At 54.4% G+C, this 56643-nt stretch carries 59 protein-coding genes, 2 tRNA genes and 1 other RNA gene (2 of these 62 running past the window's edge); 20 read left to right on the plus strand and 42 right to left on the minus strand.

Features of this window, described 5'->3' with window-relative positions:
* Both leuS and QXU72_04960 read right to left on the minus strand, forming a co-directional pair.
* Positions 1-1534 carry the 5' portion of a leucine--tRNA ligase gene (gene leuS, locus QXU72_04955; GenBank protein ID MEM0494605.1) on the minus strand. It extends 1406 nt beyond the left edge of the window, so the window shows 1534 of its 2940 coding nt (coding positions 1-1534); the start codon lies at positions 1532-1534; the stop codon falls past the left edge of the window.
* 61 nt (positions 1535-1595) lie between these two features.
* Positions 1596-2039 (minus strand): hypothetical protein, encoded by a 444-nt coding sequence (locus QXU72_04960; protein ID MEM0494606.1) that lies wholly within the window; start codon positions 2037-2039, stop codon positions 1596-1598.
* 51 nt (positions 2040-2090) lie between these two features.
* Here QXU72_04960 and QXU72_04965 point away from each other — a divergent pair, with 51 nt between their 5' ends.
* The 3 genes from QXU72_04965 to QXU72_04975 all read left to right on the plus strand — a co-directional run bounded on the left by QXU72_04965 (position 2091) and on the right by QXU72_04975 (position 4054).
* Positions 2091-3023, plus strand: a complete 933-nt coding sequence (locus tag QXU72_04965) for a DUF87 domain-containing protein (GenBank protein MEM0494607.1) — start codon at positions 2091-2093, stop codon at positions 3021-3023.
* A gap of 83 nt (positions 3024-3106) precedes the next feature.
* Positions 3107-3400 (plus strand): hypothetical protein, encoded by a 294-nt coding sequence (locus tag QXU72_04970; GenBank protein MEM0494608.1) that lies wholly within the window; start codon positions 3107-3109, stop codon positions 3398-3400.
* A gap of 3 nt (positions 3401-3403) precedes the next feature.
* A complete protein-coding gene (locus QXU72_04975) occupies positions 3404-4054 on the plus strand; it encodes a hypothetical protein (protein ID MEM0494609.1) in 651 nt (216 codons plus the stop codon).
* A 10-nt stretch (positions 4055-4064) separates the two neighbouring features.
* Here the strand turns inward: QXU72_04975 and QXU72_04980 are convergent, their stop codons facing one another.
* Both QXU72_04980 and psmB read right to left on the minus strand, forming a co-directional pair.
* Positions 4065-6428: a DNA polymerase II gene (locus QXU72_04980; protein MEM0494610.1), complete on the minus strand. Its 2364-nt coding sequence runs from the start codon at positions 6426-6428 to the stop codon at positions 4065-4067.
* A gap of 67 nt (positions 6429-6495) precedes the next feature.
* Complete coding sequence (gene psmB / locus QXU72_04985; GenBank protein ID MEM0494611.1) at positions 6496-7098, minus strand: archaeal proteasome endopeptidase complex subunit beta; 603 nt, start codon at positions 7096-7098, stop codon at positions 6496-6498.
* A gap of 89 nt (positions 7099-7187) precedes the next feature.
* Between psmB and QXU72_04990 the strand changes: the two genes are divergently transcribed.
* Positions 7188-8195 carry a GTPase gene (locus QXU72_04990; protein ID MEM0494612.1) on the plus strand — a complete coding sequence of 336 codons (1008 nt, stop codon included), beginning with the start codon at positions 7188-7190 and terminating at the stop codon, positions 8193-8195.
* A gap of 127 nt (positions 8196-8322) precedes the next feature.
* Here QXU72_04990 and QXU72_04995 read toward each other — a convergent pair.
* Both QXU72_04995 and QXU72_05000 read right to left on the minus strand, forming a co-directional pair.
* Positions 8323-8410, minus strand: a tRNA-Ser gene (locus QXU72_04995).
* Between the two features lie 102 nt (positions 8411-8512).
* Positions 8513-9610, minus strand: a complete 1098-nt coding sequence (locus QXU72_05000) for an AAA family ATPase (protein ID MEM0494613.1) — start codon at positions 9608-9610, stop codon at positions 8513-8515.
* A gap of 69 nt (positions 9611-9679) precedes the next feature.
* Between QXU72_05000 and QXU72_05005 the strand changes: the two genes are divergently transcribed.
* Positions 9680-9880, plus strand: coding sequence for an SEC61-beta family protein (locus tag QXU72_05005; protein ID MEM0494614.1), 201 nt, complete (start codon positions 9680-9682; stop codon positions 9878-9880).
* Here QXU72_05005 and QXU72_05010 read toward each other — a convergent pair.
* The 5 genes from QXU72_05010 to aspS all read right to left on the minus strand — a co-directional run bounded on the left by QXU72_05010 (position 9857) and on the right by aspS (position 14387).
* A complete protein-coding gene (locus QXU72_05010; GenBank protein MEM0494615.1) occupies positions 9857-10660 on the minus strand; it encodes a geranylgeranylglyceryl/heptaprenylglyceryl phosphate synthase in 804 nt (267 codons plus the stop codon). The genes QXU72_05005 and QXU72_05010 overlap by 24 nt on opposite strands.
* Positions 10644-10922: a hypothetical protein gene (locus QXU72_05015; GenBank protein ID MEM0494616.1), complete on the minus strand. Its 279-nt coding sequence runs from the start codon at positions 10920-10922 to the stop codon at positions 10644-10646. Before QXU72_05015 ends, QXU72_05010 begins: the two co-directional genes overlap by 17 nt.
* A 471-nt stretch (positions 10923-11393) precedes the next feature.
* Positions 11394-12791 carry a hypothetical protein gene (locus tag QXU72_05020; protein MEM0494617.1) on the minus strand — a complete coding sequence of 466 codons (1398 nt, stop codon included), beginning with the start codon at positions 12789-12791 and terminating at the stop codon, positions 11394-11396.
* Complete coding sequence (locus tag QXU72_05025; GenBank protein ID MEM0494618.1) at positions 12788-13114, minus strand: SWIM zinc finger family protein; 327 nt, start codon at positions 13112-13114, stop codon at positions 12788-12790. The genes QXU72_05020 and QXU72_05025 overlap by 4 nt, the downstream gene beginning before the upstream one ends.
* 10 nt (positions 13115-13124) lie before the next feature.
* Positions 13125-14387, minus strand: a complete 1263-nt coding sequence (aspS, locus tag QXU72_05030; protein MEM0494619.1) for an aspartate--tRNA(Asn) ligase — start codon at positions 14385-14387, stop codon at positions 13125-13127.
* A 72-nt stretch (positions 14388-14459) separates the two neighbouring features.
* Between aspS and QXU72_05035 the strand changes: the two genes are divergently transcribed.
* Together QXU72_05035 and QXU72_05040 are read left to right on the plus strand one after the other, a co-directional pair.
* The gene (locus tag QXU72_05035) at positions 14460-14726 is read left to right on the plus strand and encodes a hypothetical protein (protein MEM0494620.1); all 267 of its coding nucleotides are present in this window, start codon (positions 14460-14462) and stop codon (positions 14724-14726) included.
* Positions 14723-15292, plus strand: a complete 570-nt coding sequence (locus QXU72_05040) for an AAA family ATPase (protein MEM0494621.1) — start codon at positions 14723-14725, stop codon at positions 15290-15292. The genes QXU72_05035 and QXU72_05040 overlap by 4 nt, the downstream gene beginning before the upstream one ends.
* On the opposite strand, the gene QXU72_05045 is transcribed toward QXU72_05040, so the two are convergent.
* From QXU72_05045 to QXU72_05055, 3 genes are read right to left on the minus strand one after another with little or no spacing between them, the layout of a single operon-like run.
* Entirely contained in the window at positions 15289-16278 is a 990-nt protein-coding gene (locus QXU72_05045; GenBank protein MEM0494622.1) for a deoxyhypusine synthase, read from the minus strand. The two genes, QXU72_05040 and QXU72_05045, sit on opposite strands and share 4 nt — an antisense overlap.
* Before the next feature lie 8 nt (positions 16279-16286).
* The gene (gene spt4, locus QXU72_05050) at positions 16287-16490 is read right to left on the minus strand and encodes a transcription elongation factor subunit Spt4 (GenBank protein ID MEM0494623.1); all 204 of its coding nucleotides are present in this window, start codon (positions 16488-16490) and stop codon (positions 16287-16289) included.
* Complete coding sequence (locus QXU72_05055; protein ID MEM0494624.1) at positions 16483-17100, minus strand: DNA-directed RNA polymerase; 618 nt, start codon at positions 17098-17100, stop codon at positions 16483-16485. The genes spt4 and QXU72_05055 overlap by 8 nt, the downstream gene beginning before the upstream one ends.
* Positions 17101-17143: 43 nt before the next feature.
* Here QXU72_05055 and ffs point away from each other — a divergent pair.
* An RNA gene (gene ffs / locus QXU72_05060) (signal recognition particle sRNA) lies at positions 17144-17459 on the plus strand.
* Positions 17460-17471: 12 nt separating this feature from the next.
* Here ffs and QXU72_05065 read toward each other — a convergent pair.
* The 6 genes from QXU72_05065 to QXU72_05090 are packed head-to-tail and all read right to left on the minus strand — an operon-like array spanning position 17472 to position 24754.
* The gene (locus tag QXU72_05065) at positions 17472-17999 is read right to left on the minus strand and encodes a nicotinamide-nucleotide adenylyltransferase (GenBank protein ID MEM0494625.1); all 528 of its coding nucleotides are present in this window, start codon (positions 17997-17999) and stop codon (positions 17472-17474) included.
* The gene (gene rgy / locus QXU72_05070; GenBank protein MEM0494626.1) at positions 17996-21706 is read right to left on the minus strand and encodes a reverse gyrase; all 3711 of its coding nucleotides are present in this window, start codon (positions 21704-21706) and stop codon (positions 17996-17998) included. Before rgy ends, QXU72_05065 begins: the two co-directional genes overlap by 4 nt.
* Positions 21707-21761: 55 nt before the next feature.
* A complete protein-coding gene (locus QXU72_05075; GenBank protein MEM0494627.1) occupies positions 21762-22697 on the minus strand; it encodes a thiamine pyrophosphate-dependent enzyme in 936 nt (311 codons plus the stop codon).
* Between the two features lie 7 nt (positions 22698-22704).
* Positions 22705-23892, minus strand: coding sequence for a transketolase C-terminal domain-containing protein (locus QXU72_05080; GenBank protein ID MEM0494628.1), 1188 nt, complete (start codon positions 23890-23892; stop codon positions 22705-22707).
* A 6-nt stretch (positions 23893-23898) separates the two neighbouring features.
* Entirely contained in the window at positions 23899-24186 is a 288-nt protein-coding gene (gene porD / locus QXU72_05085) for a pyruvate synthase subunit PorD (GenBank protein ID MEM0494629.1), read from the minus strand.
* Positions 24179-24754 (minus strand): 2-oxoacid:acceptor oxidoreductase family protein, encoded by a 576-nt coding sequence (locus QXU72_05090; protein MEM0494630.1) that lies wholly within the window; start codon positions 24752-24754, stop codon positions 24179-24181. The genes porD and QXU72_05090 overlap by 8 nt, the downstream gene beginning before the upstream one ends.
* Positions 24755-24889: 135 nt before the next feature.
* Here QXU72_05090 and QXU72_05095 point away from each other — a divergent pair, with 135 nt between their 5' ends.
* Positions 24890-25396: a pantetheine-phosphate adenylyltransferase gene (locus QXU72_05095; GenBank protein ID MEM0494631.1), complete on the plus strand. Its 507-nt coding sequence runs from the start codon at positions 24890-24892 to the stop codon at positions 25394-25396.
* A 152-nt stretch (positions 25397-25548) separates the two neighbouring features.
* Here QXU72_05095 and QXU72_05100 read toward each other — a convergent pair whose 3' ends face one another.
* From QXU72_05100 to QXU72_05110, 3 genes are all read right to left on the minus strand, one after another.
* A complete protein-coding gene (locus tag QXU72_05100) occupies positions 25549-26565 on the minus strand; it encodes a hypothetical protein (GenBank protein ID MEM0494632.1) in 1017 nt (338 codons plus the stop codon).
* 25 nt (positions 26566-26590) lie between these two features.
* A complete protein-coding gene (locus tag QXU72_05105; GenBank protein ID MEM0494633.1) occupies positions 26591-27364 on the minus strand; it encodes a TrmJ/YjtD family RNA methyltransferase in 774 nt (257 codons plus the stop codon).
* 310 nt (positions 27365-27674) lie between these two features.
* On the minus strand, positions 27675-27812 hold the full coding sequence (locus QXU72_05110) for a hypothetical protein (protein ID MEM0494634.1): 138 nt from the start codon (positions 27810-27812) through the stop codon (positions 27675-27677).
* Between the two features lie 269 nt (positions 27813-28081).
* Here QXU72_05110 and QXU72_05115 point away from each other — a divergent pair, with 269 nt between their 5' ends.
* Positions 28082-29713 (plus strand): DUF2070 family protein, encoded by a 1632-nt coding sequence (locus QXU72_05115; GenBank protein MEM0494635.1) that lies wholly within the window; start codon positions 28082-28084, stop codon positions 29711-29713.
* On the opposite strand, the gene QXU72_05120 is transcribed toward QXU72_05115, so the two are convergent.
* From QXU72_05120 to QXU72_05135, 4 genes are read right to left on the minus strand one after another with little or no spacing between them, the layout of a single operon-like run.
* On the minus strand, positions 29693-30592 hold the full coding sequence (locus tag QXU72_05120; protein MEM0494636.1) for a 3-methyl-2-oxobutanoate dehydrogenase subunit beta: 900 nt from the start codon (positions 30590-30592) through the stop codon (positions 29693-29695). The two genes, QXU72_05115 and QXU72_05120, sit on opposite strands and share 21 nt — an antisense overlap.
* Before the next feature lie 5 nt (positions 30593-30597).
* Positions 30598-31749 (minus strand): hypothetical protein, encoded by a 1152-nt coding sequence (locus tag QXU72_05125; GenBank protein ID MEM0494637.1) that lies wholly within the window; start codon positions 31747-31749, stop codon positions 30598-30600.
* A complete protein-coding gene (locus QXU72_05130; GenBank protein MEM0494638.1) occupies positions 31746-32003 on the minus strand; it encodes a 4Fe-4S binding protein in 258 nt (85 codons plus the stop codon). The genes QXU72_05125 and QXU72_05130 overlap by 4 nt, the downstream gene beginning before the upstream one ends.
* Positions 31984-32544 carry a 2-oxoacid:acceptor oxidoreductase family protein gene (locus QXU72_05135; GenBank protein ID MEM0494639.1) on the minus strand — a complete coding sequence of 187 codons (561 nt, stop codon included), beginning with the start codon at positions 32542-32544 and terminating at the stop codon, positions 31984-31986. Before QXU72_05135 ends, QXU72_05130 begins: the two co-directional genes overlap by 20 nt.
* A 61-nt stretch (positions 32545-32605) precedes the next feature.
* Between QXU72_05135 and QXU72_05140 the strand changes: the two genes are divergently transcribed.
* On the plus strand, positions 32606-33943 hold the full coding sequence (locus QXU72_05140; GenBank protein MEM0494640.1) for an acetyl ornithine aminotransferase family protein: 1338 nt from the start codon (positions 32606-32608) through the stop codon (positions 33941-33943).
* A 221-nt stretch (positions 33944-34164) separates the two neighbouring features.
* Here the strand turns inward: QXU72_05140 and QXU72_05145 are convergent.
* Positions 34165-34291: transfer RNA gene (locus tag QXU72_05145), tRNA-Pro, on the minus strand.
* A 129-nt stretch (positions 34292-34420) separates the two neighbouring features.
* Here QXU72_05145 and QXU72_05150 point away from each other — a divergent pair.
* The 4 genes from QXU72_05150 (at position 34421) to QXU72_05165 (ending at position 37410) form a co-directional block, all read left to right on the plus strand.
* Positions 34421-35053, plus strand: a complete 633-nt coding sequence (locus tag QXU72_05150) for a helix-turn-helix domain-containing protein (GenBank protein ID MEM0494641.1) — start codon at positions 34421-34423, stop codon at positions 35051-35053.
* Positions 35023-36138 (plus strand): polyprenyl synthetase family protein, encoded by a 1116-nt coding sequence (locus tag QXU72_05155; GenBank protein ID MEM0494642.1) that lies wholly within the window; start codon positions 35023-35025, stop codon positions 36136-36138. Before QXU72_05150 ends, QXU72_05155 begins: the two co-directional genes overlap by 31 nt.
* Positions 36139-36144: 6 nt before the next feature.
* Positions 36145-36915, plus strand: a complete 771-nt coding sequence (locus tag QXU72_05160) for an isopentenyl phosphate kinase (protein ID MEM0494643.1) — start codon at positions 36145-36147, stop codon at positions 36913-36915.
* Positions 36916-36996: 81 nt separating this feature from the next.
* Positions 36997-37410: a secondary thiamine-phosphate synthase enzyme YjbQ gene (locus tag QXU72_05165; protein MEM0494644.1), complete on the plus strand. Its 414-nt coding sequence runs from the start codon at positions 36997-36999 to the stop codon at positions 37408-37410.
* A gap of 8 nt (positions 37411-37418) precedes the next feature.
* On the opposite strand, the gene QXU72_05170 is transcribed toward QXU72_05165, so the two are convergent.
* The 6 genes from QXU72_05170 to QXU72_05195 form a co-directional block, all read right to left on the minus strand.
* The gene (locus tag QXU72_05170) at positions 37419-39533 is read right to left on the minus strand and encodes an acetate--CoA ligase family protein (GenBank protein MEM0494645.1); all 2115 of its coding nucleotides are present in this window, start codon (positions 39531-39533) and stop codon (positions 37419-37421) included.
* 89 nt (positions 39534-39622) lie between these two features.
* A complete protein-coding gene (locus tag QXU72_05175; protein ID MEM0494646.1) occupies positions 39623-40666 on the minus strand; it encodes a branched-chain amino acid ABC transporter permease in 1044 nt (347 codons plus the stop codon).
* A 5-nt stretch (positions 40667-40671) separates the two neighbouring features.
* A complete protein-coding gene (locus QXU72_05180; protein MEM0494647.1) occupies positions 40672-41550 on the minus strand; it encodes a branched-chain amino acid ABC transporter permease in 879 nt (292 codons plus the stop codon).
* Positions 41551-41562: 12 nt separating this feature from the next.
* Complete coding sequence (locus QXU72_05185; protein ID MEM0494648.1) at positions 41563-42270, minus strand: ABC transporter ATP-binding protein; 708 nt, start codon at positions 42268-42270, stop codon at positions 41563-41565.
* A 5-nt stretch (positions 42271-42275) separates the two neighbouring features.
* Positions 42276-43037: an ABC transporter ATP-binding protein gene (locus QXU72_05190; protein ID MEM0494649.1), complete on the minus strand. Its 762-nt coding sequence runs from the start codon at positions 43035-43037 to the stop codon at positions 42276-42278.
* Between the two features lie 4 nt (positions 43038-43041).
* On the minus strand, positions 43042-44301 hold the full coding sequence (locus tag QXU72_05195; GenBank protein MEM0494650.1) for an ABC transporter substrate-binding protein: 1260 nt from the start codon (positions 44299-44301) through the stop codon (positions 43042-43044).
* A 177-nt stretch (positions 44302-44478) separates the two neighbouring features.
* On the opposite strand from QXU72_05195, the gene moaA reads away from it, so the two are divergent.
* Positions 44479-45465 (plus strand): GTP 3',8-cyclase MoaA, encoded by a 987-nt coding sequence (gene moaA / locus QXU72_05200; protein ID MEM0494651.1) that lies wholly within the window; start codon positions 44479-44481, stop codon positions 45463-45465.
* Between the two features lie 277 nt (positions 45466-45742).
* Here the strand turns inward: moaA and QXU72_05205 are convergent, their stop codons facing one another.
* From QXU72_05205 to QXU72_05220, 4 genes are read right to left on the minus strand one after another with little or no spacing between them, the layout of a single operon-like run.
* Positions 45743-48136 (minus strand): AAA family ATPase, encoded by a 2394-nt coding sequence (locus QXU72_05205; protein MEM0494652.1) that lies wholly within the window; start codon positions 48134-48136, stop codon positions 45743-45745.
* Positions 48105-48317 (minus strand): hypothetical protein, encoded by a 213-nt coding sequence (locus QXU72_05210; protein MEM0494653.1) that lies wholly within the window; start codon positions 48315-48317, stop codon positions 48105-48107. The genes QXU72_05205 and QXU72_05210 overlap by 32 nt, the downstream gene beginning before the upstream one ends.
* 16 nt (positions 48318-48333) lie before the next feature.
* A complete protein-coding gene (locus QXU72_05215) occupies positions 48334-48969 on the minus strand; it encodes a hypothetical protein (GenBank protein ID MEM0494654.1) in 636 nt (211 codons plus the stop codon).
* Positions 48970-49021: 52 nt separating this feature from the next.
* Positions 49022-50302 carry a hypothetical protein gene (locus QXU72_05220; protein ID MEM0494655.1) on the minus strand — a complete coding sequence of 427 codons (1281 nt, stop codon included), beginning with the start codon at positions 50300-50302 and terminating at the stop codon, positions 49022-49024.
* A gap of 69 nt (positions 50303-50371) precedes the next feature.
* Between QXU72_05220 and QXU72_05225 the strand changes: the two genes are divergently transcribed.
* Positions 50372-50794 (plus strand): hypothetical protein, encoded by a 423-nt coding sequence (locus QXU72_05225; GenBank protein MEM0494656.1) that lies wholly within the window; start codon positions 50372-50374, stop codon positions 50792-50794.
* A 40-nt stretch (positions 50795-50834) separates the two neighbouring features.
* Positions 50835-51224, plus strand: a complete 390-nt coding sequence (locus QXU72_05230) for a cren protein (protein ID MEM0494657.1) — start codon at positions 50835-50837, stop codon at positions 51222-51224.
* A gap of 5 nt (positions 51225-51229) precedes the next feature.
* Here the strand turns inward: QXU72_05230 and albA are convergent, their stop codons facing one another.
* A complete protein-coding gene (gene albA, locus QXU72_05235) occupies positions 51230-51511 on the minus strand; it encodes a DNA-binding protein Alba (protein MEM0494658.1) in 282 nt (93 codons plus the stop codon).
* Between the two features lie 111 nt (positions 51512-51622).
* Positions 51623-53215: a PINc/VapC family ATPase gene (locus QXU72_05240; protein ID MEM0494659.1), complete on the minus strand. Its 1593-nt coding sequence runs from the start codon at positions 53213-53215 to the stop codon at positions 51623-51625.
* A 464-nt stretch (positions 53216-53679) separates the two neighbouring features.
* Between QXU72_05240 and QXU72_05245 the strand changes: the two genes are divergently transcribed.
* Positions 53680-54072 carry a hypothetical protein gene (locus QXU72_05245; protein ID MEM0494660.1) on the plus strand — a complete coding sequence of 131 codons (393 nt, stop codon included), beginning with the start codon at positions 53680-53682 and terminating at the stop codon, positions 54070-54072.
* Between the two features lie 15 nt (positions 54073-54087).
* On the opposite strand, the gene QXU72_05250 is transcribed toward QXU72_05245, so the two are convergent.
* Positions 54088-54657, minus strand: a complete 570-nt coding sequence (locus QXU72_05250; GenBank protein MEM0494661.1) for a CBS domain-containing protein — start codon at positions 54655-54657, stop codon at positions 54088-54090.
* Between the two features lie 46 nt (positions 54658-54703).
* Between QXU72_05250 and QXU72_05255 the strand changes: the two genes are divergently transcribed.
* Positions 54704-55693 carry a hypothetical protein gene (locus QXU72_05255; protein MEM0494662.1) on the plus strand — a complete coding sequence of 330 codons (990 nt, stop codon included), beginning with the start codon at positions 54704-54706 and terminating at the stop codon, positions 55691-55693.
* Here QXU72_05255 and QXU72_05260 read toward each other — a convergent pair.
* A protein-coding gene (locus QXU72_05260; GenBank protein MEM0494663.1) for a Gfo/Idh/MocA family oxidoreductase crosses the window boundary here: on the minus strand, positions 55687-56643 show its 3' portion. It continues 75 nt past the right edge of the window; 957 of the gene's 1032 nt are visible here — the last part of the coding sequence; the start codon falls outside the window, past its right edge — the gene reads right to left on this strand; its stop codon occupies positions 55687-55689. The two genes, QXU72_05255 and QXU72_05260, sit on opposite strands and share 7 nt — an antisense overlap.

The raw sequence follows: 56643 nt of genomic DNA on the forward strand, positions 1-56643 counted from the left end.
CAATGATTTTATGGAATTCTTTCTTCAGCTCCTCAGGGATTATAGACATTCTCTCCACGCATGAATGTGCACGCTGCTTCCACGCAGGATCACTGTACCGGAGAAACCATTGATCGTGAACCACTTTCACATGGGTCCTTGTTCCGCATCTGCAGTACACCGGCCTAGGGAGGGTGAAGTGCGTTAAAGCGTATCCTAGCTTCACGAGGAAGTCCACGATTTCTTCCTTTACTTCGAACACCTTCCTCCCGCCCCACCTCTCGCCGTAGATATCCTTCTTCAAAGTGCCCGTGTAGTATTCTTTAGCGTAGAGCTCGCGAGTAGCTTCCTCTAGCTTATCCCTCTCTAGCTGAGATGCGATGCGCATCCTCCTTACTACAGTCTCTGCGGGCACTTCCCCGTAGCCTTCGAGCTCTATAAGGCTGATCGGCTTGAGTATTTCGAGGATTCCGGGATCCAAATCGTACCTCGCAAGGATGTTGGGGTCTTTTCTCAGATCTTCTATAGCTACGTAGTCGAAGGGGGCATGGGCCGGCACCGACATCACGACCCCTGTACCCGCTTCAGGGTCAACGAACTCGGCTGGAAGCACGGGAACACGCCACTTAGTGACGGGGTTAACTGCGAAATGCCCGACTAGCTCTCGCCCCTTAACAGCTCCTCTCACCTCAACTCTATGGCCCTGACTCCTTAACTCCTCGATAGCGTAGTTCCCTAAAATCCAGACTTCTCCGTCGACTTCAGCTACCGTGTAGGTGGCCTCCGGGTTGACCCACACGTTGACAGCGCCGTAGACGGTCTCTGGGCGGTAGGTGAGACAAGGGTACACGTAGCCGTCTTCACCACGGAACTTGATGATGATGACTTCCTCCGGTCCTATACCCGCGTACTCGTCAGGGCGATCATGGTCCCCCACCACCTTACCCTCTTTAGGGCACCAGACAACCGGGTGTGTTCCACGGGTTACGAGACCTAGCTTTCGCAGCCGCGAGTATTGCCACTGTATGAACTTAGTGTAGGGAGGATTAAGGTAAGTGGTGAAGAATTCTCTTCTCCAATCTATTGACAAGCCGTAGCGCTGGAAATCCTCCTTGAATCCTCCTCGAAAGAATTCCACCCAGTACTCGGGCTTCTCGAATTTTTTGATCTCGGATTCTGGAATACCCATCGACTTCAGAATCTCGATCTGCTTCCTATCTCCTTCCCGAACGCGCAGCGCAGCAGCAACTATAGGCCCGCCTGTCGCGTGCCAGCCTTGGGGGAAGAGAACGTTGTACCCACGCATCCTCTTGTACCTAGCGAGTATGTCAACCCTAAGTACAGTGTATGCTGTTCCCAGGTGAGGGTATGCGTTGATGTACGGGTAAGGGAAAGTTACGAAGTACTTAGGCCTGCTTGGATCAGGATCTGCTTCGAAAACCTTTTTCTCCTGCCAGATCCTCTGCCACTTTCTCTCTATCTCGACGAGGAAGTTTCTCTTCTCCTCATCTAAAGGCGGAAAGAGCCTTTGCCTGCTGGTAGCAATAAGCGTCACCTGCAGCACAGAACTAGAGCATAGAATAAAGCTTTCGCGCAGCTCCACTTTTCTTCGAGTATCACTCTCCTGATAGCTTTCTCACGTAGCTAGCGATACTATCCCTCTCCTCTACCATTCGCCGGTGAAAGTACTCTAAGTACCTTGAGTCTACCTTCCTTAAGATTACCGGTGTTATGTAGGGATTTTCTCGAAAAACTCTGAGAACACCCATGACCTTCACTGGGGCGCCCTCCGCTACCCGAGTTTGCTCAAGAATCCTACTCCTCTCCTCCCAGATTCGCACAGTAACATATGGCTCACCGCTCTTCACTAGAACGTCGGTGAACCTCCCTCTCACTCTTATCTCACCCACGAAGCCCACGACACAGAGCTTGCGCGCCTTAAGGATAACCCCCTTCCACTCTATCGCAAGGTAGTAGTTAGGCCCCTCAGCCAATATATTCTCTGGAGATACTTCCTCAGGCTTCACCTTAAGGAAAGCATCAACGACGTACTCGACCACAGAAACTTGCAACCTTCACCGCGATATTAAGGTCAGCTCAAACTCTTCCGGATGAAGGTAAGGTTAAGCCTTTTCAGCGCGATCGAACTAGAGGGACATCTCCTCGTTACCGGACCAACAGGCTCCGGTAAAACGAACACTGTCAAGGTAATTTTGGAAGAAATTTCGAGCAAGCTGCCTGTACTCGTACTCGACTACCATGGCGAGTACAATCTCGGGCGCGTGCTCACACCAGGCATTAACTTGCGTTTCAGTATGTTCTCAGATAACAGCGACCCAGAGTTCATCGTAGACGTGCTAGGCACTCTTTTCCAGCTCACGGAACCACAGTGGTACATAATTCTACGAAGCGTGAGAAAACTAGGTTCAGGCATAACTTTGAAGAAGCTTGTCGAAGCGGTAGAAGAAGAGCCCGCCAACGACTGGAGAACCTACGAGATTAAGCAGGCTGTTCTCCGCCGATTAGCAATTTTAAGCGAAGGTTTGCTAGGGGAAGTTTTAAATGGGGTAGAAAGTCCCGAATTCCTCTTCGAGGAGGTGGTCACCGTCAACTTGTCGGTTCTCCCTCCTCGCTATCGAAGCTTTCTCGCCCTCATAATCATGAAGCACCTTTACGATCACGCATGCAGGCGGGGAGAGAGCAAGAGAATCGTTCACGTGACGGTTCTTGAGGAAGCTTGGAACGTGCTTCTGCCTAGAGCGCGCTGGGAGCCTCCCAGCATCGGCGAACGCTTGTTTCTCGAGTTAAGAAAGTTCGGGGAGCTCGTGATCGCCGTCTCGCAGCGTGTCGACGACATCAGCGAGAGGTCTACGCGCAACTGCGCAGCGATTATAATGCATCAGCCGAGTGAGATAGAGCTAGAGCGGCTGGGCTGCCGCGTCGATCAAGGGAGGCTGGGGAAGCTTCAGAGAAGAGGGACGGCCCTCGTGGTGAAAACGGGCTGCAGTCTACGCGAAGTAAGAGTGCGCAAGGCTAAGAGCTGAAACCCTTCTCGGGGTAGCTTATGATCGTACATGAATAAGCATCGAGCGTAACTTTTAACTTGTTGCCAAGCCGCTTCTTCCTGATGTCCGCTACAGGTGGGCCTATGTCTACACAGTCCAGGCGCGAGAGGAGACTAAGAATTCGGAGGAAGAGCGAGGTACCGGAGGGGAAAGCCCTGATGAACCCTAAAACGATGGCAGAGCTAGGTATATCAAGTGAGATAGAAGTCGTGATCGCTGGGAAAAAACACCACTTCTTCCAAGCTTCTCCGCGAGACGATGTGCCACCTCACGAGGTTTGGTGCAACGACGATCAGCTTAAAATCCTCGGAGTAGCAGATAACACGATCGCTACTGTGCGCTCGAGAAGGGTGTGAAACGTGGGAATATCGGTCGCTGATTCGAAACTGATCCAGCTGCTAAGAAGAGAATTGCAACAAGCTCGTGATATACTCTCGGAGCTGGGCAGAGTCATCGACGACCTTAATGACGCTAGATACAAAGAGGAAAACCTGAAGCGCTTAGACCATATAAGAGAGCTCAAAAAAGCTGTCAGTGAATCACAAACAGAGTATTTGAGCTACTTATCCAAGGTTGGGCGCAGCCTGGTCCACAGAGAAGAGTGGGTGAGGATAGGGCTGAGAGTCATGGACGTTCTCGACAAGCTCAGCGGTATAACTTACCGCCTCAGTTTCCTAATCGAAAAATCCTGGCTTGTCCCGCCCCCCGTACAGTCACTCTTGTCATCTATGTGCAGCGAGGTAAATGGGATGGTTCAGGGACTTGAAAGCATCTTGATCAAGCTTCAAGGGTCTCCTAGCGAGGCTCTAGAAGAGCTAAAGACGATCTCGGCCCTTGAGAACAGAGTGGATGAGATATACAGGTCCGTAATGTTCGAGATCCTGAGCGCCAACATATCTGGAAACACAGCATTACTACTGCTCAGCGTTGCGGAGATGCTCGAGAACAGCTCTGACACGCTGTACGAGCTAACAAACAACATTTACATTATTCTTCTAGATATAGTTTAAATAGCCGGGTCTAGCCGAAGAAATCTAAGAGCGATGCTTGACCTTTACCCTTGCTGATCAAGTGCTCTCTCCTCACACCGAAGTACTCGAGAATCCTTAAAGCGGCCGGAACGACCTGGTGCTCCACGTAGTATTCTACGTCAACCTCATCGGGCGACCTTACCAGGATATGCGGCTTAGCACGATCAGAAACCTTGCTGCTGCCGTACTTAGTCACTACGTACCCTATCTTCATCCCCTTGTACACTCTGTAGCCCGCTCTAGCCAGCATTCTAGCTGCTTGGACATGAGGGGCATCCACCTCGTATTCGTCAAGCTCTTTGGTTAAAGTCTTCCATATGATAAGCTTCTCCAGCGGAACTTTCCCCAGGTAGAGGTCGCTTATCACGCTCCTAACGTACTCGACAGCCCTCCACGGATTCTCCTCCACCAGGATTATCTCAACCACTTTCTCCTGAATATCCTTTGAGAGCTCAGCCCAGTCGCCGCGAACGGCTTCAAGCCCGACTATTTCGATTTTACCATCGAGCGTGAAGCCACAGTACCTCTTTTTAGCTTCCGTGAAGAAAATTTTCGAGTAGATTCTGTCGACTTTTATCTCGAAACCCATCTCCGCATTTACATAGTCAATCAACTTGCTAACCCTCTTCGGCTCGTAAACAACAAATATGCTGTCCGTATCACCGTAGATCACGGTGAGCCCTAGCTCCTGCGCTTTCCGGATAGTCTCCTTTATGATAACGCGCCCCCATGCAGTCGTCGCTTCGGCAACCTCTCTCATATACCACCTTGCAGGCGGCCAGCCTGTGTAGCCGTAAACGGCGTTTGTGATCACCTTAACAGCTTTCTGCCTCTCTTCCAGAATCCTGAACTCCTCGCTTTCGGGGCTTAGCTCGCGCATTCTCCGGATTATCTCTCTCCTGACACGTATAAGCTCTTCAAGAATGCTGCGGAAAAAGCCTGGAGGGTTTTTCCTAAATTTATGCCCTACTTCGGGCGCTACGTTGACCTCCCCTTCTGGGACGCTTTCAACAGGAGAAATGTAAGTGTCAGGGGATATATTGTACTTGATCATAATGTTAGGGTACATCGATGAGAAGTCCAGGACTGCAATATTCCTGTGAATGCCGGGGCGTGGAGAGAGAACTATGGCCCCCTTGTAAGTCTCCTCTTTCCTCTCCTTCGAGTTCGGCGCCAGCTCCCCGCGCTTGAAAGCCTGCCTGATCAAGAACCACTCTACGCGGTTACCCACCGATGCTGCGAAAATCTGATCTAAAGGCAACCCCACGATCTCCGAGAGCTGAATAGCGAAGGGGAGCACAGCCTCCCCTATCAAAAACGCACTCCTTGCGTCGTCCGCTGAGTACTGCTTAAGAACTGCTCTAAGCTCTCCAGAATCCCAGTACTCGTAGATACGCGAAGCATCGAGTAGCACTCTCTCTGAACGTTTTACAAGACCCAGATAGTCAGCCACGTGATCCAGGGTCTTCAGCTTCACACCTGCGAGCTCGCTCGCGTAGTCGTAGAGGTCGATGTTCGCTCTCCCCACCATCGAGAAGTGACCATAAACGCTCTGTGCTGGCTCGCCACCGTTCCTGTTAAGCTTAAGCTTCAATCCATTCTCGTGAGCCCTCCTGATCAGGTAAGGTATGTCAAATCTGTTCGAATTATACCCTACGACCACGTCAGGGTCCTGCTCCCAGAAATCATCGAGGAACTCTTTCAGCAACGCCGTCTCGCCCTGCTCTGCTGAGAAAACTTCAACACCATCCCGCGTAGCGCGCGAAATCAAAATAACAGGGTCGCGCTCCGGAATCGGCTCACCGTACTTGTTATAGCACTCTATGTCGATAGCGTAGACTTTCAGGTTTGGCGGAGGCCCACCCACGTACCTCGGTGCTTCAAGCGCTAAGTACGCATCATCGACGTGAACGTTGCTCGGCTTTTTCAGCTCGTCTACCTTCACGACGTGCCAGGCAGAAGGTCTCACATCATTATCTACCATGTAGCGCATGTAGAAGCGGATATCTGCCTCTAAAACTTCCTTCACGCCCTTTAGCTTGGCAGCTGCCTCCCTGGCACTCGGAACTTCTCGCGGATTCATCAAAGTTACTCTCAAGACCTTAGAAGGTTTCCCGAAGAATCTCCTGTCCAGTTGTTCCACGCTGAGTAAACCATAAGCTGTCAAAGCTTGGCGCAGCGCTCTGGCAACCTCCTCAGGGTCTCCGACCGGCAGAACGTAGAAGTAAGGCCGAAACGAGCGATCCACCACTAAGACGCGGTTCCCTGACCTATCCAACCCCCAGAGCTGCACCTCAGGGACTCCGCCTACAATGTCGTAGCTTACATCCAGGAGCCAGAACTCGAGCTCCATGAGCAGGACTCCACGTGAAAAGTTAGCAGTGGAAGAAATTAAGCTTCTGGTGGAGCCGTATCTCAAGCTACGCCTTAAGCGGCCAGGTGTAGCTTTTCTCGTGAGAGGCTGTTCTAGTGATTACTAGCATGTCGATTCCGTCACCGCTCACAGCATCTCTCTTCATTGCTGCCTCGAGGGCTTTCAACGCTACCTGCTCAGCTTCCTGAACGCTCATATCTCTCCTGTAGCTCGCTTCGAGGATGCTGATCGCAAGCTGCGCCCCCGTTCCAGCGGCGACGTAGTTCTCCTCCAGAACAGCGCCGATAGGGTCTAGGGAATATAGATGAGAGCCCGCTTCATCTACACCGCCCACGAGCATCTCCGCGTAGTAGGGGAACAGCCTTCTCTCGTAGAGTATATACGAGAGAAGCTTAGCTGCTGACCATACCGTCGGGGGCTGTCCCGCATCGAGCTCATAGATCTTCATCTCCGCCTCGAGGATCCGCGCCAGAGTCTGCATGTCCGCTATGAGCCCCGCGCTAGCGATGCCTATCCGGTCGAGAATTCTATACACCTTCTTACCGGCTTTACTCATTAGGTAAAAACCGTAAGCCACTCTTTTCTCAGCAGCTAGTACGACACCCTCTTCGACTCTAACCCCAACAGTAGTACCCGGGAGAGCCTCCATGACGCTTGCACCAAGGCAAATGGCTCGTCGATTAAAAAGTCTTTTTATGCCATATAGAGCGGTGAGTGCATAGCGAGATGTTTAGAGACATGCGTCTAGCTCCAAGAGCAGCTGAGCTTTTCGAGGTAGCTGCTAGGTCGTGCAGAAGCGCTGCACAGGCAGGTTCGCGAGAGAGGGTGAAAGAGGTTAAACGCAGGCAAGCGAGGTGCGTAAGAATCGCGGCAAAGACAGTAAGAAGCACTCTGCGAGAAGTTTACACGAGCAGTCCCTACGTAGAGAAGCTTCACCCGTTCTACCGTGAGCTTTGCCGGCTTTCATTCGACTTGAATGAGTACAAAGTGTGCTTGGCTAGACTGCGTTCTGCGGAAAGAATCGTGAGCAGGATCGCCGCAGAGAGTCTCAGAGAACTTAAGGGAGTCGAAACCGCCAAGGACGCGATCAGGGTCAGGAGGAGCTTCTTCGGAAGACTCGGGTCGCTTCTGGAGTCGCTTGAAGACTGCTTAATCATGCTACGCCAGGCCCAGCTCTCGATGCTAAAGCTGCCTGAGATAAACCCAGACCTCGCTGCAGTGATCATAGCGGGAGCACCCAACGTCGGTAAGTCCTCACTGCTCCGCGCTTTGACGCGCGCCAAACCTGAAGTACAGCCTTACCCGTTCACAACGAGGAACATTATTCTAGGAGTAATGGAACATGGGGTTTACAGAGTGCAGTTAGTGGACACTCCGGGCTTGCTGGATTCTCCTTTGGAGGATAAAAGCCGTATCGAGCAGCAAGCAGTGCTGGCGCTACGCTATCTCGGCGACGCCGCGATTTTCGTTGCTGATCCAACTGAAACGTGTGGCTTCACGCTCGACTTCCAAAGGAGGGTTTACGAACAGGTTACGGGAATCTTTCCTGAGGGTTCTGTAATCGTAGCTGTAAACAAGCTTGACATCGCTCAAGAAGAACACCTTCACCGCTTCGAAATGGTGTTTCCCGGCGTAGAATACTTGCCCATCTCTGCTGAAAAAAGAATCAACCTGGATAAGCTTGCCGATCTATTGACAGAAATATTGAAAAAAAGCGGTAAAGAATCCAAAATGCTTACTTCCTGAGGTAAAATTATTAATATATCTTTAACAGTAAAAGCTGTGTTGTTCGGCTTTAAAAGTGTGCTTGCCAAGCTCTCCAGTAATTAGACTTCTACAAGCCTCGGTTGCTAAGTTAGCCGCGGAAAATCGCTGGCGCCGGGGCCGGGACTTGAACCCGGGCGCCCTCTCGGGCAGCGGATTAGCAATCCGCCGCCTTAACCACGCTCGGCCACCCCGGCCGCTCTACCGCTATGCGGGATGAACGCTTATGAACCTTGCGATTCGCGCGACTCGAATCATTGCAAATGAATCGGCCTGCGCCCTACCCGAGAGCGGGAGCGTTAAAGTCTTCCAGTTTCCTTCAAGTGGTCGATGAGGCTGTCCACGTCTTTGAAAACTTTAGTCGTGTAGTACTCGAAAAACGGGCTGGCTCCTTCGTGAGGGAAAATCGCAAACACATCCTTGTTGTGAGTGTAGCCGTACTTTATTTCGCTGAGAACTCCCGGTGATAAGACTCTGACCGGGTAGAACACGACAAGCATATCACTCTGGTTGATCAGCTGGTAATCCCTAGCGACTATCTGGTCCCTAATATCTTCGACTGCTGCTAGCAGATCATTTACACTTACTTTAGCTTGGAAACCGTCCTCAGATATCTCCACGTACTCTTTTCCCTCGCTTTTCGCCTGGATGGCTAAGTCTATTAGGACAGAGTCCTCTATCGTTATAGGATCGAAAATCACCAGCCCGGCCTCTTTCAACTTCTTTTTAATGTCCTCTTTCTCGGCAAAAAACTTTTCATCACCTTTCACGTGTGTTATAGGATAGCTTAAGTAGGCTTTCCACATCCTCCTACCTCCCTCTTTGGATGCTTTCTCCACGTTGAAGAGAATTCTCTCGAGCATGGCTGGGTCTTCGCGCCTCGGGAAAAGGTAGCATGGCTTCCGCCTGTAATCTGCAAGCATTTTTGTAATGAAGAACTCTTCGTCTCGCCACACTAGTATATCTTTTATCGTAAGCCTGTTTCTCCAAGCTCTATCACCACTCAGTCTTGCATAAATGCTATGCGCGTTGTCAACAACATTTACATAAATATCTGGATCAATTCTGTTAACATAGTAAAAATTGAACGCCTGTAGGAGGTGTTTCTTCCACCGGAAACTCACGTGCGTGCTTATCGCTACAACCTCGTGGCTGGTGCTCTCAAGCTCTCTCAAGATATCCTCGAAAGTGACTGCTCTAAGGTAGTCTAGCGCAAGCGGGTCCATGTCAAGAATTTTTCCTTCAGGTATCTGAACACCCAGCTCTTCGGATTTGCTGTACATCCTAGAACCAACATCGATCACGTGAACAGAGGGGCTTCGTCTCTGCACCTCCTGGAGCAGAGCCAGTCTACCGCTTCCGCTGATGCCGGTGACGAAAGCTACGAGTCTAGCCACGTTTCTCAGCAGAAACTGCTTTCACAAAAAAGTTTATTCATTACGAAGCATTGTGCGTTGTGAGCAGAGATGTCTGGGTCGAAAAAAGCTAAGAAGAGTGGGGGCAGCTCTGAGAGAAGACCTACAGCGATGCCTGCTGCCGGGCTCCTAACATTCTACGAAGAAGATATAGGTGGTATAAAGCTAAGGCCCGAGTATGTTGTGATCAGCGCTTTCCTTTTATCCCTCCTGGTAGTCATGGCACATTTAGGTTTCTTCACGCCTCGATGAGCCTAAATTCTTCTTTGCTTCGAGGCGGTTGCGAGCACCTTCTAGCACTCCCTCAACTATACCTTTTATAGCAGAGTAAACGTCCTCTGCCACTTCAGTTATAGTACCTGTGACGATTATGTCAGCACCAGCCTCCACGAGTTTTCTAGCAGTAGATGGTTTGCGCACTCCTCCCCCGACCACGATAGGTATGCTCACAGTATTCCTCACAGCTCTCACCACCCGCGGTGGCACGGGTTTCCCACCAGACCCTCCCTCGAGATAGACGAAGTCGAAGCCCATGTACTCCGCTGCGAGCGCATAGGCAGCTGCGATCTCAGGCTCTTCGAAAGGTAACGGCCGAGTGTAGCTAACAATGGATACGGCACCACCCCACCCCACAATGATGTAACCGAGCGGTAGAACCTCAAGCGAATATCTCTTCACAATAGGAGCTCCCTGCATCTGAGCTCCTGTGATAAAGTAGGGGTTGTGGGAGTTCAGAACCGAGATGAACCAGACAGCGTCCGCGTAGCGGCTAAGTGCGGAGGGAGAACCGGGGAACAGGATCACAGGAATGTCAACAGCCTTCTTTATGGCGAGAATAGTCTCGTCGGTCATTCCTTCTGAAACACCTATGCTTCCTCCAATCATTATCGCGGACGTCCCTGCCCTTGCAGCTTCTTTCGCTATAGTAGCCGCTCTCTCCGCACTGACACGATCAGGGTCTAGAAGCGTCATGTGTATGGCTCCCTTAGCCTTAATCTCGTTAAGGATGTACTCCTTAACCTTTCCCCTCATTGACCGCACCCTCTGCAAGCTTACCAGCCTCATAGTCGTCGAGGAATTTGCTAAAGTAGTCTACATGGGATAGATAAGGATTGTACTCGTACTCTCCCTGAAGCCCGCACCTAGAGCAAACAACCCGAACCTTTTTCTCCTTACCTCTGCTCACGGAAACTGAAACCGCGGTAGTCCCGCACGAAGGGCACTCGAATACCGTGGGAAGCCTACGCTTAGGAACTAGCTGTGCACGCGCACGCTTACGCCTCCTCCTCCCCATCTCTGCTTCCGAGCAAAGGGTATGGTGAACTATTTAGGTATAGCGGGGTTCCACGTAAAGCAAAAACAAAGGGAAACTGACCAGTGCCTGCTCACCAGCTTTCAAAAACCTTTTCCACTCAACAGGGCTAACGCTGCCTCGAGGATCGCGCATTAGTGTGACATTTAAGGGGAAAAAAGCAGCGCATCCGTTAAACGCGCTCAAAGCCTCCCGTATATCTTCACCAGCGCTAATTAAGCCACCCCTCACCTCAGCGATTAGCAAGCTGTGATACTGCAGCAAGTTGCCAGCCAGGTTAAAGAAGACCACATCCCTAACCGCGGCATGCAGCAGTTTCCGAGCATCAACTCTCAAACCCCACTTGCCAGGCGACTCTCCGGCGATAAGGCGCTGAAAGTGGGCGAGTGGGCCGCTTTAAGGCGGCCGTACCCCATGAGAAATGAGTACCGGCGCGGAGCCGATGAACGGGTGTTAGAAAAGTATGTCTAAGTCATGCACTACAATCAGCCTGTTCGCAGACCCTATTACTTGCCCCCGTAGCGCAACATCGGTCCCCGCCAGCTCTTCGTTTACATAGTTCGCAATCGAGGCTATAGCTTCGGGATCCGTGTCGCACAGCGAAGCTTCGTCCACACCGTAAAGCTTCTGCAGTACTTTCGCAGAATTCGAGATAGCCTGCATATTCGCCGTGCCATCGTCGACCCACGCAGTAACCTGGTAAAGAGGTGAGCCTTCCACGCATCTATGCTTAAGCTTTAGTGAAACGAGGGAGGCCTCGAGCTCGATTGCCTCCGTAGCAGCGAGCAAGTACCCTCTGCTGTAATCAGCGTCCTTCCGGGAGCTGGATAAGACCTTGACTACCGTTAATGGTGTGGTTCTTAGGCTGACACCGCTCTTGTACACCCCTAGTATCTCGACTTCACTGTTCAGCAATTTCCCGATATCGACGAGCTGTTGATCGGAAGGTACGAGGAGCTCGAAGACCTCCCCCTTCTCGCCGATGAGGAGAACTTTCCCCCCAGATCTCCTGAAAAGCAGGTAACAGGCTACGCTGCCTCGCGCAGAAACTCCCGCGAAAGGATCATCGCGGCACGCTATGTTAGGAGTTTCCCTCAAAGGCTCTACAACGCACCTGTTATTACACTTGAGAACCCTCAGCTCTCCGAGACGCTCTTCGAAGTAGTTCGAAACGATAATACCCTTCGATGATGCGGAGAATTCACTGCCAGGAGCGAGGAGCACTCCAACGGGTCTGCACTGCCTGTCCAAGCAGAGTATGACCTTACCCCGCGGGCTTTCAGCACTCTCTTTGAACACGAGTACGTCGACCTTTGCTCTAAACCTCGACAGCAGCTCGATAGCAGACTCTAAGCTCAGTTCTCCTCTTACTTCAATCTGTGACCCTTGCGTTAGGGCTAGCTCAAGCCTCCCTCTGCGCCTCACAACAGATGCCCTGCGGAGCAGAACTTTCGAGAAGATTCTAACCTTAGCGATCTCGTGGGCTACATCACCCCAAGCGGCGCCCCATATCGCACTCTCCTCATCCGTAAGGAGGAAGCGCGCGTAGGGTTTACCTTCCCTCGTAAGTGCTACAGCGGTTTTCGCGAGTATAACCCCTTCGAGGTCTACTCCTCGAAAGCCTGCTGCTAGGTCTCGTATGCGGAGCATGGCTAAAGACCGCGGAGCAAATTCGCGTGAAACCGGTACTCCTAGCTCTTTTGCCACTAAGAGCAGCGCGGCATCTCTGCCGATTATCCCTCCAAGCTCCTGTATCTTGGCCTCGACGAGCTTCTCAAGCTCCTCGCGCGTGAGCCCCGGCTTGGCCTCTAAAACCCTCCTTACAAGCTTCTCCTCATCCTCTAGGCTCAAAGCCGACCACCCATAGCTTTAAGCAGCTCCCTGGCTAGCTTCTCGGCAGTCCAGCACTCTTCCTCAATCGCGATACCGCTTCTCAGCGCCTTCTCGACGGCTAGCATGTGGTAGCACTTCTCCTTAACTCTTCTTATCACGACTGAGAAAAGAAAATCGGGGCACGAGCAGTAGCGCCCGGGCACCACGACGTGATGGTAAGTTCTGCCAGCGCTGAGCACGGCGAACAGCGGAGTATCCCTAGGTGTAGGATCGCAGAGTCTAATGCGCTTTACGCGTCCTGCAAGCAAAGCTTTCCTAGCTTTGAGCTCGTCAGCGTGCACCATTGACCCTCTACGGCACTAGCCTGTAGCGATCCCTCGGGAAAAGGACGACTTCACGTATATTCGAAACTCCGAGGATCGTCATCAGCAGTCTATCTAGGCCAAGTCCGAAACCTCCGTGAGGAGGCATGCCGTACCTGAAGGCCTCCAAGTAGAACGAGAACTCCTCCTTCCGCAGTCCTTTGTCCTCGATGTTCTTTAACAGCTCCTCGTAGCGGTGCTCCCTCTGCCCCCCGGATGCGACCTCTATGCCTCTAACGTCCAGGTCGAAGGACTCGCTGAGCCCGCCAGCACCCCTCATAATGTAGAATGGCTTAGCCTCCCAAGGGTACCTAATTATGAAATACGCGGGATTGCCTCTTCCTTCCATGTACTCGCCGAGAACCTTCTCAGAATTACTGTCCAGATCCTCACCGAAGCTGACGTTGACACCTAGCTGATTTAGCAGCTTAACTGCTTCCTCATAAGTAATGCGCGGTACACTGCTGAGCGGAGGAAGCAGGTTAAACCCCTGCTCTCGGAGAACTTCGCCGAGATCCTCGTTGAGCCTGCGGACAACATACTTTAGATAATCCTCTAGTAAATCCAGGACCTCTTCCATCCCATCTATAAAGGCCATCTCAACGTCGAGGCCCCAGCTCTCGTTAAGGTGCCTAACGGTATTGAACTTCTCGGCTCGGAAGTAAGGGGTTATCTCGAATACTCTGGGAACTCCGCACATAAGCATCTGCTTGTACAGCTGAGGACTTTGAGACAGGTAAGCCTTCCTCTCAAAGTATTCCACCGTGAAGAGAGTTGCACCACCCTCAGCACCAGCACCAACGATTTTCGGAGTATTCACTTCGAGGAAACCTCTCGACGAGAAATACTCCCTCGTGTAGCTCATCAGGGCGCTTCTGGCCAGGAAAAGCGCCCTAAACCTCGGCAGCCGCAGAGACAGGTACCTGTAGTCGATGTAAGCGTCAAAACTCGCAGGAGTTTTACCCGTCGGGTCCAAGGGCAGAAGAGCCTGCGGCTCCGAGAGAACCTCTACCTTAACCGCGTGGAGCTCTCTCCCCTTCATGCTTATTACCTTCTCGGGCTCTCGGCCGATCACCCTCACAGCGCTGCCAAGCTTCAGGCTCACCGCAGTCCTCCAAGTCTCCTCGGGCACTTCATCTCTCTTGACAACCACGGTTAAGGGTTTCACGGATAAGTCGTCGATGACTTCAAGGAACGATATGCGGCCAAGCACCTTTAAGTTAGACACCCAGCCCACGATCCGCTTCTCCATCAGAGCTCAGTGATCGCCGAATAGGAGAAATATTTAAAGCATCCCTACTCTCAGAGCGCGAGGAGATAAGCTATGGTGCGCCCCTCCCAAAGGTCTAGGACGAAGAAGAGGAAGCTTGTCCGCACGCCCGGAGGGAGACTTGTGCTCCGCATCCTCGACAAGAAGCATGATTACCCTAAGTGCGCTTCGTGCGGCAGGCCTTTAAGCGGTTTTCCCAAAGTCACAGCTAGGGAGGAGAGGAAGGGGCTTAAGCCTCCCACCAGGCCTTTCGGAGGCTACTTATGCCACAAGTGCCTATCTCTGGGCTTAAAGCGCGCTGCTAGAGCTCTCTCGGGTTGAGCAGTTTAATGGCATGCATAATCGTAGCGATTAGCGGTACTCCTGGAAGCGGTAAAACTACTTACGCAAAGTTCTTAGCCGAGCGGTACGGGCTACGCTACGTTTCAGGAGGTGCTCTCTTCCGGGAAATAGCGCGCGAGAGAGGGTACGATTTAGTCGAGTTTCACCGCGTAGCAGAGATAGAGGAGGACATTGACTTTCTGATAGAAGAAAGATCTCTTAGAGAGGCTCTCAAAGGAGGTGTTGTTATCGAGGGCCACCTAGCCGTCTGGGTGCTTAGAAGCATAGCGCATGCCAAGATAATTTTCGATGCCCCTCTGGAGGTGAGAGCTAGGCGTATAGCCGTCAGGGATTCGAAAAGCTTTAGCGAGGCACTTGAAGAGCTTGTTAAAAGAGAGAAAAGCAACCGGGAAAGAGCCTGGAAGTACTATGGCCTTGATGTCCGCGACTACAGCGTGGCAGATTTAGTCATCAACACGGGCTTGCTGGGGGAAGAGTCGGTGAAATTTATCTTGACGAGCTTTTTCGATAGACTGCGGCTGGAGCATCCCGAGCTTTTCCACTAAGGTAGCCGGCGCTTGGCCACAGCGCCCAGAATTATGGGTAAAAGAAGTGTGGCATCCCCCGGAACCGTCACATGTTTCGCGGACGGCTTAATCTTCCCCCAGCTTATAGCTTCTCTGGTTCTCGCCCCGGATAGGGAGCCATCCCACTCAGGAGCAGACGTAACGGCGACAGCGTAGTCAAGGCCGCCCCGGAACTGAGCCCACCAGATCACGTGATGCTTAGATATTCCTCCTCCGAGCATCAAGCCGGCCAGGCAGTCCGCCTCGTACACAATTTCTGCGATCTTCGCCATGTCCGCAACCGTATCGAGAACTATTCCCCGCAGCTCCGAGGAAGCCCTTGCCCTTTCGTTGAAAGTATAGACCGCGGTGCCGAAAGCCGAGTCCACCAGACCAGGTGAAAAGACTGGTACGCCCTTCCTAGAACAAGCTCTAAGGATTGACTTCTGATCCTCTAGCCTCCTTCCGGACTCGTAAGCCAGTTCGCTGGGCGACCATGAAGTTTTAACCCGGGAAAGCTCGCTGAGCAGTCTGTGTACGAACGACTCTATTAAGGGACCGTAGTGCTCTAGCGGGATGAGTATATTCCCAAGCCGGTGCAAGCCAAGCTCCCGCAGCATTTCATCGTCGAGCTCGAAGTCGCCAACGTAGTACCTTCCCCCAGTAGCTCTCGCTATATCGTGGTCAAAAGTCCCCCCAGTTGTAACCACGGCTCTACAGAAGCCCTTAGCGATCACATCAGCGAGGAGGCCCCGCAGACCGGTCGCCACTATATTTGCTGGAAATGACAAGATAAGAGCGCAGTTCTTACTGTATGCTTCATCGAGGATTTCAACAGCTCTCTGTAAGTACCGTAGAGAGAAGCCCCCAATCCTGCTGAAGACTTTCATGGCTTCTCCGAAGTTCTCTACTACCTCGTCAAGGGAGAGATCCTCGACGTGAACTTTCAGCATCTCTCTTCTAAGCTCTAGCCTCTGCGGCTCCAAGCAGCTTTTCACCTAGCCTTTAGGGCGTAGAACCCTTTCCTCTGGATTCCAAGCACTTTAGCAGCAACGCTCTGCTCGTTCAGAACGACGATCAAACCCTCCCAGTTGTCGGTAAATTCTCTGCTTCCGCAGCTAGGACACGTTTCGACATCCTCTTCCACGAGAAACCTGCACTTGACGCAGGCTTTTAGGGGAAGCTTCCGCTTACTCACTCTTATCAGCCTCCTTCCTCTTCTCTATCATCTCGCGAATATGGTCTAGCCTGCCGAGATAGGGGGCTCGCATAGTAAGCCTTACCCTGAGAATACCTTTGAGCTCGTCGTAGCTCACGCCAGTAACTCGCGCTCTAACGATGTCACCTCTTCTTATGACTCGCTTGCCGCTCTCTGCTATAACCACCCCCTGGTCTCGATCGTATATAACGTCCTTGGTTGGGAACACCTGCGACCGGTGAACGAAGCCGTCTATCACACCTAGCCTGACCGTCAGCCCTATGTTTTCAACTAAAACAACCTCGCCCTCAACAACCTCGTTGGGAATAGCATTGTACACTAGCGCAACAAACCTACACTCGTGGTAAGAGCTAGGATCCCCGAAGGTAAGGTACCCTTCAGGGGATACCTCTACACTAAGCACGGAAATCACGAGGCCTACGCCCTCGACAACCCTTCCTTCGTAAGTTTCCCTCAGGACCTCTAGCGCTGCTTCTTCTAGCTGTTTTCCGAACAAGTGAGGCGGAATATCGACAATGTCCTCGATCGTCACCAGCTTGTACATCCTCTCGCCCTCCCGCCCTGTTCCATCTCCAGATAGCTCAAGCATGGCGAAATCTTTTATGCTCTCCTCTTCAGTAGCTTAAAGGGCCCGGCGGGTTAAGCCCCGGGGGGCCAGCCCTCCCCTGTAACCGCAAACGGGCTGAGGGCGGGGGGCGTTAACCCGCAGAGGCGCCGGGTAGGCCGTGGGTGCCCGCGCTGACGCACCTTCGATGAAGCCGGCCCCCGTGGGATGCTCTGTCCCGCCGAGCCTCCTGTAGGGGAGGCTCAGGGGGGTACGGCCGAACCGGGTTAGGCCCGGGAGGGAGCAGCCCTAAGGCCGGCAGGGCATGTTCACGGGAAGGCTGGTCGGAGCCAGGTGCCGGCTCGGGTCCACGGCCTGCCGGCCACTTTGCGGGGACGCCGCCGGGCCCTTTAAGCTTAGAGAAGACCATGCAGTTTATAAATAGTCCTTACTCTACCCTCTCCCCCTATCTGATCAAGGATCTTCGCAACAGCTTCTGGGACGAGATTTCTCCAATCCTCATCCCCTTGGGCCATAAGGTTCCTCACATGGGTGCCAGAAAGGACCTCTCTCTCTTTCAGCGGTACTCCGACAACTTCGTACCCGCGCTCTCTAAGAAGAGCTTGCGTTAAGGGATCGTTGCTGTATGCTCTGTCGAACTTAGGGCTCACCATTTCAACGTAAGCTGGCCAGAGAAAGTGTACGGAGTCCGTATCAGGTATCAGCGTGATAATGACTCTATCCAGTAGCCCCTCCACCTTGAGTGAGCTCCATATCATAAGGAGCCTCTCGCCAGCGGTGAAAGGGTTCTTCGGGAGATAGGCGTACTGTGCGCTACCTACGCCTATGACAAGTTCTTCTTCTCTTTCCAGTATCCACTTAACAGCCTCGAGGTGCCCCTTATGAAAGGGTTGAAACCTGCCGATGAATAAGCCCCTGCTCATAGCCGCCGAATCACCGCGACGAGCTCGTCGTAAAACATTGCCAGCACCTCCTTATAGTTAGCTAAACCCTGCTCCACGAGATCCATCTTCTCGAGAACCTCCGCCGTCTTCTCCTCAGATACTAGCTGCCCGTAGTTCCCTGCAAGGTATTCGTAGACCTTTACCCCCAGCTTCGTGGGAACAAGCTTGCCTCTCTTCACAGGGAGCACGTAATTCCGGGCTAGCAGCTTCTTGACTATCTCAGCATAAGTTGACGGCCTGCCTAGCTTCCTTTCCTTCATGAGCCCCACGAGGTCTGCCTGGGTATACAGCGGCAGAGTGGGCCTTCTCCTGTACTCCACTCTGACAACTTTATACACGCCAGGCTGAAGAGGAACAGGCTTCCCGAGTGGAAGGAGTCTTGCGAACCCGTCGAAGAGAATCTCAGCAACTCGGTGAACCTCCTTCTCGAAGTACAGACCCTCGACCCTCAGCTTCTCCTCTTTTACCCTAGAAGGCGCCATCTGACTCGCCATGAATCTCCTGAAGATCAAACTGTAAAGCTGCAAGTGCTCTCTGCTCAACTGTACTGGAAGCTGCAGCACCCCTTGCCTAATCAACCCTAGCAGTGTTTCAGCGTCGTAAGGTCGAGTAGGTCTTATGCACTCGTGAGCACCAGCCTCCCCCCACCTTCTCGGCCAGAAGTACTCTTCCCCGAGCTTCTCCATCAAGTAAGCCCTCGCGACAGCTATGCCCGCTTCTGAAACATGGGTGCTGTCAGTCCTGTGGTAGGTGATCAGACCCATCTCGAATAGATCTTGTGCAAGCCGCATTACCTCATCAGCGCTGAAACCATAGAGCCTGTTAGCCTCTCGGAGCATGGTGTCCGTTGTGAAGGGGGGCGGCGGGTGAATCTCCCTCTCCTGGGTAGCGACGCTTGTCACTCGAACTTCGCTGCCCAGGAGCTCATCCTTGACCTCGCTAGGTTTTTTGCCGTCAAGCTTCATATTGTCGACAAGCAGCCTGAAGGTCGGCTCCAGCTCAAGCGTGAAGACAGGTCTAATGCTCTTCGATACCTCCCTGTAACGCGAGATAACCCATCCCAGCACTGGGGTCTGAACTCTCCCCGCTGAAAGCCAATCCATCCCGAACTCCTTCCACAGCGCCTTACTCAGAGCGAAACCTATCCACCTGTCCTCAATTCTTCTCACCAGCTGCGCCTCAACCATTCTCGTGTTAATCTCTCGCGGATTTTTCAAAGCCTCTTCGAATGCCTTCCTCGTGACTTCGTGAAACTCTATCCTCTTAATGCTCCGCGCGTAGGGGCTAAGCGTGACCGCGATATCCCAGGCGATCTTCTCTCCCTCGGTATCTGGGTCGGTGGCTATCAGCACTTCATCAACCTCCGCGGCGAGGCTTCTAAGGAAGCTCACTATCTCGGCTTTGTCGAGTATAGTGGTGCTTCCGCAGTAGGGGCATCTCCCCGCACCGCTCTCTTCCCGGTAGTCCGTGAACTGCCTCCCGCAGCTTAGGCACCTCTTTATTGTTGTGAAAACTGGAACGAAGAGGCCGCGTTCCCGCTCTGTCAGTACGCCGAAAACATCCTCCACTCCGTCGAAATTGAACATGCTTGTTATCAGGTCGAAAATGTGCCCCATCGAGGCTGCTATCTGGAGCTGATAGTTACCCGTAGTAACCTCGTAGACCACGTACCTACCTATCCTACGCCTCGAAGGTCTGCCGAAAAACGATGCTATAGTTCTAGCCTTAGTGGGGCTTTCCACAACTACCAGGGCTGTTCTGAGAAGCTCGCTGACTTCCTCCGGCTTACTCTCCCCCCTGATGATCCTTCTTATGCGCTCTCTCTCTTCAGTTATCTCTCTGATCAGAGCATCTAGGTTAAGCTCAGCTAGCTGAACCCACTCGCCGTCTCCGAGGAAAGTTCTCGAAGCTTTGATGAACTTCTTAAGAAGCTCCTCGTTATCGGCAACAAGTACTGATAAACCTTTCGAGATTCCTCCCGTGTACAGTCTCGAGGACCTTCCAGACGCTTGGATGTATGTTAAAATGTCGGGAATTATGAGGTATAGCACACCATTTTCTTGAGTCAGCATAGCAGAAGTTTCCGCTACTAGCTTATAGAGGTGCTCTTTAGACTCAAGATACTTTCTCACGAGTTCCTGCAATCTCTTAATAATTCGTAAAATCCCAGCCAGTTTTGGGGGCTCTTCCCCTCGCTTCAGAGCCTCCATTAGGGCCCTGTACTGGTGCGGCTCCAATGCGAGAAGCGCTCTGCGCACCGCTGAGATCAGTCTCTCCATCTCGGAGCGATCCTCCTTCTCCGCTATCTGAGCGACATTCGACGCTAGCTGCAGAAGCCTTACAGGAGTCAGGAGAGTCACATCCGTCTTCAGCTTAAAGTGCGGGATTCCTGCGAAGATAACGTACTTCACTACGTGAGGCATGTCGAGCCCGCGCACCAAGAGCCCGTAGTAGCTTGCAGTGCCTACCAGAACGTCCAGCCTCCCTTCCTCAAAGTCTCCAAGAACCTGTTTTTTCAGCCTCCCCCGAACGAGCTCCACCTTTAAACCTCTGGCGCGCACCGCATCCAGCAAGCTGTTGAGAGTACTCTCATCCGTCCCCAGAGGCACGAAGATCAAACCCCCCCTCCCTAGTCGGGAAGATAGGCGGGCTACTTCCTCTACCAACCCCTCCCCCTGGGCAAGCACGTAAGTGTCGACAACGTTGCGGAGCTGCTCGCTCCTACTGCCCACCTCGAAGCCGAGCAGCTCCCGGAATAAACGCACCCTCAAACCCCGCGCTCTCCCCGTTGCCGTGGAAACCAGGAGGATGCCGTGCTTACTCTTCGCTGCCTTCCTAACTTCCTCTTCTAAAGCCCGAACTCTCTCCGCTAACTCGCCGGGCGGGCTACCGCGCCGTAAGGCTGCTGCCAACTTTAGCCTGGTGTAAATGAGCTCCATAGCTTTCTCAACATCCTCCCTAGCGAAGCCTAGGAGGAGTAGGAGCTTGTCGATTCCTTTAGAAGATTTAAGAACGGAGTCCACGTCATCAACAAATATCAAGTCAAATGCAATCCCGCTAAGCAGTTCGAAGTTCCTTTGCAGGAAGTGCGGCGTGGATAGAAGAATGCTGAAATTTCTCGCAGCTACCTTTTGGAGGATGTTCTCCTTCTCACTTTTCGAGAGCCCCGCGTGGTAGGCTACTATGACCTCCTCACCTACGCCGGCTCGCCTCGCGAGCTCCGATATCCTCTTGTGAACATGCGTCAGAAGCGCGGTATTCGGGAAGATCATATAGCACCTCTTTCCCTGGCGGGCCAGGTAAAGGGATAACACCATGCCGAACATCGTCTTACCCACACCAGTAGGCGCGAGAATGGCGAAGCTATTGCCTCGTAGCGCCCTCAATGCCCAGGTCCTCTGAGCCGACCAAGGTTTGCTACCTACGACTTCTTCGAAAAAACTGGAGAACCTTTCGAGGGATTCCCGAACCTTTACCAGCTCTTTAACCCCTCCAGCTTTGCCGCGTTTCTCCAGCTCAGATGCTATGAAGTACAAGTCTGCCTGCGCCCCTCTGCTCAGCTCTTCAGGAATCTCCTCGAGACACTTTCCACAAGGAAGCTTTAGGGATAACCTGTAGTCGGTTATAGCGCCGCTGCAGTTGTAGCACATCTCCCTGAATACGGCGCGAGCTGTCTCGAGCTCCACAGAACCACCTCTCAACTAGCGGGGAAAAGCGCAAGGTAAGAAAAAACGTATCGCTTTACTGCGAAATCTGGGAGAGCTTTACCAGCCTATTCCAGTTCTCCTCAACTTCTCTTTTGATCTCCTCGAGAAGCCACCTGTTCTCGGGCTCGAGTAAGTGCCTGAAGCGTCCCTGAAGCTTGAAGTAATCCTCGATGGGCTTCGGCTCCTTTACCGGCACCGTGATCCTATACCTCCCATCCTCGTACTCGTAAAGCGGCCATATCCGGGTCTGCACAGCCAGCCGAGCAACCTCAATGCTCCTTGAGGGGTCGAAGTACCACCCAGTAGGGCAGGGGGAATAGTAGTGGAGCACTGTGGGTCCCTGGAAGCTGGCAGCCTTAGCTATCTTGTTGTACATGTCGACAGGGTACGCTGGGTTCATCGTTGCAGCGTACCTTACGCCGTGAGCTATCGCTATCTCAACCAGGTTTTTCTTCCTCTCTAGCTTGCCTGGAATAACCCTGCCGGCAGGGCTTGTAGTCGTGTGTGCACCCTTCGGAGTGGCACCCGACCTCTGGATACCTGTATTCATGTAAGCTTCGTTGTCATAGCAGATGAACATGAAGTCGTGCCCTCGCTCCAGCGCGCCGCTCAGCGCCTGGAAACCAATGTCGAAGGTTCCGCCGTCACCCGCTAGCACGATTATCTTCGGCCTCCTTACCCCCTGCTTGCGCTCAAGTACCTTGAACGCCGCCTCTATACCGCTAGCCACTGCCGGCGCATTCTCAAATGCTACGTGAACCCAGGGGACGCCCCAGCTTGTGTACGGGAAAACAGTGGTAGAAACCTCCACGCAGCCTGTCGCGTTAACGACGACTTTAGGTCCTGGAACAGCCTTGAGAGCGAACCTAATAACCTGTGTCGCCCCGCAGCCAGCGCAAAGCCTGTGACCCGGAGCGAAAAATTCCTCTTTAGGTATCTCTTTCAGGGACCTAATCACGCCGGTGCTCACTCCAACCTCACCCCTCCCTTAACCCTATCCAGATGCTCCTCTGAGGAGCCTCACCTTTTCTCAAGACTTCTTGGGCGAAGCTAAACAACTCTCTAGCGTGCTGCGGAGTAAAATCTCTGCCGCCTAGTCCGTAGACAGCGCTGAAGAGCAGAGGCCTTCTCTTCGCGGAGTACAGAGCTGAGGCGATGTCTGCGAAAAGCTGCGGTGCTGGGCTTCCGAAGCTTAAGCTCCTGTCAAGAACTCCGACAACTGAGGCCTCGCTCAGCGCCCTCCTAATCTCATCCACCGGGAAAGGTCTGTACTGCGTTAAGCTCACAACCCCTAGCTTCTTCCCCTCCGCTGCTAGCTCGCGGGAGGCGTGCCTCAGCGTGCCCGCGGAAGACCCTAAGGCGACGAGAACTACCTCCGCGCCCTCAGTGTTGAAGGTTTTTACTGGGGAGTAACTTCTCCCAGTAAACTCACCGTACTCTTCGAAGACCTCTTTGATTGCAGGCCTTGTAGACTCGAACGCCTCGAACTGGAACTTCCTGTGCTCCATATACCAGTCGATCAAGTCCAGTGCTCCGTAGGTCATCGGCCTCTCAGGGTCGATAGCGTTCACGGGCTTCTTCGGCGGTAAGAACTCATCTACGTCGCGATCCTCTAGAACCCTTAGACCCTCTGCGGCATGCGTGAGGATGAAGCCATCCAGGTTGACTATGCTCGGGAAGAGTACGCGGTGATCCTCCGATATCCTGAAGGCCATCAGTGTGAGGTCGTACGCTTCTTGAACGTTCTCAGCGAAGAACTGCATCCACCCCGTATCCCGAGCAGCGTACGCATCGTCGTGCGAGCAGTGGATGTTGATGTTGGGCGATAATGCCCTGTTACCCATAGCCATCACGATGGTCGTTCTGAGCCCCGCTGCTATCCAGAGTATCTCCCACATGAATGCCAAGCCTTGGCTACTCGTCGCCGTAAATACTCGTGCACCAGCCAGCGAAGCGCCTACAGCGGCTGAGAGAGCGCTGTGCTCGCTCTCAACCGGGATATAGGCTGCGTCGAGCTCTCCGTTGTTTACGTACTCCGCTAGGGACTCTACGATAATCGTCTGCGGTGTTATCGGGTAAGCCGATATCACGTCTACCTTCGCCTGCTTAACCGCGTACGCGACCGCTCTGTCGCCGTTCATCCCGACAAGTCTTCCTCTCGACAAACCTAATCACCCCTCCATGACCATCTCGATGGCGTGTACGGGGCAAACGTTAGCACAGATACCGCAGCCCTTGCAGAAATCGTAGTTTATCGTGACCCGGTCACCTTCATGCCTCTCGATGGAGGGTTCAGGGCAGTGAACCCAGCATAACAAGCACCTTATGCACTTCTCCTCGTGAAGCACCGGTTTCATCGCCCGCCAGTTGCCTGTTTTAAACTGGAGGCTTGTCTTCGGCAGAGGAATAACGTTGCCCACTGGCAGGTCTTTCCAGCTTCTCGGGTTAAACTCACCCATACTTCTTCACCCTTTCGTAGCCCCTCGTCACCGCTTCAATATTCATTTCCGCCAGCTTAGGGTCCCTGCCGAACCTCTCGCGCACCACCTCGAGCACAGTATCTATGCCGACTAGTCCGCTGGCTTTCACGAAAGCGCCCAGCATGGGAGTGTTGTACAAAGGCCTCCCGAAGATCTCCATCGCTATACCGTAGGCGTCAACGTACCACAGGATAGCGGAGAACTTTCTCGCAGCCTCTACTAGCTGCCCGTCCGGGACCTTAGCGTTCACAACGATCAAACCGCCCTCCTTAAGGCCCTGAGTGATCAGCGGGACCTCTTTCTGCAGGCTCGGATCTATAACCACGACCGCGTCCGGAGAGTAAATGCCGGAGTGCAGTTCTATGAGCTCCTCGCTTATGCGGGTGTAAGCTCTCACCGGGGCTCCTCTTCTCTCAGGTCCGAACTCCGGCGCGTGGTAAACCGCCTTACCCTCCCGCAGCGCTGCGAGGGCAAGGAGCTCGCTGGACGTCACAACACCCTGACCTCCTCGGCCGTGCCACCTCACTTCGTACATCCTGCTGGGCATCGGCTGACACACCCTGTTCTTTACACTCTAAGAAAAATCTGTCTACTTCATGGCCAGTGATAACGGTGTTCATGACGGCTTAAACTTGTTAAGGAAAAGATATCTCCCTCCCTGCGTGAAGTTCTTCAGCTCAGGGTGAAGGACTGCAGGAAGGGCGCTGTAGGAGGTACGTTTTCGCTGCTCCACAGGGGTCATAGGCTCCTCTTAAGCTACGCTGCCCTGAATAGCGAGCGGCTCCTTATAGGTGTGACTAGCGACGAGTACGCTCAGAGCAGGAAGACGCACCCGGTCGAGCCCTTCGAGCTGAGAGCACTCTCAGTACTTCTTTACGTTCTCACAGTGAACCCCGAGGTGGTGGTGGAGGTAGTCCCTATAGACGATGCTTACGGACCTGCGGTAGTAGACCCGGAGCTGGACTGCATATTCGTGAGTGAAGAGACCTTGGCCGGCGCTCTTGCAGTCAACTTGGTGAGGCGGCTTCGCGGGTTAAAACCTCTTAAAATACACTCCGTCGAGGTCATCTTACACGAAGGTGGCGTTAAGCTCTCAAGCACGCTTCTCTGGAAGAAGATTCCTGCTGCCGATACGGGCTCTTACCACCTCAACGCTAAGCGCCATGAAGACGAGCCAGGCGAGAAATAGCACGAGACCCAGCAGAGCTCTTAGCAAGGGGTCTCTGAAGGCTGAGAGCAACATCTCGAGGAAGTACACTAGAATTATGATAGCGAGCCAGGCGGAAGATGCCATGAGAGACAACCAGAACCACGCTTTAGCAACCTTCATGGAAGCTCGCCTCAGAGCATGAGAAAGGCTGAGAGCAGAGCAAGTGCAGCGACCGTGAGTTCAAGCAGAATATACAGCTTTACCACTTCCTCCTCTCTCCCATCCCCTCCGATTAACAGCGCTAGCCTGGTTAAGGTGAGCGGGGCTTTGGGGCTCCTACTAGCCCGCAGAGTGCCGTCGGGCTCAACGATCACCGGCCGCTCGGGAACGGTGCGATGCTCCCTGAAGCCTCTAAAGCTGACGAGCACCATGAAGCCGTTTACGACGTGCGGGAGAAGCAGTGTTAGTGCAATGAACTCGAGGTGCTCCACCACAGCTAATCCACCAAGCAAGGCTCCCAGGAAGAGGCTACCGCTATCGCCGTTGAAAACCCTGGCTGGGTACGCATTGTACGGGTAGTAAGCCGCTAGCACCCCGACGAGAAGCAGGGAGAGTATGAGCGCGGTTTCTCTTCCTAGAAAGGCGGAGATCAAGGCTAGAGTGGAGAAGGCGACGAGCATCGTCCCAGGTGTGATCCCGTTGAGAACATCCAGCATATTAACTACGTTCGCGGGGCCCGCAACGGCTAGTGGTAGGAGGATCCAGTAGATCAGAGTGATTCTGAGCTGCCCTATAACGGGGAGAGCAGGCCTCCCCCAGTTTATCAGATGGGGGTCCAGGAGGGCGGTAAGTGCTATGGGAACTATCCCTAAGATAGTTAGAGCGGTTTTAGTTAAACCTCCAAGAACTTTCAGATCGTCGACTAGCCCTACACCGAAACAAATAGCTGCAGCACTCATCACAACTAGGCCCTTCAGGAACGAAGCGCTTAACCCTTGCAAAACAAGCCAGGCGGTAAGACCGCTCAACACCCCTATGAAGATGATTACGCCACCTGCGTGAACGACTTCTGGCTTGCCGGGCTTGTGCGCATCGGGCCTGACTATCCCCCTAGACTTGAGATAGCGAAGCATGTGAGGCGCCACCACTTTCACCACCAGGTAGCCGACAGCAGCTGCAACCACCCCGGTCAGCGCAGGTTGGTACATTCCCCCACCACCGGTCACTGCATGGTTACTTGCTCGCAGCGCCCTGCCTCTCTCTAAGCAGCCTCTCAATAACTCTTGCGCTATCTCCCATGAAACCGAAGAGGACTCTCAGGTCAGCCTTAGATACTCTGCTTTCCGAGAGAAACCTCTTCACTACTAGCTCGCTTCCTCTGATGCGCTGGTCATCGTAACCTAGCAGTTCGCCAAGCCTCCTGAGAGTCCTGAAGAAAGCCTCTAGCTCATCTCTCGCGGGACGCTCCAGCCTGTAAGGAGCAGGGCTTACGGCTGCGTTGAAGACCTCGTACAGGAGGATGGCAGCCGCGTGCGAAGCGTTCAGAGATGGGTAGGCGGGATTCGCATCTATAGTGACGATGACGTCGCAGGCTGAGAGCTCTTCGCGCGTCAGGCCGATATCCTCTCTGCCTATAACTAGCGCCTTACGCCCACTCGCCTCGACCAGCAAGCTAGCAAGTTCCTTCGGGGTTAAGTACCTTCTGAGCGCCCCGCTACCCTTCACACCTGTGCTGCAAGCCACCAGGTCATGGCTCTTCACCACTTCCTCAAAGCTATCGACAATGAACGCGGCTTCCACGATCTCCGCTGCATGCATCGCGTACTTCCTAGCCTCTATCCCGAGCTCGCAGCGCGGCCTAACGACAATAAGCCTCTCGAAGCAGAAGTTCTTCATACATCTGGCAAGGTACCCTACGTTCTGGTCGTAAAGAGGTTCCACGAAAACTACCGATATCTCTCTCAACCTCTCATCGCAGCTTTTACCGCTGCCCGCTATAGCGGTCACCCGTGCTCGGGATACGAATAAGATCCTTAAATCATAAGCAGGGTAGAACTCTGCTGAAACTCATGAGCGATTCTCCGCGCACCGTTCGAAGAGCACCCTCCACGAGCTTCACCCCGTGGCTGCGAAGCCCGTGTAGAGGGTGAGCCAGCCACCCCTCAGCCTCATGAGCACCGTGCGCCCCGAGGTGCTGAACGTCACGCTCACCGGCTCCAAGCCGCAGTTTTAAACCTTCACCTCGCGCGGAGGCGGTGCTGCGCTGCGCTAGCCCTAGAGCACGAGAGAGAAAAAAGGAGGAATAGCTTGAGGGTTTTCAGCGGGGTAGGGCTTCCTCTAGTACCTGCTTAACTTTTTCCTCGAGAAGCTTCCCCGCGTGGAGGAAGGTCGCGCCCTCCTCTGTGACAACCCTCACGTCTTCCGGCGGGATAATGTTCCCAGCCCTCAGCGCCACCACCAACCCCCGGGGCCTAGGCCCCCGGGGAGAGCCCCCTATCCCGGGACGCGGCCGGGCTCTGCGCTCGGCCAAGTGCCCGGGGGCTCCGCGCGCGACGAGGGGGTGAGCAGCCGGGAGGCGCTCCGGCGACGGAGCGCTGAAAGGCGCGAGCAGGCCGCCATGGGCGGCGGCCGCCCCCATGACCCGCCCTGGTCTCCCGCGAGGAGGTGCAGGGCGGGCCCGGAGGCGAAAAGCCTATGAAGGGGAGATGAGCACCGGCGCGGATCATGAGCGATAAGTTCGGTGAGCTCAAGCGGGCCTACAAGCTGGTATTTGCGCTTCCTCGCAGCGAAGCGCTCGCGGCTACGATCCTGGCGCTGACCCTGCTCTGCTTTTTAGCTGCCAGCGCGGTCGACGCTACCCGTTCCTTCATGGGGGCGGCAACCAGCGCTGCTTTGACGGTTCTAGTAGGAAGAATCGTTGACAGCGCGATTATTACTTGGAGAAGGGCGGGCGGCTTCTACGCGGTATTCCTCCTATCTTCGGTATTCTTCCTGCTGCTGAGCGGGAGCGCGTATCCGGGAGCTCTCCTCGCAGCGCTGTTAGGCTTCTTGTTTCTATCCGCTACTTCAGGCCCCCTGAAGGCGGCCTTACCACTCTTCTCATTCCTGGCAGCGCTGAGCGTGCTAGCTGGCCGCGTTGCTGCTATTTTCAGCGTTATAGCCCTCGGCTACGTGCTGGTTGTTCTGGGAGGATTAGCCCTTATCGACTACAGGGTTAAGAAGACTACGGGTGTCAGCGGCATAGCGCTCTTGAGAGGATTTCTAAGGTACATACTCTCCGGTGAGAAACGCTCTCTCGAGGAGGCTCTCGCAGGTCTTTCTTCCGAGAGGGTACTGAACCTGCACCTATTTGACTTCGAGAACTCGGAAGGCGACCTCATCGGAAGGATTATCGTGTCGGAGATCCACCCCGGACCCTTCAGGGACCTAGGCAGCAGTGGGTTGCCTCGCGAGGTGATAGCAGCTCACGGATCCCTACCTGTACTCTACCTGAAAGCCCCCTCTTCGCACGCGGAGAACCTAGCCTTCTCCGACGAGGTGAGCAGGCTGGTAAGAGAGCTTATGCAAACGGGTAGGGCGGAAGCACACTACAACTACGCGCGAATCGGGGTTGCGGCAAGGGGTAGGTTCAGAGTTGTAGTGCTCTCCTTCGACCACGTGAGCCTAGCTTTCATTGACCCGCTGGTGCCAATGGAGGATCTTTCCCACTACTTGAGTAGACTGCTCTCACTTCAAGGAGTGGTGGCTGTTGATACTCACAGCATGATTTCGAAAGACTACAGTGTACTGGAAAAACCTACTACAAATCTCCAAGAATACTACGAAGTTTTTTCCGCGTTGGCAGAAGCTTTAGAGAAACCCAGGGGAGAGGGGTCCCTGCGGGCAGCCTTTAAGCGTGTAGACTACTCCGACGGCATATCTGTAGCTCCTGGAGGAGTCTCCTGCGCTGTCCTCTCAGTCGGCAGCCTCAGAGTGGGAATAGTGAGCATAGATAGCAATAACGTTCAGGCAGACTTCAAACCTGTTCTGCTGAAATCTCTCGAGAGGCATGTCAGCGTACCGATAGTGGCATCAACAGACACGCACTTGTTGACGGGACGTAGAACAGGTGTCGAGTACTACCCTGCAGGATCCACCTCGCCCGACCGGCTGCTAAGCACCTGCCTGGAGTGCATCGAAGAAGCGGCTGAAAAACTAGAAGAAGCTAAGGTAGGCTACACAGTCTTTCCATTTAAGTCGCTGTACACCAGCGGCGACCTTCTAGAAGAGATCTCTCGCGTATCGCGGGGAAACGTGCTCATAGGGATAGGGTTGATCACCCTAGCTGTAGCAGCATCAGCGCTTGCCCTCCTCTAAGAGCTCCGCAATCCTGTCCCACTTCTCGTCAACCTCGCGCTGCAGCTTCTCTACCTCCTCCTGGCTGAGGTGTGAGAAGCGCCCCTGCAGCCTGAGGTATTCTGCAACAGGTCTTCTCTTACTCTTATCCAGCAGGCCGGCGCTGGGACCCGTAAGCCTGAAGACCCCCTTCTCGACCTCGTAGAGTACCCACATGCCGGTCAGCACCGCAAGCTTGGCAATCTCAACTGTGAGGCGTGGCTCGTACCTCCAGCCCGGCGGGCAGGGGGCTAGCGCGTGCAGGTACTTCAACCCGCCGCTAATGGACGCGGCCTTTTTGACCTTGTAAGCAATATCGCTCGGGTAAGCAGGGGATAGCGTGGCTACGTATGGTACGCGGTGCGAGATCATGATTCCGGGAAGATCCTTCTTGAACCCGGGGTTCCCGCTCGGTGTGGTCGTAGTCCATGCTCCGTAAGGTGTCGACCCGGACTTCTGAATACCCGTGTTCATGTACGCTTCGTTATCATAGCAAATGTAGATGAAGTTGTGGCCCCGCTCCGCGGCGCCGCTTAACGCTTGAAGACCTATATCGACAGTTCCCCCGTCTCCGGCCCACACGACGACGTTTCCAGGCCTCTCCAACCTAGCTAAAGCCTCCACCACACCGGAAGCCGCTGCCGCGCTCGCTGCGAAAGCTATGTGGAGAACCGGCACCCGGAAAGCGCTTTTCGGGTGTGGGCCCGCAATTACCGAAGTGCAAGATGCGGGTATCACCAGGTACGTGTTGGGTCCGAGCGCTTTGAGCACGTGCCGTAACAGGAGCATCGCCCCACAGCCGGGGCAGGCCGCGTGCCCCCGCTCCAAGTACTCTTCTCTAGGGAAAGCGCGGTGCGCCATCCTCCTCACCTCTCCACCTGCCAGAAGAAGACTCCGCTCCCCTTTTCTGCCAGCTTGTACATGTTTATCACATCTCCAGCGGTCACATCTGCGCCTCCTACACCTGCTGATATGTCGACTAGAGCCGCTGCCACGTTTCGAAGCTGCAGTGCGGTTGCCACGTCAGCTGCTAGAGGGCTGGCAGCACCAAGCGCGGACGACCTCGAAATTACCACAACCCGCTCTTTACCCTTAAGAGCTTCCGCTAGAGATTCGTAGGGGAATGGTCTGTAGAGCCAAAGCTTTAGAGCGCCGACCCTTTGACCCTCCCTCCTTAGCGTGTCGACGGCACCGACGACCTCGCCGAATATCGAGCCCATAACTACGAAGACCATGTGAGCGTCATCGCAGCGATAGCATTCGAAGCCCCTCGAGTAATCTCTCCCGGAAACCTCCCCGAGCTTAGCTGCAGCATCTCTGAATACTTTCAGCGCCTCTAAAGCGGCGAGCTTCATGGCCTTCCTGATCTTCAAGTACTCCTCGGGGTAGGCCAAGTTCCCCAGCGAAGCCGGGTCCTCAAAGCTAAGAGGCGGCTTCCAGGCCCCCTTCGGTGGGAGGAGATCTGGCGCTCTCTCGATGAGCTGAACCGGCTCGTAGGTGTGAGAAACTTCAAAAGCATCCCAGGCGACGGCCGTCGGAAGCGAAACTCTGGGGTTTTCGGAAAGCATGTAGGCTAGAAGAGTGAAATCGTAAACTTCTTGTGCGTTTGATGCGAAAAGCAGGTTCCAGCCACTATCTCTGAGCGTGTAGAAGTCCGCATGGTCGCTCCAGATATTCCACGGCGGGCCTATGGCCCTGGTCACCAGGCCCATAACTATCGGCAACCTAGCTCCAGCAGCCCACCAGACAACCTCGTACATGTACAGGAGCCCGTGAGAGGATGTTGCAGTGTACGTGCGCGCCCCTACGCTAGCCGCGCCTATCAGGGCAGCCATGGCGCTGTGCTCGGACTCTACCCTAACGAACTTAGCCTTCAGCTCCCCCGCATCTATGAAGTCCGCTAGCTTCTCGATAACCGTGGTTTGGGGAGTAATCGGGTATGCTGATATCACGTCGGGCTGGGCTTCCCTCACAGCGTACGCCGCAGCGTAGTTGCCTGTCAGAAGAAGCGCTCTCATCGCTCCCTCACCATTGTTATAGCTCCGAAAGGACACTCGTGCGCGCAAATCCCACAGCCCTTACAGTACTCGTAATCGATGAGAACCTTCTCCTCTCCTATCTCCACCACGCCATCAGGGCAGAAGAGCCAGCAGACTCCGCAGAGCTTGCACTTAGAGCTGTCAACGACCGGCCTTTCCGCTCTCCAGCCTCCCGAGGCTACAACCCCCCTTTTAGGTCTCGCTAATAGAATCTCAACCACACTTCTCGACAAGTTTCCACCCCTCCTCCACGGCTTTTAAATTCTCGCTTAGCTTGGCCTTCACTTGCAGCTTAGTAGCCTCCAGCAGCTCGTCGAGGCTGACGAGACCTGAAACCCGCGCCACAGCGCCGACCATCGGCATGTTGACTAGAGGGATGCCGGCCAGCCTAAGGTTGAGCTCCTCCGCTATTCCGAGTGCATCAACACAGTACATCTCCTGCGCTACGCGAGAGAGCTCTTCTTCAAGCCTAGTAGAGTTGACTACTACAGCTCCCGTGGGCTTAAGGAGCCCCTCGGGCTTAATGGTGCGAAGTAGAGTACTGTCAAGCACCGCGAGCAAATCTCCGCGCTGAACTCTAGACCGGGTGAGAATCCTCGTCTTAGCGATCCTGTTGTAAGCGAAGACAGGTGCGCCCCTTCTCTCAGCCCCGAAGAAAGGTATTGCGAGCGCGTAGTAGCCTCTAAGAACTGCTGCCTGAGCCAGGATAAGCGCGGCGGTGACGCCTCCCTGGCCTCCGCGGCCGAGCCAGACGACATCAAATGTTCCATCCATAACATTCTATGCAGAGAAGCTTGCTTCACATTTATATTCTTGCTCCTACCTGTTAATATTGATGAAGCCCAAGATAGTCGTTGAACCTCCAGGCCCTCAGGCTAGGGAGATTGCACGCCGGGATAACGAGCTGATAATGCAGAGCTTTGCGAGATGGTATCCGCTCGTCGCAAGGAGAGCCTACGGGGTGTGGGTGGAGGACGTTGACGGTAATGTGTACCTGGACTTTAACTCCGGCATCGGCGTTAACAACACGGGGCACTGCCACCCGAAAGTCGTAGAGGCCATCAAGAAGCAAGCCGAGCTCCTTCTTCATTACTCTCTCACCGACTTCCTTTACGAGCCGCCGGTGAGGCTTGCGGAGAAGCTTGTGGCGATAACGCCGGGAAGCTTCCCAAAGAAGGTTTTCTACGTGAACAGCGGTGCCGAAGCTATAGAGGCGAGCCTGAAGGTTTCGCGGGGGCACTTCCGCGGGAGCAGGCCTTACATCATCGCCTTCGCAGGCTCGTTCCACGGCAGGACGATGGGGGCGCTCAGCTTAACTTCCAGCAAGCCCGTGCAGAGGCGGCACTTCGCCCCCCTAGTTCCTGGCGTGTTTCACGTGCCCTATCCGTACTGCTTCCGCTGCCCCTTCAAGCTCAGGTACCCGGATTGCAACTTGTGGTGTGTCGACTTCATCGAGGAGTGGCTTCTCAAGAAGTATGTTCCTCCCGAGGAAGTTTCCGCGATAGTCTTCGAACCCATCGCCGGGGAAGGGGGGTACATAGTTCCGCCGCCCGAGTTCTTCCCGCGTTTACGTAAGCTTGCGGACAAGTACGGGATTCTGCTGGTTGACGACGAGGTGCAGGCAGGCATCGGCAGGACCGGGAGGTGGTTCGCCATAGAGAACTGGAACACCACCCCTGACATAATCGCTATCGCGAAAGGTATAGCGTCGGGTATGCCGCTTGGAGCTATCGTGAGCAGGGCCGACGTAGCTGACCTGCCGCCAGGCTCCCACGCAAGCACGTTCGGCGGTAACCCGGTCAGCTGCGCGGCAGCGTTAGCCACGCTGGAGGTCATCGAGGAGGAAAAACTCCTAGAAAATGCTAGGAGAGTGGGTGACTTCGCTAAGAAGAGACTAAGCGAGATCGCTTCCAGTGTAAGCGCCGTAGGAGACGTGAGGGGGATAGGCCTAATGATTGGTGTGGAGCTCGTGAAGCGGGACGGCTCGCCAAACCCCGAGCTTCTGCAAGCTACCATAGAGAAGGCGTTCAAGAAAGGCCTTTTGGTAATCGGTGCCGGCCTGAGCACCATTCGCGTCGCACCACCGCTCATCATCACGCAGGATGAGATGGAGACGGGGTTGGAGATACTCGAAGAATCCCTCCGGGAAGCGGTGAAGGAGAAAGGCTGGTAGCGCAACTCCCCAGAGCACCTCGAAAGTTTCTCTACCCTATAAAGACGGTACAGCTCCCGGCTCCTTTCTCAATATTCCTCATCAAGCCCTACGACCTCCCTTCGGAAGGAGCTGCGATTAAAGCTTAGCGGATCCTCAGAGGCTCAGGGCCTATGAGGGGGAATAGCACCTCGCGGAACAACCAGGCAGCGGCTACGCTTCGGTTAAAGTCGAGGAATTGATGGTGGGGCCGCCGGGATTTGAACCCGGGATTCGGCGGACGCGCTAGCGACGCGCCCTCCACCAGCGCCCCAGGCTGGCCTCAGGGGCTACCCTCAGCCAATCCTAGCCAAGCTAGACGACGGCCCCCGCGGATGCTGCTCTAGGCGCCCCTTTAATCCTTTCGCCGCCACCTCGCACCTGTACCTTCTCCTAGAGAGGTGAAACTTTCGAGCATGGAGAGAATCTATATTACCTTGGTAATACGGCAGCGGTTCTGTGCAGCAAGCTTTGGTACAGGAGGAAATACTGGCATCGCTCACAGAAACTGAGAGGAGGATCGTGGTAGCGTACCTAAAGCAGCGTGGTAAAGCTCGCGATCTCGCGCACGCGTTAGGCGTGTCCGAGCGGACGGTCTACAAAGCTCTCTACAAGTACAGGAAGCTTGCTCGAGAGCGAGGAGTAGATCCCTCCGCATTCTACCTTAGGGGGAGCTTCGGCTACCAACCCGATAACGGACGCGACGAGCTCCAGCGCCCGCTGCTGAATTTCGAAGGCATAAAGCAGGAGATTATTGCTGAGCTCGTACCCGTAATAGAGGAAGCTGTAAGGCAGGCTGTGAAACAGAGCCTAGAAGAGCTTCTCTCGGGCCAGCGCGGGCGGGCGGCAGCGGCGAGCCCCAGCGCCTCTAATCATTTAAAGAGCGACAGCGATCAAATTGCCAGGCTCATACTAACTATTGAGAAGCTTAACGAGAATCTCGTCAAGTTTGGGCAAGCGATTACCAATCTCTACTCTACCGGTACGCCACGCGTACAGCAGCATAGCTGGCAGAACCGTGCCCACGAGGACTCTCTTCCCAGCTTCGTCGTAGGCAATCCTTGGCTCGAGGTGCTATCGCAGAGATACTAGACGCGAGTCTCAGCGAGAAGCCGGTTCACCTGCATCTGTACGCGAAAAGAGTTAAGACCTTCCGATTCAAGCGTAAACCCGTGAAGACAGCGGTCGACGCTCTTGCCGCTTATGGCGGCAAAGTGGAGAAACTTATGGAACAGAGCCTCTTGAGGCACGCGGACCCTGAGTTCGCTGACGCTATTCTTTACCCTATTAGAACTGGAGGAAAAAGGGTTCGCCCAGCGTTAACTATACTTTCATGTCTTGCTAGCGGCGGCTCTGAGGAGCAGGCTTACCCGGCTGCTGCGGCGGTAGAGCTAGTGCACAATTACTCGCTCATCTTGGACGACATTATTGACCACAGCGAGGTTAGGAGGGGTCAGCCCACTCTCTGGAAGAAGTATGGGCTCAGCACAGCGATCCTGGTTGCGGTCCACTACAGGGAAACAGTGTCCGAGCTGCTAAACGAGACCCCCGACCCGAAGCTCTTCAACGAGATTGCAGCAAGGACGGTTAAGCTCATCGTGGACGGGGAAAGGCTGGACATCCTCTTCGAGCAGGCCGGCCGCAGCGACGAGCCTTACATCGTGAGCAACAGGCGCAGGCATGTATCGCTCAACGACTACTTCGCGATGATCGAGCGGAAAACTGCTGTACTTATCCAAACCGCCTGCGAGTTCGGGGCCCTTTCGGCGAGAGCTCCTCCAGACTACGTTAGGGCTCTTAGCGAGTACGGCTACAGCCTCGGGATGGCCTTCCAGGTGGGAGACGATATCATAGACATCTTCGGCGTAGAGGAGAAGACGGGTAAAGTCGTGGGAGGTGATATCCGCGAACATAAGCTCGGGAACATAGTACTACTCTTAGCAGTAGAAGAAGGTAGTGAGAAGCTGCGCGAGATTCTCTCCAAAAATGACGTAACCTCCGAGGATATTAAAGAGGCTATTGAGCTTGTGCGGCGCACCTCCGCCAGGGAAAGAGCTGAGCGCATCAGGAACGATTACGTTCAGAGAGCCCTCAAAGCTCTCGAGCCTCTACCCGAGACAGAGTATAAGTCGATCCTGAGGGATGTCGCCGTCTTCATCATGAAAAGAGAGCACTGATAAGCTATGCTTGTCTTAGTGAAGCTGGGCGGCTCTGCAATCACTGACAAAGCTAAAGCCTTCAGTTTCCGAAGAGAAAGCGCTGAGATTTTCGCGGAGAAGATCAAGGCGCTGAGAGAGATGGGCGTTAGCATTCTCATTGTCCACGGAGGGGGCTCGTTCGGCCACCCGGTGGCTCTACGGTACAGGCTCCACGAGGGTGGAAACCAGCCAGAGAAGCTTCTGGGCTTCGCAGAGACCAGGTACCGGATGACGGAACTGAGCCAGCTGCTGGTCCGTTCCCTCCTGGATCACGGCATTCCAGCCGTCGCTGTTCAAACATCTGCGATAACGGTGGCTATGGATGAAGCTCTACACTACATGGATCTAGAGCCAATAGAGAGATTTCTGAAGATGGGGCTCGTGCCGCTCCTATGCGGAGACGTCGTCCCGGATATCAAAAGAGGTATGTCTGTGCTCTCTGGTGATGCGATATCCGCTCACCTTGCGTGCAGGCTGAGGGCTTCGGCGCTAATCTTCGTGATGGGGGCGGGAGGAATATACACAAAACCTCCGAGCACTCCGGGAGCCGTTCTAGTGCGCGAGTTGAGAAGCGAGAGCGGCGTGATCCTCGGAGATGCAAGAGGCATTGACATCACAGGAGGCGTTGCAAAGAAATTACACTACGCGTTCGAAGCGGCTCGATGCGGTACTAGAGTAACGATCGGTGGGGTATCTCACCTTGTTGAAATGGCTCTGGGCTTAGACGCACCGTATACCACCGTTGTCCCCGGCTAGTCACGCGACTCTCAACGGGTGACCGAAACTTCAGCCGTGCCGCATACTAGCCTTTTTAAGCTACCGCAGACACGTATCCCGATGCGCACGCATGTGAAAGTGCTCGAGCTTCGTACATCTGAGCGCTTTCAGCTGGTAGACATAACTCGTGATGTTGAGAAGGTAGTTCAGGAGAGCGAAGTGAAGAATGGTATCTGTGTAGTGCACGCTCCCCATGCAACAGCTGCGGTGATACTGAACGAACACGAGAGCGGTCTCATCAGGGATATTCTGAACAAGTTGAGGGAACTCTTTCCACCAGACGCGGAGTACATGCACAACCGGATAGATGATAACGCTCATGCACACATCGCTTCAGCGTTGCTGGGTTCTAGCAAGGTTTTACCTGTGGTAAACTCGCGGCTGGTTAGAGGTACTTGGCAGAACATTTTCCTCGTCGAGCTGGACGGGCCGAGAAACCGGCGGGAAGTTGTAGTACAAGTTTTAGGTGAGTAAAGCTCGCGTCAGGCCTGCGGCTTGAGGGTAACTTTGACGTCTACGGCGAGTCCTCCTTTACCCTTCTCATATACGAAGAAGGGGTTGATGTCGATATCCTCGATCTCTGGTATGTCTAGAGCTAGCTTTGAGAGCTTTATGAGAGACTGCACCACCGCCTCGTAGTCCGCGGGAGGTTCGCCGCGGTACCCTTTAAGCACTCTGTAGACCTTTGTCTCCTCGAGCATCTCATAAGCGTCCTCCAGGCTCAGGGGAGCTACCCTGAAGCTAACGTCCTTCATGAGCTCAACTAGCACGCCTCCCGACCCCACCATCACTAGAGGCCCGAAAATGGGGTCTCTGTGGACTCCAAGAGCGACCTCCCTCCCCTTCTCAGCCATCTTCCTCACGATGACGCCATTTACTCGAGCGTTGGGAACCTTCGAGGAAACATTCGAGAGAACCTTGTGATACGCCTCAATGAGCTCTTCATCGCTGTTGATGTTCATGATTATCGCCCCTACGTCGCTCTTGTGGAGCACGTCGGGGGACTCAACCTCCACGACGACAGGGTAGCCCACTTCTCTCGCTACTCGCAAGGCCTCCTCCTCGCTGAGCACGAGTACCTTGGTGAGCACCGGTATCCCGTACGCTGAGACCAGCCTGGCGGCCTCCGATGAAGTTAGAGCCGCCCTGCCCTCCCCTACGGCTTTAGCGACTATCGCTTTAGCCGCTTCCCTGTCCCCGCTCACCTCTACGAGAGTCCTCTGGTCAAGCTTCCTGCGGAGATCGGAGTACCTGTACAGGGCAGCTAGAGCCGAGACGGCTTTCTCCGGGGACTCGTAGCATGGCACTCCTTTCTCGATCAGCTGGTTGCACGCTCGCTTAACCTCCTCGCCGCCTATCAGCGAGACAACTACCGGTTTCTTCACACCAGTATCCCTCATAGCCTTTAGAATCGCCTCAGCGATCTCGCCGGGGTTTGTGATCGCTGTGTGGCAGTAGAGCACGACAACCGAGTGAACTCTCCTGTCCAGGAGGAGATCCTTAAGCGCGCCAGTGTAGCTCTCCGCATCCGCCATCCCCGTGAGGTCGATGGGGTTGAAGACGCTGCCAAAGGGCGGCATGTGCCTTCTGAGCTTCTGAGCTAGGTCGTCGGGGATATCCATCAGCTTTATGCCTGCCTTCTCCGCGGCGTCCGTCGCCATTATTCCCGCGCCTCCTCCGTTGGTCAAGATAACGACTCCGCCCCCCTCGGGTAGAGGAGAGTTAGCGAGAGCTAAAGCCCAGTCGAAGAGCTCGATGAAGTCGTTAGCTAGTAGGACACCACACTGCTTGAACGCTGCCTCGTAAGCCGCGAAGCTCCCGGCGAGCGAGCCTGTGTGCGATTTTATCGCCCCGATTGTCCTGGCACCCCTCCCGGCTTTCAAGACGATAACCGGCTTCACTCTGGCTACTCGCCTGGCGACCTCCACGAACCTCCTCCCATCGCTTATACCCTCTAGGTACGCTGTAATCACTCGAGTATGAGCATCTTCGGCGAACAATTCCAGCATGTCGACCTCGTCGACATCAGCTTTATTCCCTAAGCTCACTAGGTCGGAGAGACCTATACCCATCATTCTCGTCCATCCTATGAGAGCTATACCCAGAGCACCGCTCTGCGTGATGAAGGCAATGTTTCCCGGCCTAGGGGATGTCTGGCAGAAACTCGCGTTGACACCTTTCACCGTGTCGCAGATACCGACAATGTTGGGGCCTAGAATCCTCATGCCGTACTTTCTGGCTATCTTGACCAGCGTCTCCTCGAGCTCAACGTTTCCGACCTCCTTAAAGCCGCTGGTAATAATCGCCGCAGCTTTAGCTCCTGCTTGGCCGGCCTCCTCTAGAACCTGAGGCACTACCGGCGCGGGCACAACTATGACCACTAGGTCTACACTCTCTGGGAGCTCGGAGAGAGACCTGTAGCACCGCAGCCCTAGAATCTCCTCAGCGTTCGGGTTGACGGGGTATATTCGCTCACGCGGGAAGCCGCTTTCAAGCAGATTCTTAACTACCTGGTAGCCGATCTTGCCCGGATTGCGGGAAGCACCCACCACTGCCACGCTCTCTGGCCTTATAAGCTTGAATAGCCGCTCATCCATCGACATTTCGAGCAATTATCGTGGTGCGCTTTAAGAACAGCTGTTATCAAGAAAGATAGATACTAAAGCCCATTTTCGACAACTGACGTTTAAAGACCTGCTGCAATCTGCCGCTGACCGCTTCTCAAAGCTTTCAAGCGATGCAGAGTGATGTTCGGAGACTCTGGGAGCAGGCCCTCGGGGCGCTTCGCGAGAAGCAGGAGCAACCCTAAGCCGAAAACCACGTAGGCGAAGTAGTTTACATCTATAGGTAACCTGAGGAGAGGCTTTAGGAAAGAGAGAGTTTTATCGAGAGCTATGTAGACTCCAGCTCCGACAAGCGGACCCAGCGGGTTCCCGCGGCCGCCCAAGATCACGATCATCACGACCAGGAAGGTCTTTCCCACGGTGAAATCATCCGGGTTCACAGCACCCATGTAGAACGAGTACACCACCCCGGCTAGCGCTGCCATCACCGAGCCGATCACCAGCGTAGTGATTCTCATCTTAACAACGTCCCTGCCCAGAATCGATGCTGCGAGCTCACTATCTCGGATCGCCCTGAGAACTCTGCCGTAACGCGATGCAGAAAGCTCCCGGAAGACAGCCCAGGTCAAGAGCATAAGTCCCCAAGCAAACGCGAACAATGCGTAAGGCCTGAAGCTCCCTGCCCAAGCGAAAACGTCGACAACCCCAGCGCCAAACGTTCCCCCCACGATGTTCTCGTCGTTCCTCGCTATGACTCTAACCGTCTCGCTGAATGCGATCAGGGTGATCCCTAAGTAATCCTCTCTCAGGCGAATAGCCGGGTAGGATGCTAAAACCCCTAGCAGGGCTGCTCCTGCTACAGCGACTACTACAACAACCGCTAGTATTGACAAGCCGAGAAGCGGGTTCTCAGCCACCTGCTTGGTAACCATCGTTGCGTAGAGCCAAGACCGCTCCCTGAAGGATCCTTCCCAGCTCCACCCAAGCAGCCAAGTTCCAAGCCTGGCGCTCAAACCCCCTACGCTGAACGCTCCGACGGCGAAGAAAGCCGCTTTAGCGAAGTTCGGCAGCCCGAGCTCACCGTACTCGAGCTCCATAGAGATCGCAAGTATCGCGTACACGGAGTAAAGCACGCAAACATCCACGAGCATCGCTAGAGGATCCATCAACGTCACCTCTCCCAGATCGATGCCAGGCCCTTTGGCCGCGCAAGCAGAGTAGCGACTATGACGGAGAACGCGAGCAGCGGCCTGTACGCTGTACTGAGGCCCATGGAGGCCAGAAGGTATGCGAGTGCGCTCTCGGAAAATCCTATCACGTAAGCCCCAACGATGCTGCCTAGAAGGCTTTGAAGGCCTCCCAGAGTCACCGCGGCGAATAGCGTTAAGAGTATGAAGCTCCCCGTATCCGGGCTCACAACGAACCTGTACGGTATCATCGCGCCCGCGAGACCGGCGAAAGCACCCGCCAGGAACCAGCTTAGCGCCAGGATTTGCTTAGTGTTTATTCCGAGAGTCTCTGCCAGCTCCGCGCTTTCAGCGACTGCGCGCATCTTCACACCGACTCTCGTATGGTATAGCAGGAGGTAGAGGGATACCAGAGCGGAGGTGGTGACGAACATTACAGCTAAGGGGTAGCCTTCGACCTTAAAGCCGGCCAGCTCTACAGTGATGTCTTTGAAGATGAAACCTCTGGAGTACACGCTTAGGCTAGCCTGCAGGTAGTCTGCGAGGATGCTCAGCAGAGCCCTGATGATGACGTCTAGAGCCATGGAAGCAATCATGAGGGTAACGAGGCCGTGCCTTCTCAGAGGCTCGAAGACCAGGAGGTAGGAGGCTAGAGCTGCTAACCCCCCCAGTAGCGCCGACACTGGGAGGGCTGCGTAAGGGTGTACGCGCATCACAACACTCGTAATGAGGGCTGCGTAAGCCCCGATGGTCATGTAGTCCGCGTGAGCAAAGTTGCTGACCCGGGTAGTAATAATGCAGAGAGCGAGGCCTAGGCTGGATAGAGCTAAAAGGCTAGAGTAAGCTGCTGCCTCGACAAGCACTAGCAAGAAAGGTCACCCAAGCCCGAGGTACATTTTACCTAGGTCCTCGTTCTCCAGAAGATCTTCTGAGGGGCCGAAAAACTTCGCCTCCCCCGAGACCATGAGAAGTGCCTGACTACTCACTCTGAGAGCCATTGTGGCATTTTGCTCGACGAGCATTACGGTTAGACCGAGGTTTTCGTTGAGCTCCTTAACCTTTTGGAGCAGCATCGAAGCTAGCTTCGGCGCTAGAGCTGCAGTGGGCTCATCGAGCAGAAGAAGCTGTGGCCTGTGAAGCAGGCTCATCGCCAGGGCGACCATCTGCCGCTCTCCCCCGCTCAGCGTCCTCACCTTTCTGTCCATGAGGCTCTTCAGCTCTGGTAAGATTTCCAGCACCTCGCTCAACCTCGATTCTTCGACGCTTCGGGGCAGCGTCGAAGCTGCTAGGAGCAAGTTTTCGCGAACCTTAAGGCTCTCAAACGTACTCCCAACTTGTGGAAGGTAAGACATGCCTAGCAGAGCCCTCCTGTAGGGGGGCTCTCGAGTTATCTCCCTACCATTGAACTTCACGGCACCTCTGAACACTCTCGCAAGTCCGAAGATCCCCTTGAGGAGAGTACTCTTTCCGCTGCCGTTCGGCCCGACGACCGCCAGGATCTCGCCTCGAGATAATTTGAAGCTGATCCTGTGAACTATCTCTATTGAGCCGTACCCTACGGAAAGGTCATCAACCACCAGCATTCGGATCAGCCTGCCGCCAGGTACGCTGATAGGACACGGGGGCTGCCTACAACCTCTTGGGGGGACCCTTCGGCAATTACCACACCTCTGTGAAGCACGTAAACGTAGTCGGCGTAGCTCAGCGCTATGTCGAGTCGATGCTCCACGAACAGTACGCCCAGACCCTCGCCCGCTAAGCGCCGAAGACTGCTCATTATCCTTCGAGCAAGCGAGGGATTTACCCCCGCGAGTGGCTCGTCGAGGAGAAGCACATCCGGTTCCCCCATAAGTGCGCGGGCAAGCTCTAGCAGCTTCATCTGTCCTCCGCTAAGTTTTCCAGCTGGCTTATCCCACACCTCTCCTAAGCCTACCAGGTCTAGGATTTTCCAGGCTCTCTCCAGGGCCTCTTCCTCTTCCCGGATCCAAGAGCGGCTCAGGAGCATGTTGAGGGGCTTCTCTTCCTCGTAGAAACGCAGCGGGACGAGCAGGTTCTCTAGCACGCTTAGGCTCCGGAAGGGCAGCGGGGTCTGGAAAGATCTAGCTAGGCCGAGCCTAAACCTTTCGTGAGGGGGAAGCTCAGTCACGTCAATTCCCTTGAAAAGCACCCTCCCCCCATCGGGGCTCAGCACTCCGCTCAGGATGTTCAGTAGAGTGGTTTTACCGCTACCGTTCGGTCCAGCAAGCAGGGTCAAGCGGCCTCTGCTTACACTTGTTGAAACATTCTCGAGTACTCGAAAGCCTCCGAAACTCTTGCTTACCTGGAGCGCTTCGAGAAGCGGCCCCCTCATCCCCTTATACACCGCTCGTAGCATTAACCGGCAGGAGCCTTCCACTCGTGATCTCGTAAATCGCCGTCATAACCCACTGCAAGCCCTCGGGACCCCGTCTAACTTCGAAGATACCGTAGTCGCCGTAAGCCCTGTCGCCGTTCTCGTCAAGAGGGATGTAGCCGGTGACGCCGTAGTAGTGCTGAGCGACGAGCGGTAGGGTCCTAGCGATGATCTCTCCATCGTAGGACCCTGTTAGGATAACCGAGAGAGCTATGAGCCACACCGCGTCGTAGGCGTTCATCGAGTAGACGTCCGGGTTCTCACCGTACAAGCTCCTGTAGACTCTGATGAAATTCTGCTGCAGCTGGTTACTCGCTGGAACATAGTTCGTGCTGGGGTTTCCGCCGAACTTCAATATCTCCTCTCCCACCTCCTCGATGAACTTCGAGGAGAGAGCGGACCCGTCTGTGCCGAACAGCACCACTCCGCTGAATACCGGGTTCCTGGACATTAGGCGAATAATATTCACTCCATCGTCCTCGAACGATATCATTATCACTGCTGTCGGGCTGCCGAAACCGGAGGTTATGTCCGCGAGCCTAGCGACCTCTGCGGACAGATCCTGCGCTCTGGGATCGTATGCTACGCCTTCAGCTCTGCCGCCCAGAGATTCGAAGTTTTGCTTGAATGAGCTGAAAAGCCCCTGGCCCCACGCGTCATTCCTGTAGATAACCGCAGCCTTTCTGTACCCTAAATGCCAGATGAGCTCCGCCAGAACTCTACCCTGGAACTTGTCGGTGGGAACAAGCCTGAAGACATAGTCTCCCGGGATTGCCAGCGCTACCGACGTAGACCCCTGGCTAACCACGACTATCTTGTTAGAGTCGGCAAACTGCTTTACCGCTGAAACCTCGCTGCTGCTTAGAGGGCCTACCACTGCTCTCACCCCCTGCGCGAAGAGAACCTGTATCTTGCTCCGAGCGACTTCAGGGTCTCCGCGGGTATCCTCCACAATCAGCCTGAACCGGTACGGGGATCCCACACGTGACGCAAAATCGTTCACATCTCGCACAGCAAGCTCTAGAGCTTGACGCTCTCTCTTGCCGAAGCTTGCCAGGTCTCCTGTGAGCGGTAGCAGCGCTCCAAGGGGAACTTCAACGGTGCCCTCGCTCTGGCGCGGTGGCGCTGCCTGCAGTAGCGCTCCGAGCATGTATCCGAGGAACAAGGCAGCTATCAGAGCAGCTATCCAGCCGGCATATCCTCTTAACGTTCTTCCGCTCATCGCGCGCCGCTTGATGCGTCTATTTTAAGAGTTGCGTCTCCGAAGCAACGGTTCTGTAACCGCTCAACGAGTCACTAGTTAAAGGTTATCAGCAACGTTTAAAGTAGACTACCGCTGCCAGCGTTATACTCGATCGAGAATAACGCTTATTAGATTTTTCATCTAATACTCATCGCTGTGCTTACCGACCGGTACGGAAGGCCTTTAAGCAACCTTCGCGTGACAGTTACGCACGATTGCAACTACTCTTGCTTGTTTTGCCATAGGGAAGGGGAGCCGCTCGGGGGGACCTTCACTTTTAAGCCTGAGCACTTCCGGCTAATGGTGCAGGCAGCTTATTCGCTGGGAGTTAAGCAGGTCAAGTTGACTGGTGGTGAACCGCTGCTGCGCCGCGACATAGTCGAGATCGCTGAAGAGCTGTCTAGTCTGGGGAAGAAAGATCTTGAAGTCTCTATCACGACTAACGGCTTTTTCCTGGTTGAGAATGCTTCAAGGCTGTCTGAGGCAGGCGTTTCTAGAGTTAACGTGAGCCTTCACTCCCTTGAGAGAAATACCTATAAGCTCCTCACGGGGAGGGATAGCCTCTCTAAAGCGCTTGCCGGAGTTGATGCCGCTATTGATGCGGGTCTAGGAGTGAAGCTCAACTTCGTGCTGACCCGGCTCAACGCGAGAGAAGTCCCACGCCTTCTAGACTTTGCATCTTCGAAGGGGGTTAACGTGAATCTTATCGAGCTCATACCGCTAGGAGAGGGGCACTACGGTTTTAGCGAGTTGTACATGCCGGTAGAAATGGTGCTTCCTCACCTCGAGAAGAGGTCTGTTAGCAGCGGGCGCCGCGAACTGCACAACCGCCCTGTCTACGTTCTCGACACGGGTGTAAAGGTGGAGGTTATCGCAAACTACCTGAACCCCAGCTTCTGTCTTGGCTGCAGCAGAGTGAGATTCACTCATGATGGCAAGCTGAAGGTTTGCCTTTACAGAGATAACCCTGCGATCAGCGTGAGAGACGTTCTGCTCTCCAAGCTACCCGAGGATGAAAAGCTCGAGAAACTAGAGGAAGCTTTGATAGAGGCGAACTCTCTTCGCGAACCTTACTTCAGGTTAGAGAACGGTGTCGTGAAAACCGCGGATGGACAGATCCTAGGACCGCCGCGCGAGCTTTAAAATGATTAAAATAGACCTAGTCCTCATGCTTTAAAACTATATGGAATGTGTTTTGCTGGCAAGTTTTACAGTATAAGTACACTTTCTTAAACTCGTAGAGATTAAAGCCTGCATTCATCGTGCGTTGAGACCCGCAAACCTCGCACTTCAAGTACCACAGCGTCACGAGAGCTCACCTTCTGGGTCAGAGGCTGCTCGCAACATCACACATCTGCGCAGAGTTACTATCATCATCCCTGTGCTGTGCATTTCAAACTACTTTTAAGTTTATGCGGTTTCAGGGCGCCTGGCCTGCGGAAGAGACGAGCTCCATCGTTCTCACCACACGCGCCTCTGGGAGAGCTTCTGCCAGTCTCTCAGCCTGAGTAGTTATTACGACTTGGTCGACGCCGGCGGTTTTGAAGATATTCTGCATGTAGGTGAGCTTAACTCTCTCGTCTACGTTAGGTAGTGGTTCGTCTAGCAGCATGAAACCAACATTGTGAGGTAGAAGCTTGAAGATCGACGTCAATAAGGCTAAGATAACTACTGTTTTCTGCCCATCACTCAGCCGCGCAGTAAAGGGTGTCCACTCACCGCCGACTTTCACTGCAACTTTGAAGGTGCTTCTCAGGCCTCGAACCTCCTCGACTTCTAGCTTCACCTCCTCAATATCCGAGTAAGGGTATATCGACTTCAGGAGAAGATTCATGGTGTCGCTTATTTTCCTTACTCTCTCCTCGCGGAGGTCGGCCAGCGCCCTCAGCATAGCCTTCCGAACCGCTAAGAGATTCTTCCGGAGGTTTTCAACCCTCTTGAGATTCTCGCTTAGCTCGCGGTACTCGCGCTCAGCTTCCTCAAGCTGCTGCTTTAGCGGCATGCTCTCCAGCGCTTCGATCTTGGCTTCGATACCTCTCAACTGTTCCCTCAGATCCCTGAACTGCCTCTCCAGCTCATCATACCTGCGCTTCTGCGGAAGCAGCTGCTCGAGCTGCAGCCGCTTGTCCTCTAGTGTCTTCTCGAGGCTCTCGATCTCCCTTGCGGCGTCAAGCTTCTCGACACCTTCTCGCAGTTGAAGAAGCAGGTTGCCAGCCCTGCTCAACTGAAATTCGATGGCTTTGTACTCTTGTCTAGCTCTCTCAAGCTCTTCTCTGACTTCCTCGCACTCCTTACTCAACTTCTCCCTCAAGCTCTCGAGCTCCTCGTACCTGCTGACAGGCTCCTCCAGCTCGATAAGCCTAGCCTTGATCTCCTGCAGCTCCGATAAGACTCTCTTCAATCGCTGGATCTTCTCCTCCTTAGATCTCAGCTCGGACTCCTGCTCTGCAGCAGATTCCCTGATCCGCGGCTCAAGCTTCTCTACCGAGCTTTTATCGAGCTCGCTGCCACAGACAGGGCACCGGGTTTCGCCTCTAAGTCTAAGTTCCTCCACAATTCGTCTCCGCAGGATACCGGCGGCTCTGCCCTCGAGTACTAATTCCTTAAGCCTCTCGTACTCTCTCTCGAGCTTTGAAATCTCGGAGCGCAGCTTGTCTTCGGACCCTACCTCCGAAAGAATTCTCTCACGCCGCTCGCTCAGGTCCTCAAACTCCCGAACCTGTACCTCGAGGTTCACCAGCATCTCTTCGACTTGCTTTAACCTGAGCTCACACTCGTTTACCTCGACAGCCTTCCCGGCCTCCACCTCTCTTAGCCCTCTATCAAACTCGTCGACTATCGCGCTGTGAGCCTCCTTTAGCGCCTCGTAGACCCGCTTCAGGTTCATGCTCGCTGGATCAACTTTCTCAAGCTTCTCCTTAACGGAGGCAGGCACAGGAAGAAGCTCAGCAGCCCTCAGGAGCCTGTGCTTTAAATCATCGGCTAGAGACGCGAGTGTGTACTCGTCGAAACCCCCCTTCCCAATCTTTTGCTTCAACTTCTGGAGTATCTGCGAAACCTCAGCGATTGATGCCTGAAGCTTTTCAAACTCATTCTTAGCACCCTCAAGTTTTTCCAACTCAACCTTTATCGCTGACAGCTTGCCGAGCAGCTCATCACGTTGAGATCTAAGCCTGGCGAGTTCCTTGGACGTGGACTCGTACTGCAGCTCCAGCTTGCGCAAGTTCTCTTCAGCTGCGGAAAGCAAGCCTCTCAACTTTTCCAGCTCGGACTCCACCCGCCTTACTGGAATGCTTTTCACGAGCCCTGCCACGGAGTCTAGACCCAGCAAGCGATCGAGGACCCTGCTCCTGGCTTCAGGTGTTCCGTAGGCGAGTAGAAGAAGGGTGGCGAAACTTAGGTGCACAGTCCGGTAGAACTCCTCGAAATCTAACCCCAGTAAACTCTCCACGTACTCCCTGACCGCACCGCTACCTCTAACTACCCGCCCGTCGGGCAGAACCAGTTTCGCGTACTCCTTATGCTCCCTGGAGATCTCTCGCATTATGCTGAGAACGCTATCCCCGTGCTTCAGCACTACCTCTATGCGCGCTTTATCTCTTCTCGCATTGATAAGATCGCTCTTAGCGTAAAATCTTCTCCGCAGCCCCGGCTCCATCCCGTAAAGCGCGTAGGACACCGCGGAGAGAAGGCTGCTCTTACCCGAGCCTACGGGTCCAGCTATTACAGTTAACCCCTGGTCTAGCTCGAGTGAAACTTTCTGGGCGAAGTACCTGAATCCCTCAATCTCCACCCTCTTCAGCAGCACCGGCACGCGGCTCTCCCTCTAGCATCGCCTCTACTAGCTGCTTAACCCCCCTACGCCCTCTGGTCACGTACGCCTGAAGGATTTCTTCCGCGAGCCTCAAAGCCTCAGGATCATCGGAGAGCTCCCTCCGGAGTACCTCTCGCAGCACTCGCTCAACGCTAACTCCCATGTATCTCTCACGATGCATAAGATCGCCTCGGCAGCTACTTGCTATCCACTCCCCGCTTGCTGAAGATCATAAACCATGGATTGTTGCGCGCAAACTCGGGCAAATCATCAGGTATGCTTGAAGCGCTGGGGGGTGTGGAAACCTGAGAAGCCGATTCTCCCGCTCGCTCACTGCTGAACTGGATCCGCTGCCCTTGCGGGAGGGCAGCCGAAGCGTCAGGAACGCTACGCTGAGGGGCTTGCTCGTGTTCGCGTAGGCCGGTGGGTCTTGAGAGGCCGGCTCCCGGTGGCTCGCCCCGCCTAAGTGGAGCGGGTAGAACCTCCTCAACAGCCCCTTCGTCGCCGACTCTTAGGAGCCCAACCTTGTGGTACCCTTCAAGAACATCGCGAAGCATAGTCATCCTCTTGCCTGCGATTCTTCTCAGGAAGTTTGATGGCACCGCGATGTATACGCGGTCGAACGAGAGGGGACGGCATCCCGCTGATGCTTCCCACACAGCTTCGAGAACCCCGCTGGACGAAGCTGGGAGAACAATCCTGACAGCGATCGATTCGCTATTTGAGTAGCATACTAAAGTTTGGTCTTCAAGCTCCTCGACTCTGCAACCTCTGCTTTCGAGGTAGCTTTTGACCGCGGCAAGCACCCTGTACCTCGACAGTACGCGCGCCATTCTTCTGAAAATTAATCGTGTGTGTAGCTAATTAAGCATGCTGGTCGCGAATTTAATAGTGGACTCCTCTCTTGTACCAGCCTTCCATCCGGCCCCAGTTCCACTCAATCGTATCAGGTACAGCCAGGCTATACACAATGCCCCCTTTCCAAACCGAGTAGAGAGGATCTGATACAAGTTTCACAGTGTAGTCCAGCCCCTTCTGCCTCAGCTGTAGGGCAACTTTCTCCGCAGAGTTCACAGCTACGTCCTCTAAACCCTGCGGGACCTTCCACGCGAAGTTACCGCCGCTGAGTATAGCCACTCTTATCTGCTGCTGAGCCTCGAAGCTTGTCCTGCCGATTGAGTATCTTATCGCGTCGATGAGCGGAAGAGTGCCCGGAAGCCTCTGGTCCCCCACCACAGTGTCTCTAGGCCTCGGCATGCCTCGCTTGTAGTAACTCTCGTAGATCTCGTGATTAGGGTCGAAGATTATCTCCCCTATGAGGAAGCGCATCCACGAGTTTGAACCCATATCTATCTCAATCGTAGTTCGCGGGACTTTGAACACCACGCGGAAACGCTCCGGCTCTTTTTTAGCCTTCTCGATAGCGAGGTCAAGGTCCCTCGGCACGAGACCCACGCTCTCCTTGAACATTCTTACGAACTTCTCCTCCCTGGCCCGGTCTTCGTAGCCGAGGTCCCGTAAAATCTCCGCGGCGATAGCGTCGGCCTCGGCTCCTCCCCGGTTAAGCACCGTTATTGCGTCGCGCACCGGGTAAACGACGATAGGTGTAACCTGAGTGTTGCCGTGGCCAGATTCCACCACGATACACTCCGTGATCTTCTCAGCAATCGCCACGGCGAGCGGCTGGGGGATTATCGTCACTGCCTTGACGTAGCGGCCTTCCTTGTCAAGCTCCGCGTGAATGTCGAACAACCGCTCATACATGTGCCTCGGAGCTATAGCTGAGAGGGCAGCTGTAACGTAAAAGCCATCGAAGTCCTGAGCCTTCTTCATCTCCTTCAAACTCTTCTCGAAACCGTACCTCGTTATCTCCTTGATGACAGCCCAGGCCCGCTCGTTACCTCTCTCCACGAGACCATCATGCATCGGGTATATGAGAGCGCGACCCATTGTGTCCACAGCGGGCAGGTACCGGGAAACCTCCTCTCCCACAACGATGGGTTTAGAAACTCCGAAAAGCTCTAGCAGAACCTTCGACTCGAGCTCCGACGTGATAACACCTCTATTCTCTATGACGTAAGGTCTCTCCGCAACGGGACCGAACTTAAAGTGGCTTGTACCGTAATCTTCCGCGTACGCGTACTTCCTCCTATACTCGTCGATCACCAGCGCCCCACCGCGAATGAAGCAGTAGTGGCACTAATAGCCTTTTATCTGCAAGATCGCAGTAGCCATGTGAGAAGCGAAAGCCCGACGGGCATGCGTGCGGCGCGCGACGAGGCCCTGCTCTACGTAGAATACAAGGGATCTAAGCTAGCCGTAGCTAGGATTCGGCGAGAGGTTATCCCGTTCAACTTTGATGAATTGGTAAAGATTCGGAGCACCATCACGCGAGTGTCCAAGCGCGGCGGCTTGCTGCTGTTTCAAGTGCCAGCCAGCCTCCGCCACGAACACAGTCTCTACAGAAGCTTCCAACCGGGAGATGTGCTAGTAGCTTACCAATTGGGCTGCCTAGCCATCCTCACAGAGCCCCTGGTGCCGGAGGGGATCGAGTTGTTCAAGGCTGGAGAGGTGGTGGAGGGTTTCGAAAACCTCTCAAGGCTGCAGCCAGGAGACACGGTTAAGCTTCGCGTTGCAACCGGTGAAGCTGTCGAATAGCAGGCAGTAGCTTTTTCTAGGCCTCTCACCCTCTAGTCGCGTGACAGCGGAACATGCAAGCCTGACGGAGCAGATGGGGCGCGTGATCCCCCTGAAGCTGAGGGCTCTGGGTGACCTGGCCAGACTTGTCGGCAGCACGATGACTATGGGCCACCCCTCCTACTTGATTCACTTTGCAGAGCAGGGGAAGCACGTGTATGGAGTGTTCATAGTTTTCCGCGACTACTACAGGCTCTACGGCGTGCCCATGTTCTACTACGTAATATCGGAGAAAGAGCTGCCGGGGAACTACCTGCTCTATAGATCCGATGAGAGCGGAGAGTACGTTGAGGTTTCAAAGGGTATTAAACCGGGCTACGTCGCAGTACCTATAGTGAATCTGCGAGAGAAACCTCAACTACTGGACCGGCTCGAAGTGGAAGCTGAGTAGGCGGTTTACTTCTTACGCTCTAAGACTATCTCTATGGTGGAGACGTTTCTGCGCTTGTCGCCTTCGCCGACCTGCTCGCTGCCGATGCGCACGTTGGTTATGTCAACCTCGTCCTTGAGGAACCTGCTCCTCACAATCTCAGCGACATCGACAGCTCTGGAGATGGCCCTGCCTCTCGCTTTAATCAGGACGCGCTTGGCGCCTTGGTTGAACTGTATGACTGCCGCGAGAACGTAGTTCATGGCGCTCTTGTTTCCTACTAGTACGCTGCCTTCCTGAAAGCTCATTTGTCTCACCGCTTAGCGCCACAACCACTGCTAGAGGTTTTTAAACTTTACCTGAGTAGCCGACCGCCCCTGCCCGAGGAAAATGGCGGAGAAGTAGACCTATTCTTCTCGCTAGAAGACGGGGCGCAGCTCCAGCTCGTACCCGAACTTCCTGACTATCCTTTCGAGCTTCCGCCTAGGCTTCCCAGCTATGTAGTTGTACTGCTCCAAGCTGAGCTCGACCACTACTAGTGACGAAGAGCTGTCAACCTTGACCTCGTAGCCTCCTCCATCCCCGATAAACCTCTGCAGCGCGCGCTCTACGGCACTCTTAAGCTTGTACTCCTCCATGCTCACCCGGCTACCGTGCTTCTTTATCGGGACCACGAACGTCCGCTCACCGAACACGTACAACTCATACTCAGCCTCACCGGTTAGGAAATCTCTCACGACAACGACCGGCCTGGCGAGGTCCTCCTCCTTTAAGCCGTGAGGTATCTTGACGGTTGTCTCGAGGGAGTACACCTTCTCGACGTTCCCGTTCTTTATGAATATGACAGTATCGACTATCGAAGGAATCATTCCCAGTTCCACCCTCCCGATAAAGCGCTGGATCGCGTCGATCGGGCTTGTGGCGTGCACGACGCCGACCATCCCGACGCCCGCGAGCCTCAGATCGGCGTAGAGCTGGAAGTCTTTTGTATCGCGCATTTCATCGAAGAAAGTGTAGTCTGGCCTCGAAAGGAGCAACACGTCGTGTATCTCCTCCGAGGTAGCGTAGCTTTTCGAATATTGCGTGATCTCGGGGGGTAGGTGCATGTCGCGCGGGGACTCGATAGTCTTGACGATTCGACCCTTCCTGAAGTAGTACTCCGCCAGAGCTTGAGCGAAAGTAGTCTTCCCCATGCCCGGAGCGCCTGCTATGAGTATACCCTCCGCTTGCTGCTCTAAACGTTCCACAAGCTTCCTAGGTAGGTTGTAGTCCTCGAGCGAAAGCTTGGCAACAGGACGCACAGCAGTTATCTCGTAGCCGTCGGAGAAGGGCGGCTTCGTTATGACGATCCTGTACTCGTTCAGCTGCACTATGGTGACCCCAGGGCTATCATACTCGATGAAAGAGTTGGGTGAAGAGCCTGCTCTTTCAAGAATCTGCCTAACGTACTCCTCGAGCTCCTCGCGCGTGAGCGGCGCGCTCCCTAGCTCGACAAAGGACCACTTTCCTGGGAGACCTCGCTTAGCTTTAGGCGGCGCTCCCTCCTTGAGGTGAACGGACATGGTTGCAGCGTCGAACAGCCTTTCAAGGAAGAAGCCGTTCTTGTCACCTTTCTTGAGAAAAATGACTCTCAAACCCATAGCGCGGGCAGCTTCAGCTGAAACCTCGTCAGCGGTGACCAAGACCGCGTCGCTCTCGGCTGCCAGGAGCTTAGCCACGATGTCCGGGTCCTGGGGGCGAAGCGCCCTCGCGACCTCGGGAGACTCATAGACGTATTCCAGCTCAACCAGCTCCTGCAAGCGCTCGGCAGTCTCTTTCAAAAGCTTTAACTCTCTCAAGCCGGCAACGCCCGAGCTGCTGCCCCTTCTGGCCTGCTCCTCGAAAACGCTGATGTAGTACACAGGGACGAGAAGCCTACCGGCTATCTCGCCTCGTTCAAGAGCCTCACGCAGCGCTCCACTCAGTATAGCTGAGGTGTCTGGAACATACACCTTACTTTCGATCCCGATCACTTCTACTTCTGACGACGCGGGTGAGAACGGCGAATTAAGCTTTGTGATTTCCCGTAGCCGTCCAGACCCCTTAGTTTCCACTCGATGCGGTTTCTCTGAACCTTCAAGTATAATCGAGTTGAAAGTAGAAGTACTCAAGGATCTCTGTTCTAGAAGATTTCAGTGGAAATAGAGGGGTGGCAGCGAACCGCACAGTGCTCTGCTGCATTATACACGTTGATCTGTTGAAAGGCTCTGGGAGAAAGGGGGTTTAAATAACCCCTCTTTTTCCACTGGAGCGGTGGAGTTAGCGCGAAAAACGACGATGAGCCATTTATTCAGAAGATTTTTTCTCTGTTCATCATCTACGATGGAGAATGAATCTCTATGCACGAACAGAGATTTTTCGTAGATTATACATCTTCCACGAAGCTGTCTATCGTGCAGGATAGTCAATTAAACCCCTAGGAAGTAGTGTGAGGTGAATGCCTAAGGTACGCATAGAGGATACTCTTCCTAGCGGGGAACGAGTATCACTCAGTATCGAAGGGCCGGATGTCAGTGAGGAGAAGGTTCTACATTTCTTGCGGGTTCTTCGCGAGATGCGAGATGCAGGTAGCGCTGAGGCGGGGTCTTCTTACGAGGAGCCTGTATCGCTTAAAGATAAGATATGGCGTGTAATCGCCGAGAACTTTGGCGATGGCACCTGGTTCTCGCTTAAGGATCTTTACAACATCGCAGCTAAGGAGATTCCAGGCTTGAAGATAACAGCTATCTCGACTTACGTGTCGCGGCTAGTTAGCGAGAACAAGCTGGTCAAGAGGGGGCATAAGCCCAACACGAGGTACCGTGTGCGGGTAATCGTTAGACCTGCGTAGATATCGGCGTTTTCCTCACAAGCTTCTACCAAGGAGAAGTTTCGCGATATCGCTCTTCGCTATTATGCCTACTATGCGCATGTCGCTCTCCACGAGGACGGCCGGGATACCCCTAGAGAGCAGCCGGGTTACCTTGCCGATTCTCGTCTCAGCATTCACGAGGGGCAGCGGGTCGGACATCACGTCGGCTACCGTCAGGTTGGCTGCGCGCCTACTTTCCCTCAGGAAAGCGTGAAGCACATCGTCCTCGAAGATTGTTCCAACGTTCTTCACACCATCTTGGAGAACCGGAAGCTGGCTGAACCCCCTTTCCCACATGATCCGCGTCGCCTCCACGAGAGGCGTGCGTGGCTCGACATAGATCACAGGGCTCGACATTATGTCTCGAGCGGTGAGCTCGTCTTCTACGAGCTCTGAGAGAGCCTGGTAAATCTTCATAAGGGTCGATACCCTAGGGTTGACCTTACCTGACTCGATCCTCGCGATGAGTGACTGGCTCACGCCGGCTCTTCGAGCTACCTCAGCTTGAGTTAGACCTGTTTTCAGCCTAAGCATCCGCAGCTCTTCGGGCGTTGGAATCGGCATATCGAAGGTGTAAAGCGATATATGCTGAATTAAGCATTATGGTGCCGTGAATGCGTCGATAGTGAGAAGCGTGTGCGTCGAGGGTCGGGGCTATCTGGCTTTAACGGTTGCGCTATGGCTGAGGAGGCTTTCGCCCAGGCTGGCGATAGTGCTTGAGCAGCCTGCCAGCCCGGTTATATCGCCTAGATATCTCTGCGGGCTCCTGAGAGGCCGGCGAGAGGGGGTCAGGTTTTCAGGCCGTCTTATCAGGGACCTAGTCTACCCGTCGAGTATGCGGGATTGCGCCTGCAGCGTCAGAGTGGTAGTCAAAGAACCCCAGCTTCCTTTATCGCTCCTGGAGGACTTGAAAGGTGAGAGGAGAGTGAGTCTTCCTCCATCACCGCTGGGAGTGCAGCTTGCGCTCTGCGCTGATTCCCGGGAGAGGAGGGTTCTGGCAGGGGATAGGCTGGAGTTCTTTGCGAGTAGCGAGATATCATCGGCTCTTGCCGACATGATCGCGAGCGCGGGCATACTTAGCCGGGAGGAGTCGGCGGAGTTGCTTAGCGAGCTTTCGGTGGAGCCGGAGATTATAATCGAGAGGGTTGAGGGAAGCACCGTCAGGCTCTCGGGTCGAGCTTTTCTCGACGAGGCTGTAGAGAGCCTTGCCGCAGCTGCCGCGCTAGAGGTTGTGGGACGGCGGTACGCGCCTGCTCCTAGCTTGATCGCTATCGATGCGGGGGAGGATGTGTTCTTCGAGGTTGGCGAGCAGAGAGGGGAGTCCAGCGTGAAGATGGGGTTCGGCGGGTCCGCGCACTTCGTTAGGCTGGTGCTTTCCAGGGAGGAGATGCGCGTTGTGGGTGCGAGGGGTGTGGTCCCCAGATGGCGATTCCCGGCGGTTCTCGAGGCAGTTCTGGTTTTGCTCAGCCGGGAGGGTCTCTGCGAGCACCTACCCACGTTCGCCGCTGCAAGGTCTACTATGCTGAGCGATTGCAGTGTCCTGAGGGGGCTGCTGAGCTTAAGCGTCAAGACTTGTCTCCGGCCGGAAGCTTCTCAGTAGAGGGAGCTGATTTCGCTCCATTCGATCTCTACTGGGTGCCGCTTAACCGAGGCTTCCACCGCCTTTACGATGCACTTGAGCGCGACGTAGCCGTCGACGCCGGTCACCGCGGGTTTTGAACGCCCGGTTATCGAGTCTATGAAATTCAGAAGTTCTAGCTTGAGGGGCTCGGGCTGGAGGTATGAGATCTCAAGCAGGCTGCTCTCGGAGTGGTAGCTTGTCTCGGTGTAGGTGAGTGGTCTCTTCAGAAGGCCGTTGTCGATAACCACTCTCCTCAGGATGTAGTCAGCTCTTATGAGGGCGGAGGGGGTGCGGACAGTCAGACTTCTGTGCTTGTAGTGGGGCTCACTTCTCCAGCTGGCAACGAGGAACGCTGTAACGCCTTCCTGGTATTCGTACAGCGCCTGCACTTCCACCTCGTATGGGTAGTCCTCCTGCCTAGCGGTGATAGCGTACACTCTGGTGGGGGGCGCGCCAATGATGAAATTTGCGACATCTACGTCGTGCACGAGGAGGTCGTGTGCAACACCCAAGTTCAGAGTATAGCTTTTAGCGGGACCTGGTCCGAGCCTCTTAGCCTCTATCGAGAGGGGCCCGCCAAGCTCTTCGGCTCTGATTTTTACCTCTTGGACTGTGGGGTTAAAGCGCTCGATGTGCCCCACCATGAGCAGTTTTCCAGCTTTCCGGGCCCGCTTGACGAGCTCCAATCCCTCCTCCGGGCTTGCGGCAAGGGGCTTTTCCACCAGGAGGTCCATCTTTTCAACAATTGCCGCGGCCACGCTGTAGTGCAGGGCAGTGGGGACCGCAACTACGGCTGCATCCACCTTGTGGCCTGATCCCACGAGATCCGAGATGCTCGTAAACCAGCCATCGCACTGGTACTTTGCCGCTACCTCTCTGGCTCTAGAGGGGTTTTCGTCCACCACGTAAACTTTCTCTATTCTAGATCC

The organism is Thermofilum sp. (assembly GCA_038741495.1).
Lineage (GTDB): Archaea > Thermoproteota > Thermoprotei > Thermofilales > Thermofilaceae > Thermofilum.

Coding starts and splice junctions, on each gene's coding strand:
- QXU72_04965 (MEM0494607.1), top strand. CDS start 2,091: ATGAAGGTAAGGTTAAGCCTTTTCAGCGCGATCGAACTAGAGGGACAT.
- QXU72_04970 (MEM0494608.1), top strand. CDS start 3,107: ATGTCCGCTACAGGTGGGCCTATGTCTACACAGTCCAGGCGCGAGAGG.
- QXU72_04980 (MEM0494610.1), bottom strand. CDS start 6,428: ATGGAGCTCGAGTTCTGGCTCCTGGATGTAAGCTACGACATTGTAGGC.
- psmB (MEM0494611.1), bottom strand. CDS start 7,098: ATGGAGGCTCTCCCGGGTACTACTGTTGGGGTTAGAGTCGAAGAGGGT.
- QXU72_04990 (MEM0494612.1), top strand. CDS start 7,188: ATGCGTCTAGCTCCAAGAGCAGCTGAGCTTTTCGAGGTAGCTGCTAGG.
- QXU72_05005 (MEM0494614.1), top strand. CDS start 9,680: ATGTCTGGGTCGAAAAAAGCTAAGAAGAGTGGGGGCAGCTCTGAGAGA.
- QXU72_05010 (MEM0494615.1), bottom strand. CDS start 10,660: ATGAGGGGAAAGGTTAAGGAGTACATCCTTAACGAGATTAAGGCTAAG.
- QXU72_05015 (MEM0494616.1), bottom strand. CDS start 10,922: ATGGGGAGGAGGAGGCGTAAGCGTGCGCGTGCACAGCTAGTTCCTAAG.
- aspS (MEM0494619.1), bottom strand. CDS start 14,387: ATGGAGAAGCGGATCGTGGGCTGGGTGTCTAACTTAAAGGTGCTTGGC.
- QXU72_05035 (MEM0494620.1), top strand. CDS start 14,460: ATGGTGCGCCCCTCCCAAAGGTCTAGGACGAAGAAGAGGAAGCTTGTC.
- QXU72_05055 (MEM0494624.1), bottom strand. CDS start 17,100: ATGCTTGAGCTATCTGGAGATGGAACAGGGCGGGAGGGCGAGAGGATG.
- QXU72_05065 (MEM0494625.1), bottom strand. CDS start 17,999: ATGAGCAGGGGCTTATTCATCGGCAGGTTTCAACCCTTTCATAAGGGG.
- porD (MEM0494629.1), bottom strand. CDS start 24,186: ATGGGTGAGTTTAACCCGAGAAGCTGGAAAGACCTGCCAGTGGGCAAC.
- QXU72_05090 (MEM0494630.1), bottom strand. CDS start 24,754: ATGCCCAGCAGGATGTACGAAGTGAGGTGGCACGGCCGAGGAGGTCAG.
- QXU72_05100 (MEM0494632.1), bottom strand. CDS start 26,565: ATGTACCAACCTGCGCTGACCGGGGTGGTTGCAGCTGCTGTCGGCTAC.
- QXU72_05115 (MEM0494635.1), top strand. CDS start 28,082: ATGAGCGATAAGTTCGGTGAGCTCAAGCGGGCCTACAAGCTGGTATTT.
- QXU72_05120 (MEM0494636.1), bottom strand. CDS start 30,592: ATGGCGCACCGCGCTTTCCCTAGAGAAGAGTACTTGGAGCGGGGGCAC.
- QXU72_05125 (MEM0494637.1), bottom strand. CDS start 31,749: ATGAGAGCGCTTCTTCTGACAGGCAACTACGCTGCGGCGTACGCTGTG.
- QXU72_05135 (MEM0494639.1), bottom strand. CDS start 32,544: ATGGATGGAACATTTGATGTCGTCTGGCTCGGCCGCGGAGGCCAGGGA.
- QXU72_05140 (MEM0494640.1), top strand. CDS start 32,606: ATGAAGCCCAAGATAGTCGTTGAACCTCCAGGCCCTCAGGCTAGGGAG.
- QXU72_05160 (MEM0494643.1), top strand. CDS start 36,145: ATGCTTGTCTTAGTGAAGCTGGGCGGCTCTGCAATCACTGACAAAGCT.
- QXU72_05165 (MEM0494644.1), top strand. CDS start 36,997: ATGCGCACGCATGTGAAAGTGCTCGAGCTTCGTACATCTGAGCGCTTT.
- QXU72_05170 (MEM0494645.1), bottom strand. CDS start 39,533: ATGGATGAGCGGCTATTCAAGCTTATAAGGCCAGAGAGCGTGGCAGTG.
- QXU72_05175 (MEM0494646.1), bottom strand. CDS start 40,666: ATGGATCCTCTAGCGATGCTCGTGGATGTTTGCGTGCTTTACTCCGTG.
- QXU72_05185 (MEM0494648.1), bottom strand. CDS start 42,270: ATGCTGGTGGTTGATGACCTTTCCGTAGGGTACGGCTCAATAGAGATA.
- QXU72_05190 (MEM0494649.1), bottom strand. CDS start 43,037: ATGAGGGGGCCGCTTCTCGAAGCGCTCCAGGTAAGCAAGAGTTTCGGA.
- QXU72_05195 (MEM0494650.1), bottom strand. CDS start 44,301: ATGAGCGGAAGAACGTTAAGAGGATATGCCGGCTGGATAGCTGCTCTG.
- QXU72_05210 (MEM0494653.1), bottom strand. CDS start 48,317: ATGCATCGTGAGAGATACATGGGAGTTAGCGTTGAGCGAGTGCTGCGA.
- QXU72_05215 (MEM0494654.1), bottom strand. CDS start 48,969: ATGGCGCGCGTACTGTCGAGGTACAGGGTGCTTGCCGCGGTCAAAAGC.
- albA (MEM0494658.1), bottom strand. CDS start 51,511: ATGAGCTTTCAGGAAGGCAGCGTACTAGTAGGAAACAAGAGCGCCATG.
- QXU72_05245 (MEM0494660.1), top strand. CDS start 53,680: ATGCCTAAGGTACGCATAGAGGATACTCTTCCTAGCGGGGAACGAGTA.
- QXU72_05250 (MEM0494661.1), bottom strand. CDS start 54,657: ATGCCGATTCCAACGCCCGAAGAGCTGCGGATGCTTAGGCTGAAAACA.